Source organism: Stenotrophomonas sp. A3_2, from assembly GCF_036624925.1.
Lineage (GTDB): Bacteria > Pseudomonadota > Gammaproteobacteria > Xanthomonadales > Xanthomonadaceae > Stenotrophomonas > Stenotrophomonas hibiscicola.
This window is the reverse complement of the sequence record NZ_JAZKVY010000339.1, coordinates 57,672-114,923: the sequence shown is the minus strand read 5'-3', so window position 1 is coordinate 114,923 and position 57,252 is coordinate 57,672. Positions and strand designations below refer to the sequence as shown.

The following is a 57,252-nucleotide window of genomic DNA, read 5'->3' as shown; positions in this document are numbered from 1 at the left end:
ATCGGCGCCGGCCAGGCCGGGTTGTCGCTCAGCGCGCTCCTGCAGGAGGCCGGCGTCGAGCATCGCGTACTGGAGGCCGAAACCGTGGGTGCCAGCTGGCGGCGGCGCTGGGATTCGTTCCAGACCAACACCGCCAACGCGACCATGGCCCTTCATGGCCATGCCTATGCCGGGGATGACCCGGAAGGGTTCATGGGGGCCCCGGAAGTGATCCGACGGCTGCGCGACTATGCCGACGAGCGCGCATTGCCGATCAGCGAGGGGTGCGTGGTCCATCGGGTCGGGCCCGAGTCCGGTGGTTATGACATCGACAGCAGCCGGGGGCTGATCCATGCCCAGGCGGTGGTGGTCGCCACCGGTGAATACCGCCGGGCGCGGTTGCCCCGGGCCCCCTTCGCGCCCGCACCAGGCCTCACCGTGCTGCACTCCAGCGACTACCGAAGTCCCGGCCAGCTACCCGAGGGCGCGGTGCTGGTCATCGGCGGCGGTCAGTCCGGCGCGCAGATCGCCCAGGACCTGCGCGACGGTGGTCGCAGCGTGTACTGGTCACTGGCCCAGCGGCATTCGCACACCCGCCGGCTGCGCGGCAAGGACTCGATGACCTGGTGGGACATGGCCGGGCGCATCCACCAGCACGTGAGCGAATCGGCGGGAGTACTGGCGGGTGGGCCGGACGCGCTGCGCAAGGCCCGCACTGCGGAGTTCCCGCTGATATCCGGCAAGGGAAGCGCCGGCCTGGGCAGTTCGATCAGCCTGTTGGCGATGCACCGCGCAGGCATCAGGTTGCTGGGCCGGTTGCAGGAATTCAGCGGAAACACCGCCCGCTTCGCCGATGTCCGCCCGCAGCTGCATACCGCGATCGAGGCGACGCGGGCCGAATATGCCTATCTCGATTCGCTGGCCAGCGCGTACTACGCCACGCGGCCCGAGCCGCGCACTGACGATGCCCGCTACATTCCCGAAGAGGTCTACCTGCACTGGGAGCCGGAACCGTCCCCGTGCGAGCTGGATCTGCAGGATGCGGGGATCCGCTCGGTGGTGCTGGCCACCGGGTTCGTCGCCGAGTGGCCCTGGCTCGACGTGCAGGGCGTGCTGGATGCACACGGCTATCCGCTTGGCGACTTCGGTGTTTCCCCGCAGCCGGGGCTGTTCTTCATCGGCATGCACAACCTGCAGCGGATGAGTTCGTCGTTCCTGTGCAACGGCGGCCGCGACGCACGCGACCTGCTGCCGGCCATCCTGCAGCACCTTGGCCGAAGCGGAAGTACCGGCTTCGGCGCAGGTTAAGGGAGCCGCCGGGCAGGGCCCGACGGCGCCAGACCGGCTCAGCGGCCGGTCTTCACCTCGGTCCACAGCCGGGTGTAGAGCTTGTCGGTCTCCGGCGTGTTGATCGAGTAGGTGAACATCTTCTCGGCGACATCCGCCGGCGGATAGATGGTCGGGTCGGTGCGGATCGCCTCGTCCACCAGCGGCGTTGCGGTCGGGATCGGGTTGGCGTAGTGGATGAAGTTGGTGTTGGCCGCAGCGACCTTCGGTTCCAGCAGGTAGTTGATGAACCTGTAAGCCGCTTCCGGGTGCTTGGCGTCTTTCGGGATCGCCAGCATGTCGAACCACTGCGGCGCACCTTCCTTCGGGATCGAGTAGGCCACGTGCACGCCATTGCTGGCTTCCTCGGCGCGGTCGCGGGCCTGGATGATGTCACCGGACCAGCCGACCACCAGGCAGGTACCGCCGTTGGCCAGCGAACCCACGTACTGCGAGGAGTGGAAATTCTGAACGTACGGGCGGATCGACTTCAGCAGGTCGGCCGCCTTCTGCAGTTCGGCCGGGTCGCCGCTGTGCGGGTCCAGGCCCAGGTAATGCAGCGCGATCGGGATCATGTCGGCCGGCGTGTCCAGGATGGTCACGCCGCAGTCCTTCATCTTGCTGATGTTCTCCGGCTTGAACACCAGGTCCCAGCTGTTGGCGATGTCGGTGCTGCCACCGAAGCGCTGCTTCAGCATGTCCACGTTGTAGCCGATGCCGGTGGTGCCGATCATGTACGGCACGCCGTACTGGTTGCCCGGATCCTGGGTGGCGATGCGCTTCATCACCGCCGGATCGAGGTTGGCCAGGTTCGGGATCTTGCTCTTGTCCAGCGGCAGGAACACGCCGGCCTGGATCTGGCGGCCGAAGAAGTTCAGCGTCGGCACCACCACGTCGTAGCCGCTGTTGCCGGCCAGCAGCTTGGTCTCGACCATCTCATCGCTGTCGAACACATCGTAGGTCACCTTGATCCCGCTCTCCTTCTCGAAGGTCGGAATGGTGTCCTCGGCGATGTAATCGCTGTAGTTGTAGACGTTCAGGACCTGGCTGTCCTGCGCGCCGCCGTTGCCACCGCCACAGGCGGCAAGCATGGCGGAGGCCAGGCCGAGCGTGAGGATACGCAGCTTCATCGGGTGCTCCAGAATGCGGGAAGGGGGGCCGGCGGGGCCGGCGACGGGTGCCAGCCTACCCCCCGGCGGCGGATTTTTCTATTCCAGATGCTCAGACGTTCAGCAGCAGGAACTCGCGCTCCCACGAGCTGATGACGCGGAAAAAGGTCTCGTATTCCTTGCGCTTGACCGAGATGTAGGCGCGGCAGAAACGCTCGCCCAGCAGGGCCTGGAGCTCGCTGCACTGCTCCAGCCCGTCCAGCGCCTCGCCCAGCGAGCGCGGCAGGTTGTAGCCCAGTTCCTTCGCGCTGCCGGTCACCGGCGCGTCCGGCGCCAGCCGCTCGCGGATGCCGAGCAGGCCGCAGGCCAGGGTCGCCGCCATTGCCAGGTACGGGTTGGCGTCGGAGCCGGCGAAACGGCTCTCCACGCGCATGTTTTCCGGCGTATCCAGCGGCACGCGCAGCCCGCAGGTACGGTTGTCGAAGCCCCAGTGCACGTTGCTCGGCGAGACCTCGCCGAACACCAGGCGGCGGTAGGAGTTCACGTTCGGCGCGAAGAACGCCATCGCCTGCGGCGCGTACTTCTGCAGGCCACCCAGGTAATGGCCGAACACTGGGCTGAACTCGCCCTCGGCATCGGAATCACCGGCAAAAACGTTGCTGCCGTCACTCATCCGCACCAGGCTCTGGTGGATGTGCATGGCACTGCCCGGCTCGTTTTCCATCGGCTTGGCCAGGAAGGTGGCGTACACCCCGTGGCGCATCGCCGCCTCGCGCATGGTGCGCTTGAACAGGAATACCTGGTCGGCCAGGTCCATCGCATCGGCATGGGTGAAGTTGACCTCCAGCTGCGCCGCGCCCGATTCGTGGATCAGCGTGTCCACGTCCAGCTTCATCGCATCGGCGTAGTCGTACATCAGGTCGAGGATCGGGTCGAATTCGTTGACCGCGTCGATCGAGTACGACTGCCGCGCGGTCTCCGGGCGCCCGGAGCGGCCGGCCGGTGGCAGCAGCGGGAAGTCCGGGTCGGTGTTCTTCTGCACCAGGAAGAACTCAAGCTCCGGCGCCACCACCGGGCGCAGGCCCAGCTCGGCGTAGGCCGCCAGCACGCGGCGCAGTACGTTGCGTGGCGCCAGCTCGTGCGGCTCACCGCTCTTGGTGTAGCAATCGTGGATGACCTGCGCGGTGGCGTCGGCCGCCCACGGCACCATGCGCACCGTGTCCGGATCGGGGCGCAGCATCATGTCCGAGTCGGACGGCGAGGTCAGCTCGTAGTAATCGTCAGGGAACTCGCCGGTGACGGTGGTGGCGAAGATGCCCTCAGGCAGGCGCGTGCCGTAGTCGTGCGAGAACTTGTCGGCGGGAATGATCTTGCCGCGCGCGTTGCCGGTGATGTCCGGCACCAGGCATTCCACCTCGGTGATGCGCCGCTCCTTCAGCCAGCGCAGCAGCGTGCTTTCCTGCGGTGCGGGGGGCGTGGCCGTCTTGCGCGGGCGCGTTCGGGAACTCATCGGGAATCCAGTCGGTTCTGTTGGTGCTGCCGGCAAGCCTGGCCGAACGCACGGAAAATAGCGTGATAGAACGGCGCCTGCATGACACGCCACTCCGGGTGCCACTGTACGCCGAGCACGAAACGATGGTGCAGGCTGCGTGCCGCTTCGACCAGCCCATCGTCGGCCACGGCCTCGACCTGCAGGCCCTGCGCGAGGCGGGCAATGCCCTGCCCGTGCACCGAATTGACCTGCGCCCGGTCGCTGCCGTGCCACTGCGCCAGCCAGCCATCGGCAACCAGGGTAACCGCGTGGGCCGGTCCGTACTGCACCTCCACCGGCGCCTGCGGGTCTTCGCGATGGTCAGCCAGGCCAGGCACCGCGTGTACCTGCGGATGCAGGCTGCCACCCAGCGCGACGTTCAGTTCCTGGAAGCCGCGGCAGATCGCCAGTACCGGAAGATCCTGCGCCAAAGCCTCACGCAGCAACGCGAACGCATTGGCATCACGGGCCGGGTCATGCAGATTGCCCGGCCAGCTGCGACCGCCCTCGTAGTGCCGCGGTTCGATGTTGCTGACCGCGCCGGTCAACAGCAGGCCATCAAGCCCCTGCGGCCAGTCGCCAACCGGCAAAGGAGGCTGCAGGCTCGGCAGTACCACCGGGGTCACTTCGGCGGCCTCGGCCAGCGCGCGCACGTACTTCTCGCCGGCCACCGCGAAACGGTGGTGGCCGAGCACGGTGCTGTCGGTGGGCAGGCCCACCCAGGGCAGGCGGCGCATGGGGACACTCCTTGGCGTGCCGACACGTTACCCGTCGCCTGGCAACGGCGGCAAGTCGCTGCCGTCACACCGCAGCTGCCGCGCATCGGCGAAACTACCGGGGTGAACGCTGATCGACCTGCCCCGCTCCCCCCTCCCGCACTGCGCCCGCGAGGCCTGCGGTGAGCGCCGCCTTCCCGCCCAGCTGGTATGCCGCCAGCCTGCCCGAACCGCCCGCCCTGCCCTCGTTGCGGGGGGATGTGCAGGCCGATGTCGCGGTGCTGGGCGCCGGCTATACCGGCCTGACCGCAGCCCTGGAACTGGCTACGCGCGGCCAGCGCGTGGTGGTGCTGGACGCGCAGCGGATCGGCTGGGGCGCGTCCGGTCGCAACGGTGGCCAGGCGCTGGTCGGCTATGGCTGCGAGGTGGACGAACTGGAGCGTCAGCTCGGTCGTGATGATGCGCGCCACCTGTTCGACTGGTCACGCGACGCGGTGCAGGCGATGCGCGCACGCATCGATCGGCACGGCATTGACTGTCATTGGGTGGAAGGCCACGCCAGCGTCGCCATCCGCGAACGCCATGAGCGCGACCTGCAGGCCAACTGCGAGCATCTGCAACGCCACTACGACTACCCCATGCAGTGGTGGGACCGTGATGCCCTGCGCGCACAGCTGGACAGCCCACGCTACCGCGCCGCGATGTTCGATCCGCTCAGCGCGCATCTGCAGCCCCTGGCCTATGCCCGCGGACTGGCCGATGCGGCGCGTGCGGCCGGCGCGGTGATCCATGAGAACTCCGCAGTGACCCGCGTGCAGCGCGGACCGCAGCCCACCCTGCATACCGCGCAGGGAAGCGTGCGCGCTGCGCATCTGGTGGTGGCCGGCAACGCCTGGTTGCAGGGCCTGCTGCCCGAGCTGGAACGGCGGATCATGCCCGTCGGCACCTATATCGGCGCCAGCGCGCCGCTCGGTGCCGAGCGCGCCCGCGCCCTGATCGGCAACAACATGGCCGTGGCCGACACCGCGTGGGCACTGGACTATTTCCGCCTCAGCCACGATCACCGGCTGCTGTTCGGCGGTCGCGCCAGTTACTCGGCGTTGCCCCCACCCGGCCTGCACGGGGTGATGCAGCGGCGCATGCACCAGGTGTTTCCACAACTGGCCGACGTGCCGCTGGAGCAGGTCTGGGGCGGTTACGTGGACATTACCCGCAACCGCGCCCCGCATTGGGGCCGGCTGGACGGCAATCTGTACTTCGCGCAGGGGTTCTCCGGCCATGGGGTGGCCGCCGCCGGGCTGGCCGGCGAGGTGATCGCCGCCGCCATTGCAGGCCAGAGTGAGCGCCTGGACGTGTTCCAGCGCCTGCGGCATGCCCCCTTCCCTGGCGGCCGGCTGCTGCGCACGCCGCTGCTGGTGGCGGCGATGTCGTGGTACAAGCTGCGGGATGCGTTGTGGTGAAACGGTGAGCTGACACGGAGAGATTCCGAAGAACTGGCAATTCCCGGACCTCCACAGCATGTGAAGAGCACTCATCCCGAAGGGCGTGACGGAATTCTCATTTGATCGGCAGATCGCATCGGCAATTGCATTATCTATTTCATGCCGATACCGTCCCTCAGAACCGGGTCCCGCGGCGAATGGATGCTGACAGGGAACGTACTAGAGGGAGATGTGCGATTGAACTGGTGGAATGAAGGCCTGCAGTTGAAGTTGCGTATCCGCCCGGCGGGGCTGGTCCTTGCGCTGTTGTACGCCATCGCATGCTGGGCGTCTCGCCAGTTGTCGCTCGACCAGTTCTACCTGCCCGCCGGCGTCCGCGTGGCTGCGGTGCTGTTGTTCCCGCCTCGATGGTGGCCGTACCTGCTGCTGGGCGAATACGCCTACTTTGCGCAGATGCGCGTGCCAATGATCGAGAAGTATGGACTGGCCTGGATAGTGCTTGGTTCGGCACTGCTGATGCCTGCAGTGATGCTGATCGTGCATCTGCACCGGAAAATGATGGTGACCACGAAGAATGCATGGCTGATTTCAGTCGCGGCGGTTTCGGCACTGGTGGTCACGGCGCTCAATCTGATGTTGGCACATCTCCTGTGGCCGACACCACCGGAGATGCCGGTGCTTGCGAGCATCGCGCGCCTGGTCGTTGGCGACTTCATCGGCATACTGACCCTTGCACCGCTTGCGTTGCTGTGGACACGCCGGACCGGCAACGCCCGTTGGACATCAGGTTTCGCCCCGCCTGCACTCGCTGCCCTGACGCTGATGGCCATAATTGGCCTGTATGCCGCACAGCTGCCCTTGGACGAAGCCAACGCCAAGACATCGATGCAGCTGCTGATGGCGCTGCCGGTCGTCGTGCTCACCTGTCTGTATGGCTGGCGAGGTGCGGCGATCGGAGTACCGTCGCTCAACCTGATCATTGGCCTGACCACCCCAAGCCCCTACACGGGTGCGTTCGATCCAGCTGCGTTCGCGACCCAGCAGATCATGGCGGTCACCGGCGCTGCACTGCTGGTGTTAGGGTCGCGCATCACCCACTACTACCACCGTTCGCGATTGGGCGAAGTGGGTGAAAGGGATGCGCTCAAGCACGCGCGCAATTCACTGGTGGCAAGCGAGCTTGATCTCCGTGAGCGCGCGCGACACCTGAGGAAGCTGGGGGACGGCATCGACACCTCGCTCAGCGAGGTGGTGAATTGGCTCAATGCGCATGGCCATCCCACGATAGCGAACAGTCTCCTGCATATGGCTTCGGTCCATTCGCGACAGTTCCGCGAACAAACCAGCATGGTCTATCCCGCAGCACTGGAACATCTTGGGCTCTACGTCGCCCTGCAGGCCGGCGGCGTACGCGAAACCTGGGACCTGAGCCATCGCGTGATGCGCCCTCGATTGCTCGGCGATCCCTGTCAGCTCAGTGTCGGCCTGCAGCTGGCCGCCTATCGCGCCCTCACCGATGCCGTTTCGCTGTTGATCAACAGGGAATCCGGTCAGATCAGCATCCGCGTGCGTTGCGGCAGGAGAGGAGGACGCCGCGGCATCCTGATGACGGTCGCACTGCTGGATTCATACCGCAGCCTGTCACCGTCAACCGTCACCGCCACGGTCGAGCGCTTGGCTGGCCGCACGATTGCCTATGGCGGAACAGTGCAGTGCCATCGGAATCGGATACGGATGGCGATGGTGGAGACGGGTGACTCCGCCGCCATCGGCATTGCATCGTTCAGCGCTATGGATCACGTGACCACCTCCGGGCAGGGAAGCTCGCAGACCCAGATCTGATTGCCGGTGTCCGCCAGAGGGCCGGCCCTACAATAATCGCCCTCTGCCGCGTTCATCGCGGCAAGCGCAGCGGCGCAGGATATCCCGACACCGCTGCGCACTTCTACGTATTTACGGTGTTTCAACCGACCAGATGACCTCGCCGCCACTACGATAACGCACCAGCGAAAAATCGCTGCCGCTGTAGATCTGCGAGCGGCTGGCGCCTGCCGGTATCTGGATCTTCTGCTGAGGCAGCGAAACCTTGGTCGCATTGTTGCCTGCCGGCAGCACCCAGTAGGTCCCCCCTGCGTTGCCGATAATCAGCTGCACGTTTCCGAGGAGGTCGTTCACCTGCAAATAGGTAATGCCATCACGCTGGAATCCATACAGCTGCCAGCTGGGGTCCTGGCTGAGATTGACCGCAGCCGGACTGGCCTGCCCCAACCCAGCCGTAGCCAATGGCTTTCCATGAAAATCCGAGGGACCGCCCGCGATTGCCGGGGCAGCGGCAATCATCAGAAATCCAGTAGCCGCACCAAAACATGAAAATCGCACAGTGACCTCCAGGTCGAAGTTGAAATCGAGAACCTCCAGCTGATACTAACCGCTTCCCATCTGAGCAATGGGCCAAACGACGAGCACGGACGTTTTCGTCCTAAAGTTACACCCGAAACCGCCGCTATCCGTGCCGAGCCCTCCTTCGTGAGCCACCGCATCATGCCCGTCCTGCCGCAGGCCGCCCTCAATGGCGACCTGGCCGATCCCCTGCCACAGCGGATCCTGCTGGTCGAAAATTCCCGTGCGTTCACCGGCATGCTGCGCGAAGCCATCGAACAGCGCCTGGAGCTGCCGGTGGTGATCGCTTCCACCCTCGCCGAGGCCGATCGCCTGCTCAGCGAAGGTGCCGGCTGGTTCCTGGTGCTGACCGGGCTGGTGCTGGCCGACGGCGACCGTGATGCGGTGGTCGAGTTCTTCCTCAAGCGCGACCTGCCAACGGTGGTGGTCAGCGGCGTGTACGACGAGGACCTGCGCAAGCGCGTGCTGCAGCAGCAGATCATCGATTACGTGCTGAAGAACACCCCCGGCAGCATCGATTACCTGGTGTGGCTGGTGCAGCGGCTGGAACGCAACCGCCGCATCGCCGCGCTGGTGGTGGACGATTCGCCGTCTGCGCGTGGCTACGCTGCGGCCCTGCTGCGCATGTACGGCCATGAGGTGCATGAAGCCGCCGACGGCAACGAGGGCCTGGCTGCGATCGAGGCGCACCCGGCGATCCGCCTGGCGGTGGTCGACCAGGAAATGCCCGGCATGCAGGGCGTGGAGTTCACCCGCCGCCTGCGTACCCTGCGCTCGCGCGACAAGGTGGCGGTGATCGGCATCTCCGGCAATACCGATGCCTCGCTGATCCCACGCTTCCTTAAGAACGGTGCGAACGACTTCCTGCGCAAGCCGTTCTCGCGCGAGGAGTTTTTCTGCCGCGTCTCGCAGAACGTGGACCAGCTGGAGCTGATCGGCACTCTGCAGGATCTGGCCACCCGCGACTTCCTCACCGGGCTGCCCAACCGACGCTTCTTCCTGGAACAGAGCCAGCGCCAGCTGCCACAGTTGCAGCTGCATGGCCAGTGCGTGGCGGTGGCGATGATCGACATCGACCACTTCAAGCACATCAACGACACGCACGGCCACGAGGCCGGCGATGATGCGCTGCGCTCGGTGGCCGGCGCGGTGGCCGCACATGCACGCAGCCAGGACCTGATCGCACGCTTCGGTGGCGAGGAGTTCTGCCTGCTGGTGCCGGACATGGAACAGGACGAGGCGCTGCTGTACTTCGAGGAACTGCGCCAGCGCATCGCCGCGCTGGAAGTGGACATCGGCACCGCCACCCTGCGCATGACCGTGAGCATCGGCCTGTGCTGCCTGCGCCCGCAGCGTGATGCACTGCACCGGTTGATCTCCGAGGCCGACCGCCAGCTGTACCTGGCCAAGGCCGGTGGCCGCAACCGGGTCAGCTGCACCACGGTGGCCAGCCCGCTGCGCCCCCGCGAGCCGGCGCTGCCCTGACCGGCCCGCCTTGATCCAGATCAACGCCGCACCCGCGCGGCAGTTCTACAGTCGGCCCCGACATACGCATGAAGGGGAGCCGGGGGATGGCACTACTGGTCTGGCAGGACGATCTGAACATCGGCATCGATGTGATCGACCAACAACACCGCCGCATCATCGAGATGCTCAACCACCTGCACGTGGCACAGGCCAGCATGCAGCGTGCGGCGGTGGGTGAAGTGATCGACGAAGTGGTGGACTACACCATGTCGCACTTCGCGTTCGAGGAAGAGCTGATGGAAGAGGCGGGCTATCCGTTCTGTGCCGCGCACAAGCGCGTGCATGAGGTCTTCATCAAGCGGGTATCGGAATACCGCATGCGCTTCCAGGCCGGCGAGGACATCAGCGATGAACTGCGCACCATGCTCTCGCGCTGGCTGTTCAACCACATCCGCGGTGATGACCAGGCCTATGCCGAACAGGTCAAGGCGCACCTTAACCAGTTCGCCCGCGAACACCAGGGCGGCGGTTGGCTGGGGCGCACGCTCAAGCGCTTCTTTGGTTGAGCCGCAGCGCGCGCCGGTGCAGTGCCACCAGCGCGCACAGGGTCGCCACCGCGGTCAGGCACAGGTAGTAGCCCACCGCGACCAGGCCGAAGCGTTCGGCCAGCCAGGTGGCCAGGTACGGCGCCGGCGCCGCACCCAGAATGCCGGCCAGGTTGAATGACAGCGAGGCGCCGGTGTAGCGCACTTCCACCGGGTAGATTTCGGCCAGGAAGGTGCCACAGGGGCCGTAGGTCAGCCCCATCAGGAACAATCCCAGGCACAGGAACGCAGTGACCAGCCATGGGCTGTGCGGCTGGAACAGCGGTGCGAACAGCACGCCGAAGCCGACAATCAGCACGCTGGCGACGATCATGGTGCGACGCGTGCCCCAGCGGTCGCCATAGCGTGCCGACAGCGGGATGCCCAGCGCGAAGAACAGCATGCCGGCCATCTGCATCAGCAGGAACTGCTCGCGGCTGTAGCCCAGCACGGCGGTGCCATGGCCGAGGCTGAACACGGTCATCAGGTAGAACAGCACGAAGGTGGCGAACGCCCCCAGCGTGCCCAGCAGCATCGCCACCGGATGGTCACGCAGCACCGTCCACATCGGCAGCCGCACCGGTGCTTTGCGCTCCAGCGCCTGCCTGAAATCGGGGGTCTCGTGGATGTTCAGGCGCACCCACAGGCCGAGGCCGACCAGCAACGCGCTGGCCACGAACGGAATGCGCCAGCCCCACTGCAGGAAGTCGTCCTGGCTCAGGCAGCGGCCGAGCACCAGGAAAATGCCGGCCGACAGCAGGAAGCCAAGCGGCGCACCCAGCTGCGGGAACATGCCATACCAGGCGCGCTTGCCCGGCGGTGCGTTCTCAGTGGCCAGCAGCACCGCCCCGCCCCACTCGCCACCCAGCCCGAGGCCCTGGCCGAAGCGGCACAGCGCCAGCAACGCGGGGGCCCACAGGCCAATCTGTGCATGGGTGGGCAACAGGCCGATCAGCACCGTGGACATGCCCATGGTCAGCAGCGCGGCCACCAGCGTGGCCTTGCGGCCGATACGGTCACCGAAGTGGCCGAACACTGCCGAGCCCACCGGGCGCGCGATGAACGCGACCGCGAACGTTGCCAGTGACTGCAGCAGCGCCGCCTGCTCGCTGCTGTCCGGGAAGAACAGGTGCGGGAACACCAGCACGGCGGCCGTGGCGTAGATGTAGAAATCGAAGAATTCGATGGTGGTGCCGATCAGGCTGGCCAGCAGGACACGACGGGGGGAATTCACGGACGGCGCGGCAGCGGTGATCGTCGACATCGGCAACACGGGTAACGGCGGATCGCCCGATTCTGCCACGGGCCGATGGCCGCACGGGGCGATGGTTTCAGCCGACACCGATGCCAACGGAATTTTTCGGGCCACCCGCTAGGCTGCGCCACCGGTCCCTGCATGGACGCTTTGCCGATGACTGCAGTCGCGCTGTCGTGGTCCGATTCGCCGAAGCTGCCGCGGATGGCGGCGTGGCTGGTGGTACTGCTGGTGCATGGCGGGCTTGCGCTGTGGCTGCTGGACAGCGGCCGGATCGAACTGCGCAGCGACGACGGCCCACGGATCTTGCTGCGTTGGCTGCCACCGGAACTGCCGACGCCGGTAGCCAAGCAGCCCACCTTGCCCTCCGCACAGATGACGCGTCCGGCCGCATCGGTGATGCCCCGCCCTGCCCCGGTTGCGCAGGCAGACAGCGCCCAGCCTGCCGCGGAAAACGCGGCTGCGGTGGCGCCACTGATCCTGAGTCTGCCTGCGGGCAGCATCGACGGTGGTGACGGCATCAGCGCTGCGGGTGTCGCTCCGCGTCTTATTGGTCGCCGCGAGATACACCCGGCATTCGCGGCGCGCCGCAACTACTTCCCGATCCGTCGGCAGATGACCCCCGAGCAGATCGTGCATGGCGTCGCGCAACTGCTGGGTTTGTGGCCACCGGGCTACATCGTCGACCCGTGCGAGCTGGGCAAGCAGGACATGGACTATTTCCAGAACGCCGTCGAAGAAGCCGACCGCGACATGCTGCGTGCGGCGGTGCTGCAGGTGAGCGCGCGTTGCCGGTAGTCGCATTACTGTGGCGTCGAGCTTGCTCGACGGCTTTTCGCATTTTGTAGAGCCGAGCCATGCTCGGCTGCATTTCGCGAAGAGCAGTCGAGCATGGCTCGACTCTACAAAGAGCAAACAGCAGCCGAGCGTGGGCTCGGCTCTACGAAAAGCGCTCGGCGGGCGCGTCGTTACAACTGGATCCAGGTGGCCTTGATCTCGCTGTACTTGTCGAACGCATGCAGCGATTTGTCCCGGCCGTTGCCGGACTGCTTGTAGCCACCGAACGGGGCGGTCATGTCACCACCGTCCCAGCCGTTCACCCAGACGCTGCCGGCGCGCAGCTGGCGTGCGACACGATGGGCGCGGCCCAGGTCACGCGTCCACAGGCCCGCCGCCAATCCATAGCGGCTGTCATTGGCCACGCGCACCGCTTCGGCCTCGTCGTCGAAACCAAGCACGGCCAGCACTGGCCCGAACACTTCCTCGCGTGCCAACGCGTGGTCCGGACGCACCTGGTCGAACACCGTGGGCTGCACGTAGCAGCCGCCGGACTCCACCTCGGCCCGATGGCCCCCCATCAGCAGACGAGCGCCCTCGCCTTCGGCACGGGCGATATCGGCCAGCACCTTGTCCACGTGCGCGGCGTCGACCAGCGCACCCATCGGTGCATCGGCCTCCAGTGGATGGCGGGGCTGCATGTGCTGGCCATAGGCAATCACCTGGTGCACGAAGTCCTCACGGATCGAGCGCTGCACCAGCAGCCGCGAGCCAGCGGTGCAGACTTCGCCCTGGTTGAAGAAGATGCCCTGCGCCACGGCCTTGGCCGCTGCGTCCAGGTCCGGCGCGTCGGCGAACACCAGGTGGGGGCTCTTGCCACCGCATTCCAGCCAGACCCGCTTGAGGTTGGACCGTCCTGCATACTCCAGCAGCTTCGCACCGGTGGCGGTGGAACCGGTGAAGGCCAGCACGTCCACATCCATGTGCAGCGCCAAGGGCTCGCCCACGCGCGCACCATGGCCGGGCAGCACGTTCAGCACTCCGTCCGGCAGGCCCGCCTCGGCCGCCAGCGCCGCCAGCCGCAACGCCGACAGTGGCGAACGCTCGGACGGCTTGAGGACCACCGAATTGCCCATCGCCAGTGCCGGCGCGATCTTCCAGCAGGCCATCAGCAACGGGAAATTCCATGGCACGACCGCCGCCACCACGCCGGCAGGCTCGCGCGTGACCAGCCCCAGCTCGTGTGGGCCGGTCGGCGCGATTTCCCCGTACAGCTTGTCCACCGCTTCGGCGGTCCAGGCCAGGCAGCGCACCACGCCGGGCAGGTCGATACGGCGTGCGTCGCGCACCGGCTTGCCCATATCCAGGGTTTCCAGCAGCGCCAGCTCATCGGCGTGCTTCTCCACCAGCGCGGCCAGCGCCAGCAACACGCGCTTGCGATGCGCCGGGCTGGCCTGCGACCAGTGGCCCGCATCGAAGGCACGCCGCGCCGCCAGCACTGCGCGCTCCACGTCCTGTGCATCGCAGTCGGCGACCGCCGCGAGCACACGGCCATCGATGGGGCTGATGCAGTCGAAGCGGGCGCCGCTGGCGGCGTCGGTGTAGCGGCCATCGATGAAGGCCTGGCCGGGCATCGAAAGCTGCTGCGACAACGCCTGCCAGTGGCTGCGGTGGGGAAAGTCGGCCATGTCGGGCTCCACGGAACAGTTTCCCCGGTTATACCGGCGCGACCGCGACTTCACCGTGACGTGGCTGCGCTACATTTCCCTCATCGGACCCGACGGAGCTGGCATGAAGCGTCCCGGAAGCGACCTGCACGACCTTGCTACCCAGCGCCCGGAATCACTGGAGGCGTACTGGATGCCGTTCACCTCCAACCGCCAGTACAAGGCGGCGCCGCGTGTGCTGGTGCGTGCCGAGGGCATGCACTACGAGGATGTCGACGGCCGCCAGATCCTCGACGGTACCGCCGGCCTGTGGTGCTGCAACGCCGGCCACGCGCGGCCGCGCATCGTCGAGGCCATCGTCGAGCAGGCACGCACGCTGGATTACTCGCCCGCCTTCCAGATGGGCTCGCCGCCGGCATTCGCGCTGGCGCAGCGGCTGGCCGCATTGGCACCAACGCCCCTGAACCATGTGTTCTTCACAAGCTCCGGCTCGGAGGCGGTGGATACCGCGATGAAGATCGTGCTGGCCTACCACCGCCAGCGCGGCGAGGGCCAGCGCACGCGCTTCATCAGCCGCGAGAAGGCCTACCACGGCGTCGGCTTCGGCGGCATGGCACTAGGCGGCTTGCCCAACAACCGCAGGGCGTTCGGCCTGCAGCTGGGCGGCGTGGACTACCTGCGCCACACCCTGGACCTGCAGCGCAATGCATTCAGCAGGGGCCTGCCGCGCCAGGGCGCTGAACTGGCCGACGACCTGGAGCGGCTGATCGCGCTGCATGACGCCTCGACCATCGCGGCGGTCTTCGTCGAGCCCATCGCTGGGTCCGCCGGGGTCATCCTGCCGGCGCCGGGCTACCTGCAGCGCCTGCGCGAGCTGTGCGATCACCACGGCATCCTGCTGGTGTTCGATGAGGTCATCACCGGCTTCGGCAGGGTCGGCATGCCCTTCGCCGCACAGCGCTTCGGGGTCACCCCCGACCTGCTGACCTTCGCCAAGGCGGTCAGCAACGGCGCGGTGCCGCTGGGCGGCGTGCTGGCCAGCGATGCGGTGCACGCTACGCTGATGCAGGCGCCACCGCAGGCCATCGAGCTGTTCCACGGCTATACCTACTCTGGTCACCCGCTGGCCTGTGCGGCCGCGCTGGCCACTCTGGAGGTCTACGCCGAGGAGCGCCTGTTCGAGCGGGCCATCGAACTGGGCGAATACTGGCAGGAACGGCTGCATGCGCTGCAGGGCCTGCCCAACGTGATCGACATCCGCAACTTCGGGCTGGTCGGGGCGGTCGAGTTGGCGCCACGCCGGGACATGCCCGGCAGCCGCGGCTACGAGGTGTTCCGGCGCTGCTTCCACGATGGCCGGCTGCTGGTGCGCTGTACCGGTGACATCATCGCGCTGTCGCCCCCGCTGATCGTGGACAAGGCGCAGATCGACCAGATCACCGGCACGCTGGGCGAGATGATCCGGGCCACCGCCTGAGCCCTGGCCGGCGGCGGCGAGCGGGTACAATGGGCGGTTCCGCTCCTGCTCGCTGCCGTGCCCATGGATATCGTCGTCAAAGAAGAACTCAAGGCCTATATCGACCCGCTGACTGCGGACGAACATGACGCGCTGGAGCGCAGCATCCTGGCCGAGGGCTGTCGTGACGCGCTGGTCCTGTGGGGCAACGTACTGGTCGACGGCCACAACCGCTTCGGCATCTGCCAGAAGCATGGCCTGCCCTTCAACACCGTACAGAACACCCGCTTCCAGAGCATGGAAGACGTGCACCTGTGGATGATCGAGCAGCACCTGGGCCGTCGCAGCGTGTCCGACTTCCAGCGCGGCGTGCTGGCGCTGCGCAAGCGCGACATCCTGGCCGCCCGCAAGCAGGTCGAGCAGGCGCAGCTGCAGCGCGAGAGCGACGGCACCGCGGACATCACCGACGAAGGCGGCGAAGACAGCCCGCCGTGGGAGCCGGCCCCGAAGCTCAGCCGTGCTGAGCTGGCCCGCGAAGCCAAGCTGAGTACCAGCCAGGTCGGCATGATCGAGCGCATCCATGCCCAGGCTGCACCCGAAGTGGTGGAGGCGGTGAAGGCCGGCGTGATCTCGATCAGCGCCGCTGCGGCCGTGGCCGACCTGCCCGAAGAGGAGCAGCGCGCTGCCGCCGCCGGTGGCAAGGACGAGCTGAAGCAGGCCGCCAAGCGCGTGCGCGAGTCCAAGCGCAAGCCGCGCGCGCCGAAGCCGGAAGCAGCCGAGATGGATTTCGAGGAGGCAAATGAGGACGAGATCGCCAGCCGCGATGCCGAAGTGCTGTTGGCGCTGGAACAGCTGGGCGAGGATGCCCCGGCCCTGCGCCGCCGCGTGGTCGCGTTGACCCGCGAGAACGACACCCTGCGCGCGCAGCTGGCCGCGCTGCGCAAGCAGCTGGAAGCGCTTTAAAAAACGCGAACCTCTCATGTAGAGCCGAGCCCCTGCTCGGCTGCGGTTTGCCGCGCGCAAGGCAGCCGAGCATGGGCTCGGCTCTACAGGCAGGCATCACCGGGCTGCGGTTAGACTCGTGCAATGACGCCTGCCCACGATCCGCGCCGCGCCCAGCTGCGGCGCCTGAAAGCCCTCGCACTGGGCCTGCTGCTGTTGATGCTGGCCGGATTCGCGATCAGCCACTGGCAGGGCGAGCGCGGCATCTGGGCCTGGGTCTCGGCCTTCTGCGAAGCAGCGGCCGTGGGCGCGCTGGCCGACTGGTTCGCTGTGGTCGCGCTGTTCCGGCGGCCGATGGGCCTGCCGATCCCGCACACCGCGATCATCCCGCGCAGCAAGGAACGCATCGGCGACAGCCTTGCGCTGTTCGTGCGCGACCAGTTCCTGGAGCCGGGGGTGCTGCTGGCCAAGCTGCAGGTGTTCGATCCGGCCAGCCGCCTCGGCAGCTGGCTGGCCGACCCGGCACGCTCGCGCATGCTGGCCGACATGGCCCGCGGCTGGGCGCTGCAGGCACTGGATTTCTTCGACGAAACCGCCGTACGCCGCCAGCTGCACGCCTTTGTGGTGCAGCAGCTGCGGCAGTGGAATGCCGCCGCCACCGCCGGTGAGCTGCTGGCCCTGCTGACCGCCGATGGGCGCCACCAGCGCGTGCTGGACGAGGGCCTGCAGCGCCTGGGACGCTGGCTGGAGCAGCCGGAAGTGAAGGAGCGCGCCTCGCAGCTGATCGTGCGTTACATCCAGCGCGAATGGCCGACGCTGTCGAGCACGGTGAACTGGGTCAAGCCGATCGACGAGATCGGCGACAGCCTGGCCGAACGCCTGGCCCGCGCGGTGCTGGAAGAGCTGCAGCAGGTGCTGGCCGAGCCGCAGCATCCGCTGCGCCAGGACTACGAGACTTGGTTGCAGAACTACGTGCAGCGCCTGCGCGAGGATCCGGCGCTGGCCGAGCGCATCGAGCAGCTCAAGCAGGAAATGATCGACCACCCGGCCCTGCAGGAGTACGTGCAGGGGCTGTGGGCGCGCATCCACGCCAGCCTGCGGGCGGACCTGCAGCGCGAGGATTCGGCGCTGGTCGGCCACCTGCAGCGCAGCCTGGGTTCGCTCGGTGCCAGCCTGCAGGCCGACCCGGCGCTGCGCGAGGCACTGAACCAGCATCTGATGGAAGGTGCGCAGCGCCTGACCGGGCGCCTGCGCGAGGGCGTCACCACGCATATCGCGCAGACCGTGAAGGGCTGGGACGAGCGGCACCTGGTCGAACAGCTGGAACTGAGCGTGGGCCGTGACCTGCAGTTCATCCGCTTCAACGGCACCCTGGTCGGCGGGCTGATCGGCCTGCTGCTGCACGCTGCGACGGTCCTTTTCCACTTCTGAAGCCTCCCTGCACGGGAGCGGGTGCCGTCACGCTTGATTAACGAAATGAGAATGCCTATCATTTGCTAATCGGTTGTACGCTTAGCCAAGCGGGGCACGGAAGCACGCACCCACCCGCCCCTTCGCCCGTGTACATCCCCCGACTACCGGGTCGCCCGCACTGCGCGGGTGGCGCACCGTCGATGGGACTCGCTGGGCGACGTGCGCGGAGCGCGCGGTTGCTGCGTCTGCGCATTCCATCGCCTGTTTCGTCCTGCATGGAATCGCACCGATGGCAATGCCGCTCAACCTCCCTCGTCCCTCTCTGCTGGCCCTGGCCGTGACCGCACTGATGATCGCTCCGCTGGCACACGCCGACGGCACCGCTGAATCTTCCGCGCGCACGCTGGACACCGTGAAGGTGACCGCCGATGGCGAGATTCCGAACAGCTACACGGTGAAGAACGCGCGCAGCGCGACCAGGCTGGACCTGTCGTTGCGCGAGACGCCACAGTCGGTGACCGTGATCACCCGCCAGCGCCTGGACGACATGGGCCTGTTCTCGCTGTCGGACGTGATGGGCCAGGTGACCGGCGTCAGCGTGTCGGTCACCGACAGCGAGCGCATCAACTATGTTTCGCGCGGCTACACCATCGACAATTTCCAGATCGACGGCATGCTCAACACGTTCGGTGGCTCGGTCAAGACCAACACCGACAGCGTGATCTACGAGCGTATCGAGGTGATCCGTGGCGCCACCGGCCTGACCACCGGCGCCGGCGATCCCTCCGGCACCATCAGCATGATCCGCAAGCGCCCCACCGACACCTTCCAGATGGGCGCCAACCTCACCGTGGGACGCTGGGGCAACCGCCGCCTGGAAGCCGATCTCGGTGGTCCGGTTGCCTGGGACGGCCGCATCCGTGCGCGCGTGGTCGCGGCCAAGCAGCAGAGCGATTCATTCCGTGATGTCTATTCGCTCGACAAGGATGTGTTCTACGGCATCGTGCAGGCCGACCTGAGCGACAGCACGCTGTTCGAAGTGGGCTACGAATACCAGTCGCCGCGTACCACCGGCGTGACCTGGGGCGTGGTGCCGTACTGGGGCGCCGATGGCACGCCAGCCAACCTGCCTCGCTCGACCAACCTGTCGGCCTCGTGGAGCGCCTGGCCGATCGTGGAGAAGACCAGCTTCGCGCGGCTGGAGCAGCAGCTCGGCAACGGCTGGTCGGTGAAGGGCAATATCAGCCACGCCGTGCGTGATACCGACGGCAGCGTCTGGTACGGCGCCGCCGGCAATCCGCGTGCCGATGGAACCGGCGTCACCGCCTACATCTCTCACTTCAACGAGCACAGCACGATGGACGTGTTCGACGTCAACGTCGGCGGCCCGTTCCAGCTGTTCGGTCGCGAGCACGAACTGGTGTTCGGCCTGGGCCAGTCGGTGCGCAAGGGCGAGTCGGAAGGCATGGACTTCGACTACGACGATGCCTATGCCGTGGTGCCGGACTGGCGCCACTGGACCGGCAATGTGCCGGTGCTGCCGGTGACCCGCCTGGGCAGGCTGTCTTCGCAGAATGAACTGCGCCAGCGCGCAGCCTACGTTGCCGCGCGGCTGCGCCTGGCCGACCCGCTGCTGGCGGTGGCAGGCGCGCGCTACGGCAGCTGGGAAACCCGCAGCTGGGCCTATGGCTACGATGCCAATGGCAACCGCAATCGCACCACCCGCACCGGCTACAGGCCGGACGACATGCTCACCCCGTATGCCGGCCTGGTCTTCGACTTCAATTCGATCTTCAGCGGCTATGTCAGCTACACCGACATCTTCAAGCCGCAGAACTACCGCGACCGCAATGGCAACTACCTGGAGCCGGTGGTCGGCAACATGTACGAAGCAGGCGTCAAGGCCGAGTTCTTCGGCGGCCTGCTCAATGCCTCGGCCGCCGTGTTCGAGGGCAAGCAGGACAACGTCGCCGAGATCGATGATTCGGTGCCGGTGAACTCGCTGCCCGACGGCAGCCAGGCCTACCGCTCCACCGGCAAGGGCAACAAGGTCAAGGGCTGGGAGATCGAAACCCAGGGCAGCATCGGCGAGCAGTGGAACGTCTCGGCCGGTTTCGCCACACCGTCATCCGCAACAAGGACGGCGTGCTGCAGCGGACCACCGCCCCGCAGGATACCTTCCGGCTCAACACCAGCTGGCGCCCTGGCGGTATCGACGGCCGCTTCTGGCTGGGTGGTGGCGTGACCTGGCAGAGCAGCATCTGGAATACCAGCACCAAACCCGACCGCAGCAAGGCCAGGATCACCCAGGACGCGTTCTACCTGGTCAACCTCGCCGGCGGCTACCGCTTCAACGAGAACTTCAGCGCCCAGCTGAACATCAACAACCTGCTGGACAAGAAGTATTTCAACAACGTCGGTTTCTACAACGGCGTGTACTGGGGCGAACCACGCAATGTCACCGTGACGCTGCGCTGGAAGCTCTGACCCTGATGGATGGCACCGGTTCTGCGACCGGTGCCAGGCCAGGGATGGCCTCCTCCGGCGCACTGCGGTGCGCCGGCCCTCTTCCACTGAAACCTGCAGGAACGCCGTGGACCGCTCGCCCGCAACCGCCAGCCCCCGCACCTTCTTCTCCAACCCGCGCTGGGGCGTGCTGTCACGTTCGTTGGCCGCGATCTTCGGCGGCTATGCGCTGGCCTCGGTGACCAGCGTGTTCTGCGCGGTGGCGCTGCCCGGCGCGCGCGGCCAGACCGTGCTGACCGGCATGCTGCTGGCGATCCTGGTCGCCGCCTGCGCGGCGTTGTGGGCGTTCGCCACCCGCAGCGCGCTGCGTGCGTGGGTCGGCATCCTCGCCCCCGCCCTGCTGATGGCTGCCATCGCGCGCATGCTGGGGGCCTGGGCATGAAGAACGGATTCCGCCAGTCGATGGCCTGGCTGCACACCTGGACCGGCCTGCTGGTCGGCTGGTTGCTGCTGCTGATCTTCATGGCCGGCACCGCCAGCTATTACCGCGAGGAAATCAGCCGCTGGATGCGCCCGGAGCTGCCGTCCAGCAACGTCAGCATCGACGTGGCCGCGCAGCGCGCGGTGGCCTACCTGCAGGCCAATGCGAGCCACGCCGAGAACTGGTTCGTCACCCTGCCGCAGCCGCGCAACCCGGCCATGCAGATGTTCTGGCGGCAGCCACCGGAACTGGCCGACCCCAGCCGTGGCCGCCGCGGTGGCTTCGGCGACGCCACGCTGGACCCGAACAGCGGCCAGGCACTGAAGGCGCGCGAGACGCGTGGAGGCGACTTCTTCTACCGCCTGCACTTCGACCTGCACTACATCCCGGTGTACTGGGCGCGCTACCTGGTCGGGTTCTGCGCGATGTTCATGCTGGTGGCGATCATCACCGGCGTGATCACCCACAAGAAGATCTTCAAGGACTTCTTCACCTTCCGCAAGGACAAGGGCCTGCGCTCCTGGCTCGACTTCCACAACGTCAGCGCGGTGATGGCGCTGCCGTACCACGCGATGATCACCTACACCGGCATCGTCACCCTGATGATCATGTACCTGCCGTGGGGAGTGAAGGTCGCCTACCCCCAGGACGAGGACAAATTCATCAGCGAGGCTTTCGGCGGCCTTCCGGAAGTGACCTCGCCCGCCGAGGGCCGCGCCACGCCGCTGCCGATCGCACAGTTGCTGGACAGCGCACGCGCGCATTGGCACGGCGTGGAGGTGGCCGGTTTCACCGTGTCCAATCCGGGGGCGGCCAATGCGGTGATCGACATCCGCCAGCGCGATGGCAAGCGCCTGTCCATCGACACCCCGGCCGTGCGTTACGACATGGTCAGCGGTGCTCTGCTTGAGGAAACGCCGCCATCGGGCGGTGCCACCGCCACCCGTGGTGTGCTGTACGGCCTGCACCTGGCGCGTTTTGCGGACTGGGGCCTGCGTGCACTGTTCTTCCTGTCCGGTCTGGTGGGCTGCCTGATGGTCGCCAGCGGCGTGGTGCTGTGGGCGGTGAAGGAACGACCGAAGCATGCCAAGAGTGGACGCACCGGCTTCGGCCTTCGCCTGGTCGATGCGCTCAACATCGGCACCGTGGCTGGCCTGCCGATCGCCTTCGCGGCGTACTTCTGGGGCAACCGCCTGCTGCCGCTGGACATCGCCGAGCGCGCGAGTGCGGAGGCCAACGTATTCTTCTACGCTTGGGCCGGCGCGCTGCTGGCCGCCTTCATCTGGCCGAAGCGAATGATGTGGGCGTGGCAGCTCTACCTGGGCGCGGCCGCGTTCGCACTGGTGCCGGTGGTCAATGCGTTGACCACGCATGCGCACCTGGGCAACACCCTGCGCAACGGCGACTGGGTACTGGCCGGCGTCGATCTTTCGATGATCGTCTTCGGCGCAATGCTGGCGATGTGCGGCTGGCGCATGCAGCGCTGGACGCCACCGCTGAGCGCGGCCGAGAAGAAGAAGCGTGCGGCGGCGGCGCCAGTGGCTGTGGTCGAAACCGCCGAAGCGGAGGCCAGTGCATGATGCTGCTGGCGTTGACCCTGTCGTTTTCCGCGTTCACCGCGCTGTCGCTGGCGATGGAAAGACACCAGTACGACCTGCACGGCAAGGCTGCGGCCAGCCCGGCACGGCGCACGCAGTGGCGGGTGCTGGGCTGGGCCCTGCTGACGGTGGCGTTCGCGTTGTGCGTGGCCGATCACGGCTGGGCGATGGGCCCGGTGCTGTGGCTGGGCGCAATGACCATGTGCGGCGTGGCACTCTCGTTCGGGCTGTATCCGTACCGGCCGAAGTGGATCGCACCGCTGGCGATCACGCTGCCGGCGCTGGGGCTGGTGGTGGCGTTGCTGTAACCGCCATCCACGCATGGCGTGGATCTACTGAACAACCATCCAGGCATGGCGTGGATCCACCGGCCAGACAGGGGTAGTGCCTGCCGCTGGCCGGCACCTCATGAACCCTTTGCGGATCTGACACCGTTGCCGGCCAGCGGCCGGCACTACCGGGCTTACCCCAGCCGCTTCAGTTCCCATGCGCGGTGGATGCGCGCGTTGCGCTCGAAATCCGGACCGATGGTGCGTGCGGTGATCTCGCGGCACTGGGCGAATTCGGCGATGGCGTTCTCTTCCAGCTTGAAGCGGCGGAAGTTGTTGGAGAAGTACAGCACGCCACCCGGTGCCAGCCGGGCCACCGCCGCCCGCAGCAGCTTCACCTGTTCGCGCTGCACGTCGAAATCATCGGCGCGGGCGGAGTTGGAGAAAGTCGGTGGATCACAGAAGATCACGTCGTACTGGCCGCGGTCGCCTTCCAGCCAGGCCATCGCGTCGGCCTGGACCAGCAGGTGCTGGTTGCCCCCCTGCCCGTTCAGCGCAAGGTTGTCGTAGCACCACTGCAGGTAGGTGGCCGACAGGTCGACGCTGGTGGTGCTGGCGGCACCGGCCACGGCGGCCTGCACGCTGGCCACGCCGGTGTAGCAGAACAGGTTCAGGAAACGCTTGCCACGCACCTGCTCGGCCATCATCCGGCGCAGCGGGCGATGGTCAAGGAACAGGCCGGTGTCCAGGTAGTCGAACAGGTTCACCTGCAGCAGTGCATGGTTCTCGCGCACCACGATGAACTCGTCGCGCTGCTCGAAGCGGCCGTACTTGCTGCCGCCCTTGCCGCGCTCGCGCGACTTCATCGACACCTGCTCCGGCGGCACGCCGAATACTTCGCGCGCGGCGGCCAGCAGCTCGTTGCGGCGGCGGCGCACGTCGTTCTCGGGAATCGCCGCCGGTGCCGCGTACTCCTGCACATGCAGGAAGGTGCGGCGCCTGCCCCCCTCTTCCTCGTAGACGTCGATGGCCGCCGCGTACTCCGGCAGGTCGGCGTCGTAGGCGCGGAAGCAGGTGATGTCCTCGCGGGCACGCCAGCTCTTGAACTTCTTCAGGTTCTTGCGCAGCCGGTTGGCCACCATCTGCGCGCCTTCGCTCAGCTCGCGCGGCTGTGCCGGATCACGACCCGGCACGGCAATCGGATCGCAGACGATCAGCGCGCATTCCAGCGCACCGTTGAACATCTGGTACTTCTTGCTGGCGCGCAGGCCAGTGGCGAAGGCCAGCTCGTCATTGCCGCACAGCAGGCTGGCACGCCACTGCGGCACGGCCTTCTGCAGGGCATTGCCCAGTGCACGGTACAACGCCGGATCGGCAGCCAGGCGTTCGTCGTACGGCGGGTTACAGACCACCGCTCCGATCTCCTGTTCGGGCGCGGCCAGGTCGGCGACATCGGCGCGGGTGAAGCGGATCGCGTGGGCGACGCCGGCAACCTCTGCATTCTCGCGGGCGGCCTGGATCGCGGCCGGGTCGATATCGCTGCCATGGATGACCGGCTTCAGCGCGGCCAGGCCGGCCGCTTCGCGCTCGCGTGCTTCGCTCTGGATGGACTTCCAGGCCGCCTTGTCGAAGCCCAGCCAACGGCTCGGCGGCAGGCTGCCATGCCGCATCAGGCCAGGGGCGACGTCGGCGGCCATCAGTGCACCTTCGATCAGCAGCGTGCCGCTGCCACACATCGGGTCCAGCAGGCCGCCTCCGGCGGTGTGCAGGCGCGGCCACTGCGCGCGCAGCAGCAGCGCGGCGGCCAGGTTTTCCTTCAGCGGCGCCTCGTGGGCGGCACCGCGCCAGCCACGGCGATGCAGCGGGCCACCGCCGAGGTCGATCGACAGCGAAGCACGGCCCTTGCGCAGCGACAGGTTGACGCGCACATCGGGCAGGTCGGTGTTGACCGAGGGGCGCTCCAGGCCTTCATCACGCATCCGGTCGACGATGGCGTCCTTGATCCGCTGCGCGGCAAAGCGCGCATGGGTGATCTTGTCACCGGACACGTGTGCGTCCACCGCCAGGGTCATCTCCGGCGTGATGTGCTCGTGCCACGGCAGCGCACGCACGCCGTCATACAGGGCCTGCTCGTCCGGGCAGTCGAATTCGTCGATCGGCCACAGCACGCGGCTGGCCAGGCGCGACCACATCACGATCCGCAGCGCCTGCGCCAGTTCGCCCTCGGCGTTGACGCCGGCAATGGTGGCGGTGGCCTTGGCAAGGCCCAGGGCCGACAGTTCATCGGCAAGCAGGTATTCCAGGCCCTTGGCGCAGGAGACGAAGAATTTCACGGGGTCGGTTCGCAGGTGGTCGGGCGCGGCACAGGGGCCGGGCCGGTCGGAAAGGAGGGCCGTAGGCACGGCCGGCAGGCCCGCGCCGGGGGCGGCGGGGCTGCCATTGTAGTCAATGCGGGCGGGCGCGCCGTGCGCCCCGGCTTCACAGTTGCCGCAGCAGGCGCTCGAAGGCCTGCGCAGAGGCCTCCACGTGGCGCTCCAGGCGGTGGCCATCGTCAACCAGCAGCAACTGCGCCGAACGCGCCTGCGCCCAGGCAATCACGCCGGCAGCCGGTACCACGTCGTCATGCCAGGCCTGCACCACCGTGGTCGGCACCGCAGCGGCGTCCAGCGCCGGCATCGGGCCCATGGTGGTCGGCGGCACCATCAGGAACAGGCCGGCTACCGGCACCTGCAGCGAGGCGATGGCGGAAATGTAGGCGCCCAGGCTGGAGCCGGCCAGTACCACCGGCCCCTGACGGGCAGCGATGGCGGCGCGTTCAACCAGACGGCGCAGGCGGGTCGGCACGTCGCCCACCCGGCTGACCTCGCTCATCGCGTCCAGATCGGTGTAGTCGGGGCGCTCGTGGGTCCAGCCCAGGCGTTGGGCCACCTCGGCCAGCGCGGTGACCTTGGTCGCCTCCGGGCCGCTTTCGAAGCCATGGGAGAGGATGCAGTGGCCGCGACTCATGCGCGTGCTCCGTGGGCGCGGGCCAACCAGGAAAGAGAAGGCAGGTTCATGCCGCAATGCTAGCATCGCCGGATGCCCAACCCGCTCCTGCCCGGCCTGCAGCTGCAGCCCCTGCCCTACCACGACCGACTGCCGCTGCGCGATCCGGCCACGCTGGAGATGGTGGTGATCCACTGCACCGAGCTGCCCGATCTGGCGACGGCCCGCGAGTACGGCGAGCGCGTGCTGTATGACAGCGGTGCCGGCAACAGCGGGCACTTCTACATCGACCGCGATGGCAGCGTGGTGCAGTACGTTGCGCCCGAACGCGTGGCCCACCACGTGCGCGGCATGAACGCGCATACGCTGGGCATCGAGCTGGTCAATACCGGGCGCTACCCGCACTGGTTCGACAGCCGTCACCAGGCGATGGACGAGGCCTACACCGAGGCGCAACTGAAAGCGCTGGAGCGGCTGCTGCAGGTGCTGGTGGTGCGCTATCCGTCGCTGCAGCGGATTGCCGGGCATGACCAGCTGGACCTGGAGCAGGTGCCGGCCAGCGATGATCCGACGCTGAGGGTGGCACGCAAACGCGACCCGGGCCCATTGTTCCCTTGGGCGCGGGTGCTGGCGAAGGTGCCGCTGCAGCCGGTTGGGTAAGCGGCAGGGCTGCGCCCTGCACCTGCGGTAGTGCCGGCCGCTGGCCGGCAACAGCAGGCTATCCGTGGGATGGCAGGGTGGGCCCGGTTGCGGGGGACGCCGTAAATCCCCAGGCCGGCCCAGCCGCTGGCGGCTGTGCGTTCGGGCGCTCGCGAAGCAGTACTTCGCAAGCAAAGCGCCCTCACCCCTGGGGGCTTGGCCGCGGCATCCATGCCGCGGACACCCGCAACCGGACCCACCCCGCCTTCGACAGATTTCTGCCGCTGTTGGTGGGTGCCGACCGTTGGTCGGCACGGAGTCGAATCGATCGGAGGGTGCCTTTGTAGAGTCGAGCCGCGCTCCATGACCTGCGGGCGCCGATGATTTGAAGGCATCGCCATGCGCGTGGAGCCGGCCGCTCGGCTCTGGAGAGGCTCCGCGCTCGACTGCTTTCTGCTCGGATCGCTCAGGCGCCGGTCGCCACCGGGCGGCTGCTGTCGCTCACCCAGCCGCTCCAGGAGTCGGCATAGATGCGCGCGCCGCTCAGTCCTGCGCTTTCCATCGCCAGCAGCAGGTGGCAGGCGGTCACGCCGGAGCCGCACATCAGCACCACCTGCTGCGGATCGCGGTTGCCGATCACGCCCTGCAATTCGGCGCGCAGTTCCTGTGCATCGCGCAGGCGGCCGTCGGCGACGTTCAACGCAAACGGGCGGTTGACCGCGCCGGGTACGTGGCCAGCGACCGGGTCCAGCGGCTCCACTTCGCCGCGGAAGCGTTCACCTGCGCGTGCGTCGACCAACCAGCCCGGTGCATGTTTCAGGCGCGCGGTGATTTCATCGGCGCTGGCGACCTGGGTGGTGTCGAAGCGGCCCGGGTAGGCAGGCAGCGCTGTCACTTCACCCTGCCCCGTCGCCAAAGGATGCCCTGCGGCCTGCCACGCGGCGATACCACCATCGAGCACAGCCACCTTGGTGTGCCCGATCAGGCGCAGCAGCCACCACAGGCGCGAGGCGGCCATGCTGCCGTCGCTGCCATCGTAGACCACCACCTGGGTGTCGAGGCCGATGCCCCACTGCCCCAGTTTCGCGGCAAAGGCATCGCTGTCGGGCAATGGATGGCGACCATGGCCGACGCGGCTGAGATCGGACAGATCACGGTTGAGATCGGCATGCACCGCAGTCGGTATGTGTCCTGCCAGGTACTGGCCGCCCGCAGCCTGCGGGTCGGCCAGCGAAGCACGCGCATCGACCACGCGCACGGCGGTACTGGCGGTGGCACGCGCGTCGACCACGCGTACGCCTTCGCCCAGTGCAGCGGCCAGGGTGTCGACATCGACCAGGGTGGTCCACGGCTGCTTGATCGGGTTCATTGCACTTGCTCCAGGCGGCGACGCAGGTTGTAGAGGATGGCCGCGGTCGCCCCCCAGATGCGCTGGCCGGGCCAGCCGTACTCAAGAACGTGGCGGATGCGGCCGCGATGATTGATTTCGACCTGGCGCAGGCTGTCAGGGGCCATCAGGTAGTCCAGCGGCACCTCGAACACTTCGGCCACTTCGCTGGGCTGCGGCACCGGCACGAACTCCGGATCGACCACCGCCACCACCGGCGTGACCCGGTAGCCGGTGATGGTGACGAAGGGATCGAGATACCCCAGCGCCTGCACCTGGCCGGGCGCCAATGCGATTTCTTCCTGGCTCTCGCGCAGCGCGGCCGCCAGCGCGTCGCGGTCATCGGGTTCGGTGCGGCCACCGGGGAATCCGACCTGGCCGCCATGTGTACGCAGGGTTTCGGTGCGACGGGTGAGGATCACCTGTGCGCCATTGGCGCGCGGCACGATGCCGGCCAGCACCGCCGCCTCCACAGGCGGCCCCGGTGGCAGCAGGTCGATCAGCTCGCTGCGGTTCCAGCCGTCGCCGGCCGGCGGTTCGGCCAAAGGATGCAACGCGCGCACCAAGCGCTCGTGGTCGGCCAGCGATCCGCGCAGGGACTGCTGCAGTTGTTGCCGCAGGGGCTGCACGCGATGCAGGATGCGGCTGCGTTCCTCGTTGCTCATCGACGACCACTGCGCGATCTCATCGATATGCCGCCCGCAGCCGGCGCATTGCCGGTGCGGATCCAGCGTGCACACTCCGATGCAGGGACTTGCGACAACACGCGCCGTTTCTTCCATTGTTTGCACCCGCCAACAGTAGCGCGATCGGGCTGAATTTGCGCGGGTGGCCCGGCCCAACGGAAGAGTCGACTGTCAGTCGACGCTCGCGCGCAGCGCAGGCGTTTCACCGCCAGGGGCTGCACAAACAGAAACGCGCCGGTGGGATCACCGGCGCGTTTCGTTTGCTGTTTCGATTTACTTGACGCTGACCAGCTTGATCTCGAACTGCACAGCCACGTTCGGCGGGAACGGGGTGCGCGGATCGGCACCGTAGGCCTGGTCCGGCGGCAGGGTGACTTCCCACTTCGAGCCTGCCGGCATCTGCAGCAGGGTCTCGCGCATGGCCTTCATTTCGACTTCGCTGACCTTGATCGACGGGATCTGCTGGGCCGGGCGGGCTTCGGTCGGGCGCTGGCCGTACGGGAACGGACCGGCCACTTCCAGCTGCACGGTGCTGGCCTGGGTCGGCTTGGCACCCTTGCCAGCTTCGATCACGCGGTACTGGACGCCGCTCGGCAGCGACTGCACGCCGGCCTTGGCCTTGTTCGCCGCGATGAACTGATCGCTCTTGGTCTTGTTTTCGGCAGCAGCCTTCTCGTACTCGGCCTTGGCAGCCTGGGCACGGCCCTGCTCGCGCTTCTGGAACGCTTCAACGGCCGGCTTCAGCTGCTCGGCGGTGATCGCCGGCTGCTTCTTGGCGTAGGCATCCTGCAGGCCCTTCACCACCGAGTTGATGTCCAGCTGCTCACCACGACCGGTCAGCTCCGCCAGGTTGTTGCCGTAGTCGTAACCGAAGTAGTAGCTCAGCTTGCCCTTTTCGGACGAGACGTCCTGGGCGAAGGCATTGCCCGTCAGGGCCAGGGCCGCGACGGCGACCGCGATAGAACGCAACTTCATCAAACAGTTCTCCAGGGGTGGTAACTCAGGGACGTTCTGCGCCGCCCTGAGGCGACGGGTTAGGATAACGGGCGTAACGTGTAACCGCTACTCACGATGCAGGCTATGACCCGCCTGCGTTTGCAGAGTTCAATATCACTTTTTTTTAACGTTTCAGGAGTTTTCCCCGTGGCCGATGCTCTGATGGCTGTCTCCGACGACGGCGCCATCCGCACCGTGACCGTCCAGCGCCCGGACAAGCTCAATGCCCTTAACGCCGCGACCCTGCAGGCCCTGGCCGATGCCTTCAGGGACGCCGCCGCCGATCCGGAGGTGCGCGTCGTGGTATTGACCGGGGCGGGCCCCAAGGCGTTCGTGGCTGGCGCCGACATCGCCGAGATGAACACACTCAGCGCGGTTCAGGGACGTGATTTCTCGCTGCTGGGCCAGGCCCTGATGCGCCAGATTGAACGGATGCCGAAGCCGGTCATCGCACGCGTGAATGGTTTCGCACTGGGCGGTGGACTGGAACTGGCGATGGCCTGCCATCTGCGCATCGCCGCAGATACCGCCAAGGTCGGCCAACCGGAAGTCAACCTCGGCCTGATCCCCGGCTTCGGCGGCAGCCAGCGCCTGCTGCGCCTGTGCGGCCGCGCCACCACCCTGGAGCTGTGCCTGCTGGGGGCGCCGATCACCGCCGCGCGTGCGCTGGAACTGGGCATCGTCAACGAAGTGGTGCCCGCCGACGCGCTGGACAATCGCGTGCAGGACATTGCCCGCCAGCTGGCACGCTCGGCCCCGCTGGCCCTGCGTGGCCTGCTCGATGCGGTGCACGTGGGCGGCGAATGCAGCCTGGACGCGGGCCTGGAGTACGAAAGCGCGCAGTTCGGGCTGCTGTTCGCCACCGAAGACATGCGCGAAGGCACCAGCGCCTTCCTGCAGCGTCGCCCACCCGCTTTCCAGAACCGCTGACGGCATGACTTCCCGACCCGATCCCGCCCAGTTGTTTGCCCAGGTCCAGGCGGACGATATCGATGGCGCGCTGCAGGCCGGGCTGATGGACTACGTCGCCCAGCCTGGTGATGACCGGCTGCTGCCCGGGCACCCGGATCTTCCGCATCGCCTCGGCCAGGCCCAGCAACAGCTGCGTCGTGCCTGGGCCGCGCGCGAACGCTACCGCGCCCGTGCGGTACGCCTGGCGCGCCGGGAGGCGGAGCGCGATGCGCGCCGCACGCCGCGCCCGGCGCCGGACGTGAAGCCCGCCCTGCCCGCCGCAGCAGCAGCCATCCTCGCCCGGGCCAAGGCCCGCGCCAGCGGCAAGGAGCAGTAATGGCGACCACGAAGAAAACCGCACGCGCCCCGGCGCGGCGTGGCGGCACGATGCCGCGCGCCGACGTGGTGGAGATGTTCACCCGCCTGCGCGAACTCAACCCGCACCCGAAGACCGAACTGGAGTACAGCTCGCCGTTCGAGCTGCTGGTGGCGGTGGCGCTGTCGGCGCAGGCCACCGACGTCGGCGTCAACAAGGCCACGCGCCGATTGTTCCCGGTCGCCAACACCCCGGCAAAGATCCTTGCGCTCGGTGAGGACGGGCTGAAGCAGTACATCTCCACCATCGGGCTGTTCAATGCCAAGGCGAAGAACGTGATTGCGACCTGCGCGATCCTGCTGGAAAAGCATGGCGGTGAAGTGCCGCGCGATCGCGATGCGCTGGAAGCACTGCCGGGCGTGGGCCGCAAGACCGCAAACGTGGTGCTCAACACCGCCTTCGGCGAGCCGGTAATGGCGGTGGACACGCACATCTTCCGCGTCGCCAACCGTACCGGCTTGGCCCCGGGAAAGAATGTGCGCGAAGTGGAAGACAAGCTGGTGAAGGTGATCCCCGCCGAGTTCCTGCTCGACGCGCATCACTGGCTGATCCTGCACGGACGTTACGTGTGCAAGGCGCGCAAGCCGGACTGCCCGGGCTGCGTGATCGCCGACCTGTGCCGGTTCAAGGACAAGACCGCGGCCGAGTGACGGCCGCATCCATGCAGGGCGTGGATCGACTGCAACCAAGGCGCAATCCGGGCGTCATACGCAAGCGGTTTCAATGGCAGGCCCGGCCGTGACGGGGCCTGCGGTGGATGTCTGCCGCGCGTGAACTGTCACATTTACGCAATCTTTACCTTCTAGCCTGCGCGCATCTTCCCACCTGCCTGCAAGGCTCCTCTCCATGAAACTGCATCACCAACTCCTGACGGTGGCCGTGGCTGCTGCGCTGTATGTGCCGGCTGCACACGCCGAAGTCGCCATCGACGTGATCGGCGGTTCGGAAATCACCTTCGAAGGCCTGGTCCAGGCCGACGGCAACTGGTTCCACAACGATGTGGTGGACCTCAACGGTGGCGACGCCGGCAACGGCAAGAACAGCGAATTCGAACTGCGTCGCGCCGAGCTGGTGCTCAAGGGCAAGGGCCCGGGCAATGTGGAGTGGGTGGTCGGCTATGACGCCAAGGCCGACAAGTTCCTCGACACCAACGTGAAGTACAAGCTGCTGGGCAACGCCAACCACTTCCTGCAGCTGGGCCAGTTCAAGCAGCCCAACAGCCTGGAAGAACTGTCCAGCACCAAGAACAACGATTTCATTTCCAAGGCAGCGGTCACCAATACCTATGCCATCGCCCGCCGCCTGGGCGGCGCGTACAGCTACGGCCAGGACAACTGGTCGGTGACCGCCAGCGCATTCGGCCGCGAGCTGACCCGCAACCTGGCCCACGGCAGCGGCTACGGCGCGCGTGGCACCTGGGCCCCGATCAATGAAAAGGGCCAGGTCCTGCACTTCGGCCTGAGCTACGTCAACTACGACGCCGACGCCGACACCCTGCGCGTGCGTGCGCGTCCGAATGCCGACCTCGCCACTGCCCGCCTGGTCGACAGCGGCAACCTGACCGACACCGACCGCGTCAGCACCATCGGTGCCGAAGCCATGTACTTCCAGGGCCCGTTCAAGGCCCAGGCCGAGTACTACACCAGCAAGGCCAAGCGCTACGACCACGACAACTACACCAGCGACGGCTACTACATCAGCGGCGTGTGGAACGTGACCGGCGAGACCTGGAGCTACAAGGGCGGCACCCCGGGCACCGGCCTGCCGAACAACCCGGCCGGCGGCCAGTGGCAGCTGGGCGTGCGCTACGACCACATGGACCTCAATGACGGCAACCTCGCCGCCAATCCGGTCGCCGGTCGCCCGCCGATCGTCGATGGCGTGCTGGGTGGCAAGATGGACATCTGGACCGTGGGCGCGAACTGGTACCTGCGTTCCAACTTCAAGCTGATGCTCAACTACGTGATGGTCGACAGCAAGAAGTACAGCTCCACGGCGCGCGGTTTCGTCAACGACGATCCCAACATCCTGGAAGCCCGCGCGCAGTTCTTCTGGTAAGTCCCGCCACCTGCATTGAACCGCGAAGGCACGGCACCGGCCGTGCCTTCGTCGTTGCATCGGCACCCGCGCTGCCCAGCCGGCGCAGCGGACGTGACATCCCTCATGACGCATGTCACGCCCGCGTCATATGACAGACGCGGGCGTGTCACGCAACCGTTATGGAATGTGCACCGAAACGTCGGGCAACCGCCCTTCGACCACCACCCCAGGAGTCTCCCCGTGATCCACGCCTTCAAGTCGCGCGCCGCTGTCGCCATCCTGGCTGCATCGTCCGTGTTCGCCGCCAACGCCGCCGATATCACCGGCGCGGGCGCATCGTTCATCTACCCGGTCATGTCCAAGTGGTCGGCCGACTACAGCGCCGCAACCGGCAACAAGGTCAACTACCAGTCCATCGGTTCCGGCGGCGGCATTGCCCAGATCAAGGCCAAAACCGTTGATTTCGGCTCCTCCGACGCGCCGCTGAAGCCGGAAGACCTGGCTGCAGCGGGCCTGGCGCAGTTCCCGTCGGTGATCGGCGGCGTGGTGCCGGTGGTCAACGTGGCCGGCATCGCGCCGGGCGCGCTGAAGCTGGACGGCGCGGTGCTGGCCAACATCTTCCTGGGCAAGATCAAGACCTGGAACGACCCGGCCATCGCCGCGCTGAACCCGGGCGTGACCCTGCCCAACGCCAAGGTCACCGTCGTGCATCGTTCGGACGGCTCGGGCACCACCTTCAACTTCGTCAATTACCTGTCCAAGGTCAGCCCGGAGTGGAAGAGCTCGGTCGGTGAAGGCACCTCGGTGCAGTGGCCGGCCGGCATCGGCGGCAAGGGCAACGAAGGTGTTGCCGCCTATGTGAAGCAGATCAAGGGCGGCATCGGCTATGTCGAACTGTCCTACGCGCTGCAGAACAAGCTCTCCTACACGGCGATGAAGAATGCCGCCGGCAAGTTCGTGCAGCCGAGCGACACCTCGTTCGCTGCCGCTGCCGCCAGTGCCGACTGGGCCAGCGCCCGCGACTTCTACCTGGTGATGACCAATGCGCCGGGCGCCGAGTCCTGGCCGATCACTGCCACCAACTTCATTCTGGTGCAGAAGACGCCGAAGAATGCTGCCAATGGCAAGGCGACCCAGGAATTCTTCCGCTGGGTCTACAAGAACGGCGATGCCCAGGCCCGCCAGCTGGACTACGTGCCGCTGCCGGACAGCCTGGTGCGCCAGATCGAGACCTACTGGTCGCAGAACCTGAAGTAAGCGCGTTCCCCCGCAGGAACGGGGGCGGCGGGTCCTCTCTCCCCCGCCGCTCCCACCCGGGCGCGAGATCCTCGAGATCTCGCGCTCTTCTTGTTCTTGGGGATGCGCCTGACTCTGTAGAGCCGAGCCACGCTCGGCTGCGCTCTGGAGCGTGCGGACCAACGGTCCGCAGCTACCGAGGGCAGGGAACAGCCGAGCGCGGGCTCGGCTCTACCTTGCACCGGCCGTCATATCAGTGCGCAGATCCGGGGTTTCCGGGCACCTGCCGGATCGGCGCCAATCCTGTGAAACCCTTGTCAGAACGTGATCCAGGGCACCTCTGTCATGGTCGTAATACGGTTGTAACAAAAACATCATTTCATAGCCGCATCCGCCGACCACGTCGGCTCTTCCCCGCTATGGAGTGACCATGAAACTGCACTCGGCCGGCCTTGCCGCCCTTTCCCTGGCCATCGCCCTGGGCCTGTCGGCCTGCGGTGGCGACAAGCAGGCCGCGCAGCAGCCGGCCACCGACGGTGCCGCTGCCCCGACCGCTGCCGGTGCCAAGGTGACCGCCGAAGTGTCCGGTGCCGGCGCGTCCTTCATCTTCCCGCTGGTCTCCAAGTGGTCGGCTGACTACAACGCCAGCACCGGCGCCAAGATCAACTACCAGTCGATCGGCTCCGGCGGCGGCATCGCCCAGATCAAGGCCGGCACCGTCGACTTCGGTTCGTCCGACAAGCCGCTGAGCAGCGAGGAGCTGGCCCAGGCCGGCCTGGCGCAGTTCCCGTCGGCCATCGGCGGCGTGGTGCCGGTGGTCAACATCGAAGGCCTGGAAGCCGGCAAGCTGCGCCTGAGCGGCGCCCTGCTGGCCGACATCTTCCTGGGCAAGGTCAAGACCTGGAACGACCCGGCCATCGTCGCCGCCAACCCGGGCGTGAAGCTGCCAGACGGCAAGATCACCCTGGTCCACCGTTCGGACGGTTCGGGCACCACCTTCAACTTCTCCAACTACCTGTCCAAGGTCAGCCCGGAGTGGAAGAGCAAGGTCGGCGAAGGCACCTCGGTGCAGTGGCCGGACGGCGTCGGTGGCAAGGGCAATGAAGGCGTCGCTTCCTATGTGAAGCAGATCAAGGGCTCGATCGGCTACGTCGAACTGGCCTACGCGCTGCAGAACGGCATGCCGTACACCGCCATGCAGAACGCGGCCGGCAACTGGGTCGAGCCGAGCGCGGAAACCTTCGCCGCCGCGGCCGCCAGCGCCGACTGGGCCAGCGCCAAGGACTTCAACCTGGTCATCACCAATGCCCCGGGCGAGCAGGCGTGGCCGATCACCGCCACCAACTTCATGCTGATGCAGAAGAAGCCGAAGGATGCCAAGCGCAACCAGGACACCCTGGCCTTCTTCAAGTGGGCCTTCGAGAACGGCCAGGCGCAGGCCAACGAGCTGCACTACGTGCCGCTGCCGGCCGAACTGGTCAAGCAGATCGAGGCCTACTGGGCAACCGACCTGAAGTGAGGGACTCGACGGTGCCCGCTCCGCGCGGGCACCGCTTGTTCCACGCCGTGCCGCCCCGCCCCTTCCTGGCCCAGCCGTCCCCATGAATGCCATCGCCCAGCCTGTAGCCGCCCCGTCCACGCGTGATGCGCGTGATGCCCGCAACGACACACTGTTCCGATGGGTGCTGGTCGGCACCGTCATCTTCGTCCTGATCGCCCTGGCCTGCGCCGCGCTGTCGATGCTGTGGGGCGGTCGCCATGCCCTGCAGATGCAGGGACTGAGCTTCTTCTTCTCCGCCGACTGGAATCCGGTCGAAAACAAGTTCGGCGCTCTGGCTCCGATCTACGGCACCCTGGTCACCGCCGTCATCGCGATGGTCATCGCCGTGCCGGTCAGCTTCGGCATCGCCTTCTTCCTCACCGAAGTCGCGCCGCGCTGGCTGCGTGGCCCGGTCGGAACCGCCATCGAACTGCTGGCCGGCATCCCTTCGATCATCTACGGCATGTGGGGCCTGTTCGTGCTGGTGCCGGTGATGACCGAGTACGTCACCCCGTTCCTCAACGAGACCCTGGGCGAATGGCCGGTGATCGGCCCGATGTTCCAGGGCCCGCCGCTGGGCATCGGCATGCTCACCGCCGGTTTCGTGCTGGCCATCATGGTCATTCCGTTCATCTCCTCGGTGATGCGCGAAGTGTTCCTGACCGTGCCGACCCGCCTGAAGGAATCGGCCTATGCGCTGGGCTCCACCAAGTGGGAAGTGAGCTGGGACATCGTCCTGCCCTACACCCGTTCGGCGGTCATCGGCGGCATCTTCCTCGGCCTGGGCCGCGCGCTGGGCGAAACGATGGCGGTGGCCTTCGTGATCGGCAACAGCGTGCGCCTGTCGCCGTCGCTGCTGGAACCGGGCACCACCATCGCTGCGCTGATCGCCAATGATTTCGGCGAAGCCACTGAGACCTACCGTTCGGCCCTGCTGCTGCTCGGCTTCGTCCTCTTCATCGTCACCTTCGTGGTGCTGGCCATCGCCCGCCTGATGCTGATGCGCCTGTCCCGCAAGGAGGGCAACTGATGTCCACCACCGCTGATTCGCTGTACCTGCGCCGACGCATCGGCAACGTCGTTGCGATCACTGCGTCCTGCGCCACCGCCCTGTTCGGCCTGTTTTTCCTGGGCTGGATCCTGTTCACCCTGGCTGCCAAGGGCCTGGCCGGCATCAACTGGGATCTGTTCACCAAGATGACGCCACCGCCGATGCAGGACGGCGGCCTCGCCAACGCCTTCTTCGGCAGTGCCGTGATGTGTGCACTGGCCATCGGCATCGGCACCCCGCTGGGCGTGCTGGCCGGCACCTGGCTGGCCGAGTATGGCAACGCCCGCAAGGCCGGCACCGTGGTCCGCTTCGTCAACGACATCCTGCTGTCGGCGCCGTCCATCGTGCTGGGCCTGTTCGTCTACACGCTGTATGTAATGCAGACCGGCGGCAATTTCTCGGCGTTCGCCGGCGCCCTGTCGCTGGCCTTCATCGTGCTGCCGGTGGTGGTGCGCACCACCGACGAGATGCTGCGCCTGGTGCCCTCGCAGATGCGCGAAGCGGCCCTGTCGCTGGGCATCCCGCAGTGGAAGGTGATCGTGCAGGTGCTGTACCGCAGTGCCTCGGCCGGCATCATCACCGGCATCCTGCTGGCGCTGGCCCGCATCTCCGGCGAGACCGCTCCGCTGCTGTTCACCGCCTTCGGCAACCAGTACTGGAACAACAACATCTTCCAGCCGATGGCTTCGGTGCCGGTGGTGATGAACCAGTTCGCCGGCAGCCCGTACGAATCCTGGCAGGTACTGGCCTGGGCCGGTGCCCTGGTGCTGACTGTCTTCGTGCTGCTGGTCAGCCTTGCCGCCCGCGGCATCCTGCTGCGCAACCGTATCTCCCATGACTGACCTTTCCGTGGACAACGCCATGAACGACCTTTCCAACGCCGTGCCGATGCAGCGCATCGCCGTGCCGTCCTCGCACGAGAGCCTGCACACGCCGTCGCCGGTGAAGCTGGCTGCGCGTGGACTGGACTTCTACTACGACAAGTTCCACGCCCTGAAGGGCATCAACCTGGAAATTCCGGAAAAGCGCGTGACCGCGCTGATCGGTCCTTCCGGTTGCGGCAAATCGACCCTGCTGCGCATCTTCAACCGCATCTACGCGCTGTACCCGAAGCTGGAAGCGCGCGGTGAAGTGCTGCTGGACGGCGAGAACATCCTGTCGCCGAAGTACCCGATGAACCGCCTGCGCAGCAAGGTCGGCATGGTGTTCCAGAAGCCGGTGCCGTTCCCGATGACCATCTTCGAGAACGTGGCCTACGGCATCCGCCACCACGAGAAGCTGAGCAAGGCCGATATGGCCGACCGCGTCGAGCAGGCACTGCGCCAGGGTGCACTGTGGGACGAAGTGAAGGACAAGCTGGGGCAGAGCGCACTGGGTCTGTCCGGTGGCCAGCAGCAGCGTCTGTGCATCGCCCGTGCCGTGGCCCTGCGCCCGTCGGTGCTGCTGCTGGACGAGCCGACCTCGGCGCTGGACCCGATCTCGACCAGCCGCATCGAGCAGCTGGTGGAAGAACTCAAGCACGAGTACACGATCGTGATCGTCACCCACAACATGCAGCAGGCCGCGCGCGTTTCCGACTACACCGCCTTCATGTACCTGGGCGACCTGATCGAGCACGACCGCACCGAAGTGATCTTCTCGCAGCCGTCGCAGCGGCAGACCGAGGACTACATCACCGGTCGCTTCGGCTGATCGACGCTGATCCTTCGCCACATGTCCCAGCCAGGCACGGCCTGGCTCCACCCGGATTTCAGACCATGAACCTTCCCAACGACCACATCGTCAAGAGCTACGACGAAGAGCAGCAGCGCCTGGTGGCCGAAATCGTGCGCATGGGCGAGATGGCCGTCGCCCAGCTCGAAGCGTCGATGGACGTGATCGAGAAGCGCGACGAGAACGCCGCCCATCGCATCATCGCCAACGACGAAGCCATTGATGCGCTGGAGCAGCAGATCAGCCATGACGTGATGCGCCTGGCCCTGCGTGGCCCGATGGCGCGCGACCTGCGCGAAATCCTCGCTGGCCTGCGCATCCCGGCCGACATCGAACGCATCGGCGACTATGCAGCGAACGTGGCCAAGCGTTCGATCGCGCTGGGCAAGGTGCCGCCGCTGCCGCAGATCCAGGGCCTGCGTGCGCTGGGCCGCCTGGCGGCGCAGCAGGTCCGTCGTGCCATTGCCGCCTACCGCGACAACGACGCCGACGCCGCACTGGAACTTCGCGAGGACGACGCCCGCCTGGACGCGCAGTACACCGCGCTGTTCCGCGAGCTGCTGACCTACATGATGGAAGACCCGCGCAACATCACCCCGTGCACGCACCTGCTGTTCATGGCCAAGAACCTGGAGCGCGTGGGCGACCACGCCACCAACATCGCCGAGAACGTATGGTTCCTGGTGCACGGGGAGCAGCCACTGCCGCCGCGTGAGAAGCGCGACGAGACCTCCAGCACCGGCCAGCCCTGACGCTGCACTGCAACACCGGAGTCGACTCCAAGGTGGCCGCTGTCCTGGTGACAGCGGCCTTCTTGTTTCTGGGCGTTCCGGCGATTCATCCACGCATGGCGTGGATCCACCGGGAACCGTGTTCCCCTTCTGTAACAAACCTCACGAAAATTTGAGGTCTTGGCGAGGATTCGTTGAGTAGGATCGCTGCACCATCGTTTCCACCGGCATCCCTGCCGGCCACCCGGGCACCCGCCCACACCACCCAGGAGCACGACCGATGAGCAGTTCCAACAAGACCCTGTCCCTGCTGACTGCTACCGCCCTGGCCGCCGGCCTTGGCATCACCGCCAATGCCTCGGCGCTGAGCATGAGCGACCTGGCCCAGGGCTATCTGGTGGCTGGCCAGGCTGCCAAGGCCAGCACCGATGCCAAGGGCGCCGAAGCCAAGACCTCCGCAGAGGCCGCCAAGCATGCCGAAGGCAAGTGTGGCGCAGATGGCAAGTCCGCCGAAGGCAAGTGCGGCGCCGACAAGGGCAAGGCTGCCGGTGCGGCAGCAGGCACCAAGGCTCAGGCCGGCGACAAGAAGGCCGCCGAAGGCAAGTGTGGCGAAGGCAAGTGCGGTGGCAAGCACTGAGGTCCGCGCCAGCATCGCCAACCTGCGGTCGCCGCTTCGTGCGGCGGCCGTCGGGTTGGGGCTGCGCCGGGCGCTGTTGCAGGAGCTGCGCGATGCACCGGCTAGCGATTTCGATTTCCTCGAATGCGCGCCGGAGAACTGGATCCATGTCGGCGGCCCCGCCGGTGACGCACTGGCCGAGCTGGCACAGCGCCATCCGCTGAGCTGCCACGGCCTGTCCCTGTCGCTGGGCGGCACTGCGCCACTGGATACGCAGCTGTTGGAGCAGGTTGGCCAGTTCCTGGAAAAACACCGCGTGCCGCTGTACAGCGAACACCTGAGCTACTGCAGCGACGACGGCCACCTGTACGACCTGCTGCCGATCCCCTTCACCGATGAAGCGGTGCGCCATACCGCCGCACGCATCGCCTGCGTGCAGGACGTGCTGGGTCGCCGCATCGCGGTGGAAAACGTGTCCTACTACCTGGCACCGGAACCGGCGATGGACGAACTGGCCTTCACCAACGCCGTGCTTGCCGAAGCCGACTGCGACCTGCTGCTGGACGTCAACAACGTCTTCGTCAACGCCTGCAACCACGGTTACGACGCCGACGCGTTCATCGCTGGCCTGCCCGCAGACCGTATCGTCTGCCTGCACGTGGCCGGGCATCTGGACGAGGCACCGGACCTGAAGATCGATACCCACGGCAGCGCGGTGATCGACCCGGTCTGGGAGCTGCTGGCACGCACCTATGCGCGCATCGGCGCTCGCCCCACCCTGCTCGAACGCGATTTCAATTTCCCGCCGTATGCCGAACTGCGCGGCGAACTGCAGACCATCCGCCGCCTGCAGGCCGTGCACGCGGAGGCGGCATATGGCTGATACCCCCGCCAAGCTGCGTGCGCAGCAGCACGCATTCACCGCCTATCTGCGAGATCCCCAGGGCGTGCCGCCACCGGGCGGGCTGGAGCCACGGCGCGTCGCGGTCTACCAGCGGCTGCTGTTCAACAACCTGCTCGGCCTGTTGAGCAACGGCTTTCCGGTCTGCGTGCGCCTGCTCGGCGTATCAGCCTGGAGCGGACTGGTGCGCCACTACTTCGCAACCCATCGCTGCCAGACGCCGCTGTTCACCGAACTGGCCGCCGAATTCGTGCAGTGGCTGCAGGCACAGCCGCAGCTGCCACACCCTGCGCTGGCCGAACTGGCCCACTACGAGTGGGTGGAAACCGCGCTGTACCAACTGGACGCCGAACCGCTGCCGGTCGTAGCGGACATCGACCCGCTGCGGGTGCCGCTGCAGCGCTCACCGCTGGCGTGGCCGCTGCTGTACCAATGGCCGGTGCACCGCCTCGGCGCCGAGGACGCACCTACCCAGTTGCCGGCCGAGCCGACCGGCCTGCTGGTGCGTCGCGAGGCCGATGGCGAGGTGCGCTTCGCCGTACTCAGCCCGCTGGCGGTGTACCTGCTGTCCAGCATTGGGGAGCAGCCCGGCCTCGATGGACATGCCTATCTGAAGCAACTGGCCGCCGCGCATGGCCTGGCCGAACAGGCGCTGGCCGAACCCGGTGCCGCGCTGCTGCAGCAGTTCCTGCGGGCCGGCGTGATCGGCCCTTTGACCGCACCTGCCTGACACCTCCCTTCCCCGCCCCGGAGATGCACCGATGAAGCTCCCGCCCCTGGCCACCGCGCGTGGCCAGCTGGACCGTCTCGCCCCCTGGTTGGCCCCGCTCGGCCTGCGGCTGCTGCTGGCCTGGGAATACTTCGAATCCGGCCGCGAGAAACTGCAAGGCCAGAACTGGTTCGCCGATCTGCAGGACGCCTTCCCGTTTCCGTTCAACCAGCTGCCCGCTGCCCTGAACTGGCAACTGGCCACCTGGTTTGAACTGCTCGGCGCAGCCTGCCTGCTGTTCGGTTTTGGTACCCGTTTTGCCGCTGCCAGCCTGCTGGTGCTGACCGTGGTGGCCACCTACGCCGTGCACTGGCCGATGCAATGGAACTCGCTGGGCGACCTCGCGATGGGGTATGCGATCAGCGACCAGGGCTACGGCAACTTCAAGCTGCCGGTGCTGTTCATGGCGATGCTGCTGCCGCTGGTCTTCACCGGCGCAGGCAGGCTGAGCGTGGATGCGTTGCTGTGGCGGTGGCATCCGTCGGGTACGACGGCACGTCCCGCGATCCGGTAGATGCCGACCTTGGTCGGCGCATCGCGTGCCAACCAAGGCTGGCACCTACCGGGTTCTGCCACGGTGGCGGGCATGGGCTGCGTGGCCGGGCGCTCAGGGTCGCTCTGCTAGAATTCACGCATGACCGACCCCATTCCCGCACCTGCCGCCGCTCCCGATTCCGCAGTATCCCAGGCGCAGCGCGCGATGTCACAACGCTTCCGCGGTTTCCTGCCGGTGGTGGTGGATGTGGAAACCGGCGGCTTCGACAGCCAGCGCAACGCGCTGCTGGAAATAGCCGCAGTGCCGATCGAGATGGACGAGAACGGCCTGCTGTACCCGGGCCAGACCGCCAGCGCCCATGTGGTGCCGGCCGAAGGCCTGGAGATCGACCCGAAGTCGCTGGAAGTGACCGGCATCATCCTCGACCATCCGTTCCGGCTGGCCAAGGAAGAAAAGGCCGCACTGGACCACATCTTCACCCCGGTGCGCGCAGCAATGAAGAAATACGGCTGCCAGCGCGCGATCCTGGTCGGCCACAACGCCCATTTCGACCTTGGCTTCGTCAACGCCGCCGTGGCCCGCACCGGTCACAAGCGCAACCCGTTCCATCCGTTCAGCGTGTTCGACACGGTCACCCTGGCCGGCATCGCCTACGGGCAGACCGTGCTGGCGCGCGCCGCCACGGCCGCCGGGCTGGGCTGGGATGCCAACGAGGCACACAGCGCGGTGTATGACACCGAACAGACCGCGCGGCTGTTCTGCACCATCGCCAACGCCTGGCCGCGGTAAGGCAGCCAACGGCGCAACCGCATCCACGCAGTGCGGACCAACGGTCCGCACCCACCACTCACCGCACGGTAGATCCAGGCCACGCCTGGATGCGATCAACCAATACTCGTACGATCGCGGCCATCGCTCTTGGCGCGGTACAGTGCGCGGTCTGCGCGCTGGTACAGCAGCGCCGGGGTGCGGTCGTCGGCATCCAGCTCCACCAGGCCCGCGCTGAAGGTCACGCGCAGGCCTTCCACACCGGCCCAGTCCGGGTGGTCATGGAACAGGCCGCGCAGGCGTGCGCACAGCTGTGCGGCCTCTTCCAGGCGGGTGTCGTTGAGCAGCAGCGCGAACTCTTCACCGCCGGTGCGCGCCGGCAGGTCCGAATCGCGGCAGGCCGCGGCGATCAAGCGCGCCACCTGCACCAGCACGGCATCGCCGATGCTGTGGCTGTGGCGGTCGTTGACGTCCTTGAAGTGGTCGATATCCAGCACCACCAGGCACAGTGGATGACCACTGCGCTGCGAACGGGCGAAGTCGCGGGCAAGGGTTTCGTCGAAGGCGCGGCGATTGGGCAGGCCGGTCAGTGCATCCTCGCGGGCCTGCCGTTCAAATGCCTCAGCCTGGCGTGCCAGGCGCTCGGCCAGTTCGGTCTTTTCCTGGTTCAACGCCTGCAGGTGCACGGTCTTGGCCTGCAGGTCGAAAGTTGCTTCGTCAACCCGACGTGCCAGGCGCAGGTTGCTGGCCTTCAACTGCTGCAGCAGCAAGCGGTACAGCGCCACCAGCCCGGTCAGCAGCACCAGTGCCCCCAGCACCTGCACGCTGCGTCGCTGCCACCAGAACGGCTCCACGGTGAAGCTCCACACCGCCTCCTGCTGGCCCCAGCTGCCACCGGGATGTGCCGCCGCCACGTGCAGGGTGTATTCGCCCGGCGGCAGGCCGACGAACTCCACGCTGCGCTGCGGGCCGCGCTCGACCCAGCCGGCATCAAGCCCATCCAACCGCGTGCGGTAACGGATCCGGTCAGACATCAGGTAGCTCAGGCCGACATAGCTGACCGCCAGGCGGCGGCCACCGGGAATGGCGTTGCGATCCGGTCCTTCCCAATGCACCGGCGCGCCATCCACCTGCACGCTCTCGATCGCGGCGGGCGGCGATGGCCGCTCGCGGAAGCGCTGCAGGCGCTGCGGATCAACCGTGCTCAGGCCACCGGCAGTCACCACCCAGAACGTGCCGTCCTGGCGCAGGATCGCCGAAGGCCCCGAGCTGCCGTTTGCCTGCGCATTGGCCATGCCGTCGATCTCGTTGTAGCGCTCCACCATCACCCGGGGTGCTCGGCCATCGGCCACCGCGTTCAGGGTAGCCATGTCGGTGCGCAGCACGCCTCGGTTGCTGCTGACCCACACGTTGCCAAGACGATCAGGCACCAGCTGGAACACCGCGTCCACCGGCATACCCTGCTCGAGCCCCACCCGCGCCAGCATCCCGTTCCGCCAGCGGTACAGGCCACGGTCGCTGCTGATCCACATCGCGTCGCCCAGCTGGTGGAAGCCGAACACGCTGCGGCCACCGCCCATCGGCGCGAGGTCGATCGACTGCACGTGGTCGCCGCGCAGCACGCGGATTCCCTCGATGGTGCCGATCCACAGGTTGCCCTGATGATCGTGCTCAAGCGCGGTGATCAGGCCGCCGGGCATGCCCGCCATGCTTGATACCTGCACACGGTCGCCGTCGATGCGGACCACGCCCTTCTGCGTGCCGGCCCAGACCACGCCCTGCGGGTCTACGCTGATCGCGCGGATGTTGCCGCCCGGCATGCCATCGGCAGCGGCGTAGTTGTGCCGCAGCCGGCCGTCGGGACCAAGACGGTAGACGCCATCGCCGAACGTGCCGACCCACAGGTCACCGTCCGGTCCCTGCGCCAGGCTGAGCACCGAAGGTGCCTTGCCACCGCGGTTGTGCAGGGGCATCGCACGGAAGCGGCCGTCGGCCGTCTGCAGATCGAGGCCGCTGGCGCTGCCCACCCAGAGCTGGCGGTCGCGGTCCTCGAACACGGTGCGCACATAGTCGCCACTGAGCCCATCGCGCTCGGTGTAACTGCTGAACAGCGTTTCGCGCAGGCGGTACAGCCCGCCGTTGGCGCCCACCCAGATGCTGCCCTCGGCGTCCTCGCGCAGGCTGACCACGCGTCCGCCCGGCAGGTTCAGGCCTGCCGGCAGCCGCTCCAGGCCATGTGCGGAGATGCGCAGCAGGCCCTGGTTCTCGGTGCCCAGCCACAGGTCACCATGGCGATCCTGCAGCATCGAGGTCATGTGCAGCTGCCCCGGCAGACGGTGCATCAGCACCAGCTGGTCATCTTCCACCCGGTACAGGCGCTCGCCGGCGACGATCCACAGCGCACCATCCGGCGCACGGTAGGGCCATGAAAGACCACTGCCGGCCCCCAGTCCCCAGGCTGCGGGCGCGCGTTTGAGCACGCCGTCGTTGTCGCGCAGCACCAGCCCGTCCAGCGTACCGACCCAGACCCGGTCCTGCGCATCGACCACCAGCTTGGTGAAACTCATCGCCATCGGAAGGTCGGCCGCCGGCGCCTGGTAGACGATGCCATTGTCCGGTGTCAGATAGCCGATGCCCTTGCCCTCGTACAGCAGCCACAGCCGGCCCTGGCTGTCCATCTGCATGGACTGTATCAACACCTGCGGCGTATCGGCCTGGTGCTCCCAGACGCGCCACTGGCCATCGCTGCCACGGTGGCTGACGTTGCCGCGCGAATCACTGATCCACAAGCCACCCTGGCGGTCGACGAACAGCGCACCGATGCCGTTGTCGCGCAGGCCCGGGCGGGTGCTGCGGTCGAACACGGTGAAATCCAGGCCGTTGTAGCGCACCAGGCCTTCCCAGGTCGCGAACCACAGGTGGCCTTCGGGGGTCTGCGCGATGTCACGCAGCGAGTTGTGCGGCAGGCCATTGCGCGAGGTCCATACATCAATGGCATAGTCGCGCAGCGGCGGCGCCCCTTCCTGCGCAGCCACCGGCAGCGCGAGGGCCAGCAGCAGGCACAGCAGGCCCTGTCGCAGCCATCGACCGATATCTGATCCGCGGCGCTCCGCCCAGCGCCGGATGTCCCCCTGTGCGGCCATCAGTGCAGCGGCGGCGGCCAGGCAGGGCTGCCGTGCCTGGCAGCGTGCGGGAACGGCCGGGCAGCGCGGAGCGGCATGCCGGCGGGAACGGGCTGGCTCATCGGGGGGGAACTGGGAAGTTGGGCAGATGATAGGCCAAAGCCGGCCCACCGCGTCACCATCGCCAGCTGCGAAGGCTCAGCCGGCGCGCCCCGGCGGCGTCACCTGGGCGCTGGCCGGCCACTGCACCACCGCCTCCAGCCCGCCTTCGGCACGGTTGCGCAGCCACAGCCGCGCCCCATCCTTCTCGGCCAGGGCGCGGGCGATGGTCAAGCCCAGCCCGGCCCCGCCGGTCTGGCGCGAACGCGAGGTTTCCACCCGCACGAAGGGATCAAACACCGCCTCCAGCTGCTCCTCGGCCAGGCCCGGGCCATCATCGGCCACCACCACGGTGATCGCACCCCCACTGCGCTCGACCCGTACCCGCGCCCGTTGCGCATACATCACCGCATTGTCCACCAGGTTGGAGAACAGGCGGTGCATGGCCAGCGGGCGCAGCATCAGCACCGCCCCGCTGCCGCCTTCGAAGACCACATCGGCGCCGCCTTCGGCGGTGTCCTCGACAATGCTCTCCAGCAGCGAATCCAGGTCCAGTGCTGCACGCTGCTCGGCACTCTCGGCACTGCGGGCCAGCTCCAGGCCCTCGCGCACCAGTGCCTGCATCGCGGCCAGATCGCCAATCAGGCGCTCACGCAGGGCCTCGTCGCTGACATTCTCCAGCCGCAGCCGCAGCCGCGTCAGCGGCGTCTGCAGATCGTGGGTGATCGCTGCCAGCATCTGCGTGCGCTCGGCCAGGTGCCGCTGCAGCCGGTGCTGCATGGCGTTGAAGGCTTCGGCGGCGCGCTGCACTTCGCGCGGCCCGCGCAGCGGCAAGGGATCGCGCTGCAGGTCGTCGCCCAGGTCTTCGGCGGCAGCGGCCAACTCCTGCAGCGGCGCGCTTGCAATGCGCGCGACGATATAGGCCAGCACCGCGATCGCCAACACCAGCAGGGTCAGGAACCACGGGTCAACGGCGAGGATGCCGTTGTGCGCTACCGCCGGCGAATCCAGCGCCAGCTTCAGCAGCGTGCCATCGGTGAGCGTTACGTCCACCGCGCGGCACTTGGGCGGAATGAACGCCGGATCACGCTCGCGCGGGTGCTTGCGATGCCCGGGCGGCGGCGGCGGCAGCAGTTCCTGCAGCTTGGGGATGCAGGAGCGGAATGAAGCGAAGTGCACGTGCGCGCGTGCGACCGGGCCTGGCCGGTCATCCAGCACTTCCATCAGAGCTGTATCGGCCCGCCCCAGGCGCGCGCCGGGTTGCAGGGCGCGGACGCTGGGCCCACCGATCTCGAGCAGGCGCTCGCGCAGTTCCGGATTGCCGTCCAGCAGGTTGACGTAACCCTGCAGGCGGTCGGCGATGCGGTTCAGGTTCTGCCGCTCGAACTCCTGCTGCCGCTTGGAGGTGGCGAGCATGGTCGCGCCGATCGCGGCCACGCTCATGCCCAGCAGCAGGATCACGAACAACCGCCCGACCATCGAGGACAGGAAATGGCGCAGGCGTTTCATCGCGGCCTATTCCAGGTTCACCGAGGAGGCCAGTACATAGCCTTCGTTGCGAACGGTCTTGATCAGCCCATCCGGGCCACCGTCGTCGCCCAGCTTGTTGCGCAGCCGGCTGACCTGCAGATCGATGGCACGGTCCTGTGCCTCGTAATTGCGCCCGCTGCTGAGCGCGACCAGCTGCTCGCGCGACAGCACTTTGTTGGCATGGGCAATGAACACCCGCAGCAGCCGGAACTCGGCGCCGGACAGCACCACCACGCGGTTGTCCGGGTCAACCAGATGGCGGTGTTCCAGGTCGAACACCCAGCGCGAGAAGCGCGCACGGCGAATCGCCAATGGCTCCAGGTTGGCCGGCAGCGCCTCGGTCCGGCGCAGCACATTGCGGATGCGCGCCAGCAGCTCGCGCGGCTCGAACGGCTTGGCCAGGTAGTCATCGGCGCCCATCTCCAGGCCCAGCACGCGGTCAATCGGCTCGGCACGAGCCGTCAGCATGATCACCGGCGTGTTCGAGCGCGCGCGCAGGTCGCGGCACAGGGTCAAGCCATCCTCACGCGGCAGGTTGAGGTCGAGCACGATCAGGTCCACGTGCTCACGGTCCAGCAGCTGGCGCATGGCGGTGCCATCAGCCGCCGTGCTCACCTGGTAGCCGGCGCGGCCGAGCTGCTCGGCCAGCAGGGTGCGGATGTCATTGTCGTCGTCGACGATCAGCAGTCGATGCATCGTGTTTTCAGTCTCCATGTCGCGATCATCCCGTGTCGGCAGCTGAACCGCATCCGGGGCAATGCGTACCAGTGTATCCACCGATGGTCGGGATACCTGTGGTTACGCCTGTTTGCCGACAGTGTTACATAGAGACATACCCCGAGGATTGAGCCGCCTGTCGCCCGGTCTTCACAATGCCCGCCAACGCCGCCCGCGCGGCCCCGAGAGTGAAGCCACGACGTGACGTTCCGCCTGCTGCCCGCGACCCGCCGGGGTCGCCTGATACTGGTCGCCCTGCTTGCCCTTGCCGTCGTTGCAGCCGCCTGGTGGCTGCTGCGCAAGCCGGCCGTCCCGGCGGTGGCGACCGCGCCCGTCAGCCGTGGTGACATCGAGCAGACAGTGGAGGCCACCGGTGTGATCGACGCCTACAAGCTGGTCAGCGTCGGCGCCCAGGCCTCGGGCCAGATCAAGTCGCTGAAGGTACAGCTGGGCGACACCGTGAAGGAAGGCGACCTGATCGCCGAGATCGATGCCACCACCCAGCAGAACCAGGTGCTCAACGCGCAGGCCTCGCTGGACCAGGTCACCGCGCAGCGCGCCGTGCAGCAGGCCACCCTGCGCCAGGCCGAACTGGAATTCGCGCGGCAGCAGCAGATGCTGGCTGCCGAAGCCACCTCGCGCCAGGAATATGATGCCGCCGAGGCGCAGTTGAAGACCGCCCGTGCCCAGCTGCAGTCCTACGAGGCGCAGATCAAGGGCCGCGAAACAGAACTGGGCACCGCCCGCGCCAACCTGGCCTACACCCGCATCACCGCGCCGATGGACGGCACCGTGGTGGCGGTGGTGGCGGAGGAAGGCCGCACCGTGAACGCCAACCAGACCGCACCGACCATCGTGATGCTGGCGCGGCTGGACGTGGTCACCGTCAATGCCGAGATCTCCGAGGCCGACGTGGTCAAGATCAAGCCCGGCATGCCGGTGTACTTCACCACGCTGGGTGACCCGGACCGCAAGTACCACGCCACGCTGCGCCAGATCAATCCGGCGCCGGCCTCGATCGCCAACGAAAGCTCCTCCAGCTCCAGCAGTTCGTCCAGTTCCAGTTCCAGCAGCGCGGTCTACTACAACGCGCTGTTCGACGTGGAGAATCCGGACGGCACGTTGCGCATCGACATGACCGCGCAGGTCTCGGTACTGCTCAAGCAGGCCAAGGGCGTGCTGATGGTGCCGGCGGTGGCGCTGGGGCCGAAGCGCCGTGGCGACGAGCGCATGGTGCGGGTGCTGGACGACAAGGGCCAGCCGCAGCCGCGCAAGGTCACGGTGGGCATCAACAATGGCGCCTCCGCCGAGATCCTGTCCGGGTTGAAGGAAGGCGAGCGCGTGGTGGTCGGCGAAGCCAGCGCCGCCGGTGCCGGTGCCGGTGGCGGGAACCGAGGCGGCATGCAGATGCGGGTCGGCGGCCCGGGCATGGGGCCGCGCCGATGAGCACGACGGCGCCGCTGCTGCGCCTGCGCGACCTGCGACGCGAGTTCCCGGCCGGTGATGATGTGATCGCCGTGCTGCGCGACGTCAATCTCGACATCCATGCTGGCGAGATGGTGGCCATCGTCGGCCAGTCCGGCTCGGGCAAGTCGACACTGATGAACATCCTCGGCTGCCTCGACCGCCCCACCCGCGGCAGCTACCAGGTGGCCGGCCGCGAGACCGGAAAGATGGCGCCGGACGAACTGGCCGAGCTGCGCCGCGAACATTTCGGTTTCATCTTCCAGCGCTACCACCTGCTCGGCGACCTCGACGCGCGCGGCAATGTGGAAGTGCCGGCGGTGTACGCCGGCAGCCCGGGCGCAGTGCGCAATGCGCGTGCCGAGCAGCTGCTGCAACGCCTGGGCCTGGGCGACCGCATGCATCACAAGCCCGGCCAGCTGTCAGGTGGCCAGCAGCAGCGCGTGTCGATCGCACGCGCGCTGATGAACGGCGGCGAGGTGATCCTGGCCGACGAACCCACAGGCGCGCTCGATACGAAATCCGGTGAGGAAGTGATGGCGATCCTCGGCGAACTGCATGCCGAAGGCCACACCATCATCATCGTCACCCACGACATGAGCGTGGCCCAGCACGCACAGCGCATCATCGAGATCCGCGATGGCGAGATCATCGCCGACCGCGCCAACCCGAATGCGCCGGCCTACCGTGCGCAGCGCGAAGCCAGTACCGGGGCCGCCCACGGCAACAGCTGGCGGGCGGCCCGAGACCGCTTCACCGAAGCGTTCCGCATGGCGCTGCTGGCGATGAACGCCCATCGGCTGCGGACCTTCCTGACCATGCTCGGCATCATCATCGGCATCGCCTCGGTAGTGTCGGTGGTGGCGCTGGGCAACGGCTCGCAGCAGCAGATCCTGCAGAACATCAGCGCGCTCGGCACCAACACCATCGACGTCTATCCCGGCCGTGGTTTCGGCGACATGCGCTCGGCCCGGGTGCAGACGCTCAAGGCCAGCGATGCCGATGCACTGGCAAAGCAGAGCTACGTGGACAGCGCCACCCCCAGCGTATCGACCTCGGTCACCGCGCGTTATCGCAACCAGTCGTCGACCGCCCAGGTCAGCGGCGTCGGCGAGCAGTTCTTCCGGGTCAAGGGCGTGACTCTGCTCAGCGGCAGCTTCTTCGATGCCGATGCAGTCAAGGGCCTGGGCCAGGTGGCGGTGATCGACGAGAACACCCAGGCCCAGTTCTTCCCCGATGTCGACCCGGTCGGACAGGTGATCCTGCTCGGCAACGTGCCGGCACGCGTGGTCGGCGTGGCCAAGCGCCAGAGTTTCGGCTTCGGTGGCAGTACCAGCCTCAGCGTGTGGGTGCCGTACACCACGGTGATGTCGCGCATGCTCGGCCAGAGCCACGTCTCCAGCATCACCGTACGCGTGGACGACGACACACCGATGGATGCGGCGCAGGAAGCAATCACCCGCCTGCTGACCCTGCGCCATGGCACCGAGGACTTCTTCCTCAGCAACAGCGCGGAGATCCGCCAGACCATCGAGCAGACCACGCGCACGATGACCCTGCTGATCGGTGCCATCGCCGCCATCGCACTGCTGGTCGGTGGCATCGGCGTGATGAACATCATGCTGGTGTCGGTGACCGAGCGCACCCGTGAGATCGGGGTGCGCATGGCGGTGGGTGCACGGCAGAGTGATATCCGCCAGCAGTTCCTGATCGAGGCGGTGCTGGTGTGCCTGCTCGGCGGCGTGCTCGGCATCGGCCTGGCGCTGCTGCTGGGCTCGATGATCGGCCGCTTCGCCAGCGATTTCCAGGTGCTGTTCTCCACCGCCTCGATCGTTGCCGCGTTCGCCTGCTCGACCTTGATCGGCGTGGCGTTCGGCTTCCTGCCCGCACGCAACGCCGCGCAACTCGATCCGGTGGAGGCCCTGGCCCGCGAATGAAGAAGATGATCCGACTGCCCTTCCCCGCTCCCCGGCACCTGCTGCCGGCCGGTGCGGTTGTACTCGCCCTGTCCGGCTGCGCCTCCGTCGGCCGCTATCCGGTGCATGACCCGGCCGTGGCGGCGCAGTATGGGCGTGGCGATGCCACCCTCAATGCACCGGCCGACGGCCCGCGCAGCAGCCTGGATACACCCGGCCGCGACATCCGGCAGGACACCTGGTGGACCGGCTTCGGCGATGAACGCCTCGACCGTCTGGTGGCGCAGGCGCTGGCCGCCAACAGCGATCTGGCCGCCGCCGGCCTGGCCGTGCAGCGTTCACGCCTGCAGGCCGGCCTGGCCAGCAATGCGCTGTGGCCGCAGCCTTCGTCATCGGGCGTCAGCGGCAGTGCCAGCCGCGCCACCGACCAGGCCGATGACTGGCGCCGCAGCTATTCCACCGGCGTCTCGCTGGGCTGGGAAGTGGACCTGTGGGGGCGCCTGCGCACCCAGCGCGACATCGCCCGCTGGGAAGCCGAAGCCAGCGAGGAAGACCGGCAGAACACCGCGCTGCTGGTGATCGGCGACACCATCATCCAGTACTGGAACCTGGCCTATCTCAACCAGTCCATCGCCACCGGCCAGGCCAACCTGGAGCGGTTGGAACGTACCCGCGAACTGGTGCAGGCCCGCTTCGACGCCGGCGCGGTATCGCGCCTGGAAGTGCGCCAGGCGCTGCAGAACCTGCAGTCGCAGCGCTCGGCGCAGAGCGCGCTGGAACAGCAGCGGGTGGAAGTGCGCAATGCACTGACCGTACTGCTGGATGGCACGCCCTGGCCGCAGCAGGACGAACCGCAGGACCTGCTGGGCGCACGCAGCCCGGACATCGTCGAGGGGTTGCCGGCCGACTTGCTGGGCCGCCGTCCCGACCTGCGCGCGGCCGAGCTGCGCCTGCGCAACAGCCTGAAGACGATCAAGGTCACGGCAACCCAGTATTACCCGGCGTTGAGCCTGACCGGCAGCATCGGTTCCAGCGCCACCTCGCTAGGCAATGTGCTGCGCAATCCGGTGGCCACGCTGGGCGCGGGCCTGTCACTGCCGTTCCTCAACCTGCAGCGCGCGCAGCTGGATACCGACATCGCCGGCACCGCCTACCAGATCGCCGCGGCCAACTTCCGCAAGACGCTGTACACCGCGCTCTCGGAAGTGGACAACGCGCTGTCGGCACGCGAGCAGCTGGCGCGGCAGGTGGCGGCCTCGCAGGCGTCGTATGACGAAGCGGTGGAAGTGGAACGCGCGCAGGAAGTGCGTTACCGCGTGGGCGCGACCGACCTGCGCACCTGGCTGGAAGCGCAGCAGACCCGGCGCGATGCCGAGCTGTCACTGGCGCGCGCGCGGCAGGGCCAGCTGAACAACGATGTGACCCTGTTCAAGGCGCTGGGCGGCAGCGCGGGGTAGCGGCTACTGTGGAGCCGAGCCCATGCTCGGCTGCTTCCTTGATCGGGTATGCGATCGCCGAGCGTGGGCTCGGCTCTACAGATCAGCCGCGCTGGCGCACGGCCTCGAACAGGCTGACGCCGGCGGCGACGGAGACATTCAGGCTCTCGATCTCACCCGGCATCGGGATCTTGACCAGACCATCGCAGTTCTCGCGGGTCAGGCGGCGCAGGCCATCGGCCTCGCCCCCCAGCACCAGGGCGATGTTGCCCTTCAGGTCCAGCTGGTACAGCGAAGCGGTGGCTTCGCCGGCCAGGCCATAGATCCACACGCCCTGCCTCTGCAGGTCCTTCAGGCAGCGCGACAGGTTGGTCACCGCCACCACCGGGATCAGATCGGCGGCACCGGCCGAAGTCTTGCGTACGGTCGCGTTCACCGTGGCCGACTTGTCCTTGGGGATGATCACTGCGGTTGCACCGGCCGCAGCGGCCGAGCGCAGGCAGGCGCCAAGGTTGTGCGGGTCCTGCACTTCGTCCAGCACCAGCAGCAGGGCCTTGCCCTCGGCTGCGGTGACCAGGCCTTCCAGCTCGTTCTCGCTGTAAGTGCGGGCGGCGGCATAGCGCGCGGCCACGCCCTGGTGGCGTACCGAACCGCCGACACCGTCCAGCGCCTGGCTGTTCACCTTGCGCACGTCGATGCCCTTGCGGCGGGCGTTTTCCTCGATCTCGGTCAGGCGCGGGTTCTTCGCACCGGCCTCGACCAGCACTTCGCGGACGTTCTCGGCGTCGTTCTCGATGGAGGAGGCGACGGCGTTGACGCCGACAATCCACTGGCTGTTCTTGCTCATGCGGGCGGGGACCGGAAAGGGGGTGGCTATGGTAGAGCATCGGCGACGGCCGCGCTTCGCGCTCGCCGGGCATGGCCCGGCGCTACCGGCCGTTCATCCCCCGGCTGAACGGCTGCGCGGCGGCCAGTGCGGGGTGTCGTGGTCGGGGTGCTGGTGGGACACGATCGTGGCCAGGAAATCCAGCGCGGCGATGTCTTCCTCGGTACGTCGCGCCGGCAGGCTGGCCAGGCTGTCGACGAAGGGCAGCTTGCGCTCGACTCCGTACTGGATCGTCGGCGGCAGGCGTTCGGGTTCGTCAAACGCACCGGCAGCCACCGCCACGCCATCGGGCGCTTCGTAGGTCAACGGCGTGCCGCAGTCGGCGCAAAACCCGCGCCGCACCACGTTGGAGGACTGGAAATAGCGCGGCTGGCCGCGGGTCCAGCTGAACTGCACGCCCCGCACCGACACCAAGGGCGCGTAGTACGCACCAAAGGCCTTCTGGCACATGCGGCAGTGGCAGATCGAGCTGTGGGTCAGCTCGCCACGGGCCTGGAAGCGGATCGCGCCGCACTGGCAGCCGCCGCTGTATTCGGGTTGGCCCTGCATGGTGCGTTCCTCCAAAGCGTCGCGCCAACCAACGGTTGGCACCTACCAGTAACGTGGGGTGCCGACCGTTGGTCGACACGTCTCTCAATACTGCTTTTTCGTACGCTTGGCCGGCTTGCCACGCTCCGGCAGCGGCGGCAGGCCATCGCCCTCGTCCTCACCCTTGTGCTCGACCAGGCGGAAGTCGATCTTGCGCTCTTCCATGCTGGCCTTCAGCACCAGGATGCGCACGCGGTCGCCCAACCGGTAGCTGCCGCCGCGGCGCTCGCCGGTCAACGTCTTGCGGGTCGCGTCGAACTTGTAATAGTCCTGCGGCAGCTGGGTCACGTGCACCAGGCCCTGCACCTTCGACTCATCCAGCTCCACGAACAGGCCGAAGCTGGTCACGCCGCTGATCACGCCGTCGAACTGGCCGCCCACGTGCTTTTCCATCCACGCCGCGCGGTAACGCTCGTCGACCTCGCGCTCGGCCTCGTCGGCACGGCGCTCACGCTCGGAACACTGCAGCGCCAGCGCAGCCATTTCGCGCGCGTTGTAGGTGAACTTGTCCAGCGGCTTGCCGGACAACGCGTGCTTGATCGCGCGGTGTACCAGCAGGTCGGGGTAACGGCGGATCGGCGAGGTGAAGTGCGCGTACGCCTCCAGTGCCAGGCCGAAATGACCGTGGTTTTCCGGGCTGTAGATGGCCAGGCTCTGGCTGCGCAGCAGCACCGATTCCAGCAGCGTGGCATCGGGGCGGTCGCGGATCTTCTTCAGCAGCTTGGTGTAATCGCCCGGGCGCACCTTCGACCACGGCGGCAGGCTCAGCTTGAACTCCTTGAGGAATTCGAGCAGGTCGGCGTACTTGGTTTCCGGCGGCTTCTCGTGGATGCGGTACGGGGCCGGCACATGGCGCGACAGCAGGTACTTCGCCGCCTCGACGTTGGCCGCGATCATGCACTCCTCGATCAGCTTGTGCGCGTCGTTGCGCACCAGCATGCCGGCCTGGGTCACTTCACCACGGTTGTCCAGCACGAAGCGCACTTCACTGCTTTCGAATTCGATGGCACCGCGCTTGGCGCGTGCCTTGGACAGCACCTTGTACAGCTGGTGCAGGCGCTGCACCTGCGGCAGCAGGTCGCCCATCCAGGCCTTGGTATCGGCATCGTCCTCGCCCACCGCCTTCCACACCTGGGTGTAGGTCAGGCGCGCATGCGAGTTCATCACCGCTTCGTAGAAGCGCGAATGCGTGACCAGGCCGTCGCGGTCGATCTGCATGTCGCAGACGAAGCACATGCGGTCGACCTTCGGCATCAGCGAACAGATACCGTTGGACAGCGTCTCCGGCAGCATCGGCACCACGAAGCCCGGGAAGTACACCGAGGTGGCGCGCTTCTGCGCTTCTTCATCCAGTGGCGTGCCGGGCCGGACGTAGTTGGAGACATCGGCAATCGCCACCACCAGCCGGAAGCCATCGACGTTCGGCTCGCAGTACACCGCGTCGTCGAAGTCCTTGGCATCTTCACCGTCGATGGTGACCAGCGGCATGCTGCGCAGATCGACGCGGTCGCCGATCATCGCCGGTTCGACCACCAGCGGCACCGACGCCGCTTCGTCCAGCACTTCCTGCGGGAATTCGAACGGCAGTTCATGGCCGTGGATGGCGGTCTCCACCACCAGCGAGGCGGTCAGCTTGTCGCCGAGCACGGCAATGATGCGGCCGATCGGCGGACGGCGGCTATCCGGCGCCTGGGTCAGTTCGCAGACCACCAGCTGGCCGTCGCGCGCGCCACCGATCTGGTCCGGCGGCACCTGTACGTTGCGCTGCACGCGCTTGTCATCGGGCACCACGTAGTTGATGCCCAATTCGACACTGAAACGGCCGATCAGGCGGGTCATGCCGCGCTCAAGCACGCGGGCGATGCTGCCCTCGCGGCGGCCACGGTGGTCGATGCCGGTCACACGGGCCAGCACCTTGTCACCATGCATGACCTTGCGCATTTCATACGGTGGCAGGAACAGGTCGTCGCCACCCTCGACCGGGCGCAGGAAGCCAAATCCTTCCGGGTTGGCGATCACCACGCCGGTGACCAGGTTCAGGGTCTGGATCGGGGCGAAACCGCCACGGCGGTTCTGCACCAGCTGGCCATCACGGACCATGGCACCGAGCCGGCGCGACAGCGCCTCGGCCCGGTCCGGTGCGGTCAGCCCCAGGCGCGCGCCCAGCTCCTCTGCCGTCTGCGGCCCTTCGCAACGCTCCAGCAGGGCCAGGATGGCTTCGCGGCTGGCGATGGGCTGTTCGTACTTCTCGGCTTCGCGGGCGGCATAGGGATCGTCGATCACCTTGCCGGTCGGCGGCAACTTGCGGCCCGGCGCCGGGCCCGGTGCGTCGCTGCTGCGGACCTTGCGGCCACGCGGCGGTGCGCCGCCTTCATTCAATTCGGGGAACCAGCCCGGCAACGGCTTGCCCGGCGTGGTGGCGCGGGCCGTGCCCGCCTTGGCGCCCTTCTTCGGGGCCTGGCTGCGGGAGGTGCTCCCGCCCTTGCTTGGTTTTTTGGTAGTCATCGCCCTACATGGTAGCCGTTGACGGCGTGCAGAACGGGTCAGTGGCCGTCTTGAAGGCCTTGCGTGAAAAATATTCAGGAAGTCGTTGACAGCCTGCGGATTCATCTTCACAATTGCGCCTCTGGAACGCCCAGGTGGCGGAATTGGTAGACGCACTAGTTTCAGGTACTAGCGGGTAAAACCGTGGAGGTTCGAGTCCTCTCCTGGGCACCAACGAAAAAACTCCTCGC

The 57,252-nt window shown here is 67.1% G+C and carries 48 protein-coding genes, 1 tRNA gene and 1 pseudogene (1 of these 50 cut by a window edge); 33 read left to right on the top strand and 17 right to left on the bottom strand.

The annotated features are described in order from the left end of the window. Positions 1-1,287 carry the 3' portion of an NAD(P)-binding domain-containing protein gene (locus R5H29_RS17335; protein WP_332329536.1) on the top strand. 78 nt of this gene lie to the left of the window's left edge, so only the last 1,287 of its 1,365 coding nucleotides appear in the window; its start codon lies off the left edge, out of view; its stop codon occupies positions 1,285-1,287. Between the two features lie 38 nt (positions 1,288-1,325). Here R5H29_RS17335 and R5H29_RS17330 read toward each other — a convergent pair whose 3' ends face one another. The 3 genes from R5H29_RS17330 to R5H29_RS17320 all read right to left on the bottom strand — a co-directional run bounded on the left by R5H29_RS17330 (position 1,326) and on the right by R5H29_RS17320 (position 4,682). After that, positions 1,326-2,435, bottom strand: a complete 1,110-nt coding sequence (locus R5H29_RS17330) for a polyamine ABC transporter substrate-binding protein (RefSeq protein WP_019659050.1) — start codon at positions 2,433-2,435, stop codon at positions 1,326-1,328. A 91-nt stretch (positions 2,436-2,526) separates the two neighbouring features. Further along, entirely contained in the window at positions 2,527-3,924 is a 1,398-nt protein-coding gene (locus R5H29_RS17325; protein WP_019659051.1) for a glutamine synthetase family protein, read from the bottom strand. After that, positions 3,921-4,682 (bottom strand): gamma-glutamyl-gamma-aminobutyrate hydrolase family protein, encoded by a 762-nt coding sequence (locus tag R5H29_RS17320; protein ID WP_332329535.1) that lies wholly within the window; start codon positions 4,680-4,682, stop codon positions 3,921-3,923. The genes R5H29_RS17325 and R5H29_RS17320 overlap by 4 nt, the downstream gene beginning before the upstream one ends. A 161-nt stretch (positions 4,683-4,843) precedes the next feature. On the opposite strand from R5H29_RS17320, the gene R5H29_RS17315 reads away from it, so the two are divergent. After that, the gene (locus R5H29_RS17315; protein WP_407073550.1) at positions 4,844-6,121 is read left to right on the top strand and encodes an NAD(P)/FAD-dependent oxidoreductase; all 1,278 of its coding nucleotides are present in this window, start codon (positions 4,844-4,846) and stop codon (positions 6,119-6,121) included. Between the two features lie 219 nt (positions 6,122-6,340). Beyond that, the gene (locus tag R5H29_RS17310; protein WP_180832773.1) at positions 6,341-7,945 is read left to right on the top strand and encodes an MASE1 domain-containing protein; all 1,605 of its coding nucleotides are present in this window, start codon (positions 6,341-6,343) and stop codon (positions 7,943-7,945) included. Between the two features lie 111 nt (positions 7,946-8,056). On the opposite strand, the gene R5H29_RS17305 is transcribed toward R5H29_RS17310, so the two are convergent. Next, positions 8,057-8,443 (bottom strand): hypothetical protein, encoded by a 387-nt coding sequence (locus R5H29_RS17305; RefSeq protein WP_227199817.1) that lies wholly within the window; start codon positions 8,441-8,443, stop codon positions 8,057-8,059. A 201-nt stretch (positions 8,444-8,644) separates the two neighbouring features. Between R5H29_RS17305 and R5H29_RS17300 the strand changes: the two genes are divergently transcribed. Beyond that, a complete protein-coding gene (locus tag R5H29_RS17300; protein ID WP_332329564.1) occupies positions 8,645-9,988 on the top strand; it encodes a diguanylate cyclase in 1,344 nt (447 codons plus the stop codon). An 86-nt stretch (positions 9,989-10,074) separates the two neighbouring features. Beyond that, positions 10,075-10,536, top strand: coding sequence for a bacteriohemerythrin (locus R5H29_RS17295; protein WP_004151683.1), 462 nt, complete (start codon positions 10,075-10,077; stop codon positions 10,534-10,536). On the opposite strand, the gene R5H29_RS17290 is transcribed toward R5H29_RS17295, so the two are convergent. Then, complete coding sequence (locus tag R5H29_RS17290) at positions 10,517-11,809, bottom strand: MFS transporter (RefSeq protein WP_332329563.1); 1,293 nt, start codon at positions 11,807-11,809, stop codon at positions 10,517-10,519. The two genes, R5H29_RS17295 and R5H29_RS17290, sit on opposite strands and share 20 nt — an antisense overlap. 156 nt (positions 11,810-11,965) lie before the next feature. On the opposite strand from R5H29_RS17290, the gene R5H29_RS17285 reads away from it, so the two are divergent. Further along, positions 11,966-12,607: a hypothetical protein gene (locus tag R5H29_RS17285; protein ID WP_058979502.1), complete on the top strand. Its 642-nt coding sequence runs from the start codon at positions 11,966-11,968 to the stop codon at positions 12,605-12,607. A gap of 170 nt (positions 12,608-12,777) precedes the next feature. Here the strand turns inward: R5H29_RS17285 and R5H29_RS17280 are convergent, their stop codons facing one another. Beyond that, a complete protein-coding gene (locus tag R5H29_RS17280; RefSeq protein ID WP_111097881.1) occupies positions 12,778-14,274 on the bottom strand; it encodes an aldehyde dehydrogenase in 1,497 nt (498 codons plus the stop codon). Between the two features lie 103 nt (positions 14,275-14,377). Between R5H29_RS17280 and R5H29_RS17275 the strand changes: the two genes are divergently transcribed. From R5H29_RS17275 to R5H29_RS17245, 7 genes and pseudogenes are all read left to right on the top strand, one after another. After that, on the top strand, positions 14,378-15,730 hold the full coding sequence (locus tag R5H29_RS17275) for an aspartate aminotransferase family protein (RefSeq protein WP_111097880.1): 1,353 nt from the start codon (positions 14,378-14,380) through the stop codon (positions 15,728-15,730). Between the two features lie 63 nt (positions 15,731-15,793). Then, positions 15,794-16,672 (top strand): hypothetical protein, encoded by an 879-nt coding sequence (locus R5H29_RS17270; protein ID WP_019659062.1) that lies wholly within the window; start codon positions 15,794-15,796, stop codon positions 16,670-16,672. Between the two features lie 123 nt (positions 16,673-16,795). Beyond that, a complete protein-coding gene (locus R5H29_RS17265; protein WP_134734933.1) occupies positions 16,796-18,082 on the top strand; it encodes a DUF445 domain-containing protein in 1,287 nt (428 codons plus the stop codon). Between the two features lie 271 nt (positions 18,083-18,353). Continuing rightward, a pseudogene (locus R5H29_RS17260) lies at positions 18,354-20,551 on the top strand (TonB-dependent siderophore receptor). Positions 20,552-20,657: 106 nt separating this feature from the next. Continuing rightward, a complete protein-coding gene (locus R5H29_RS17255) occupies positions 20,658-20,972 on the top strand; it encodes a DUF3649 domain-containing protein (protein ID WP_010486186.1) in 315 nt (104 codons plus the stop codon). Then, the gene (locus R5H29_RS17250; RefSeq protein ID WP_332329534.1) at positions 20,969-22,591 is read left to right on the top strand and encodes a PepSY-associated TM helix domain-containing protein; all 1,623 of its coding nucleotides are present in this window, start codon (positions 20,969-20,971) and stop codon (positions 22,589-22,591) included. Before R5H29_RS17255 ends, R5H29_RS17250 begins: the two co-directional genes overlap by 4 nt. After that, positions 22,588-22,917: a DUF3325 domain-containing protein gene (locus R5H29_RS17245; RefSeq protein ID WP_019659066.1), complete on the top strand. Its 330-nt coding sequence runs from the start codon at positions 22,588-22,590 to the stop codon at positions 22,915-22,917. The genes R5H29_RS17250 and R5H29_RS17245 overlap by 4 nt, the downstream gene beginning before the upstream one ends. A gap of 155 nt (positions 22,918-23,072) precedes the next feature. Here R5H29_RS17245 and rlmKL read toward each other — a convergent pair whose 3' ends face one another. Further along, positions 23,073-25,211, bottom strand: coding sequence for a bifunctional 23S rRNA (guanine(2069)-N(7))-methyltransferase RlmK/23S rRNA (guanine(2445)-N(2))-methyltransferase RlmL (gene rlmKL, locus R5H29_RS17240; RefSeq protein ID WP_332329533.1), 2,139 nt, complete (start codon positions 25,209-25,211; stop codon positions 23,073-23,075). Positions 25,212-25,356: 145 nt separating this feature from the next. Further along, on the bottom strand, positions 25,357-25,884 hold the full coding sequence (locus R5H29_RS17235; protein WP_024958728.1) for an alpha/beta hydrolase: 528 nt from the start codon (positions 25,882-25,884) through the stop codon (positions 25,357-25,359). Positions 25,885-25,956: 72 nt separating this feature from the next. Between R5H29_RS17235 and R5H29_RS17230 the strand changes: the two genes are divergently transcribed. After that, entirely contained in the window at positions 25,957-26,523 is a 567-nt protein-coding gene (locus R5H29_RS17230) for an N-acetylmuramoyl-L-alanine amidase (protein WP_019659069.1), read from the top strand. A gap of 445 nt (positions 26,524-26,968) precedes the next feature. Here R5H29_RS17230 and R5H29_RS17225 read toward each other — a convergent pair whose 3' ends face one another. From R5H29_RS17225 to R5H29_RS17215, 3 genes are all read right to left on the bottom strand, one after another. Further along, positions 26,969-27,871 carry a sulfurtransferase gene (locus R5H29_RS17225; RefSeq protein ID WP_329847248.1) on the bottom strand — a complete coding sequence of 301 codons (903 nt, stop codon included), beginning with the start codon at positions 27,869-27,871 and terminating at the stop codon, positions 26,969-26,971. Beyond that, a complete protein-coding gene (locus R5H29_RS17220) occupies positions 27,868-28,671 on the bottom strand; it encodes a CoA pyrophosphatase (protein ID WP_332329532.1) in 804 nt (267 codons plus the stop codon). The genes R5H29_RS17225 and R5H29_RS17220 overlap by 4 nt, the downstream gene beginning before the upstream one ends. A 177-nt stretch (positions 28,672-28,848) precedes the next feature. Then, entirely contained in the window at positions 28,849-29,550 is a 702-nt protein-coding gene (locus R5H29_RS17215) for an FKBP-type peptidyl-prolyl cis-trans isomerase N-terminal domain-containing protein (RefSeq protein WP_005408797.1), read from the bottom strand. 183 nt (positions 29,551-29,733) lie between these two features. Here R5H29_RS17215 and R5H29_RS17210 point away from each other — a divergent pair, with 183 nt between their 5' ends. The 15 genes from R5H29_RS17210 to rnt all read left to right on the top strand — a co-directional run bounded on the left by R5H29_RS17210 (position 29,734) and on the right by rnt (position 42,780). Further along, the gene (locus tag R5H29_RS17210) at positions 29,734-30,501 is read left to right on the top strand and encodes an enoyl-CoA hydratase/isomerase family protein (protein ID WP_407073552.1); all 768 of its coding nucleotides are present in this window, start codon (positions 29,734-29,736) and stop codon (positions 30,499-30,501) included. Between the two features lie 4 nt (positions 30,502-30,505). Then, on the top strand, positions 30,506-30,859 hold the full coding sequence (locus R5H29_RS17205) for a hypothetical protein (protein WP_111097778.1): 354 nt from the start codon (positions 30,506-30,508) through the stop codon (positions 30,857-30,859). Next, positions 30,859-31,548: an endonuclease III gene (nth, locus tag R5H29_RS17200; RefSeq protein WP_021204114.1), complete on the top strand. Its 690-nt coding sequence runs from the start codon at positions 30,859-30,861 to the stop codon at positions 31,546-31,548. The genes R5H29_RS17205 and nth overlap by 1 nt, the downstream gene beginning before the upstream one ends. A 196-nt stretch (positions 31,549-31,744) precedes the next feature. After that, a complete protein-coding gene (locus R5H29_RS17195) occupies positions 31,745-32,956 on the top strand; it encodes an OprO/OprP family phosphate-selective porin (RefSeq protein WP_049411264.1) in 1,212 nt (403 codons plus the stop codon). A gap of 222 nt (positions 32,957-33,178) precedes the next feature. Beyond that, positions 33,179-34,195, top strand: coding sequence for a phosphate ABC transporter substrate-binding protein PstS (pstS, locus tag R5H29_RS17190; protein WP_019659077.1), 1,017 nt, complete (start codon positions 33,179-33,181; stop codon positions 34,193-34,195). Positions 34,196-34,604: 409 nt separating this feature from the next. Beyond that, positions 34,605-35,693: a phosphate ABC transporter substrate-binding protein PstS gene (gene pstS, locus R5H29_RS17185; RefSeq protein WP_332329530.1), complete on the top strand. Its 1,089-nt coding sequence runs from the start codon at positions 34,605-34,607 to the stop codon at positions 35,691-35,693. A gap of 82 nt (positions 35,694-35,775) precedes the next feature. Beyond that, entirely contained in the window at positions 35,776-36,744 is a 969-nt protein-coding gene (pstC, locus tag R5H29_RS17180; RefSeq protein WP_019659079.1) for a phosphate ABC transporter permease subunit PstC, read from the top strand. Further along, positions 36,744-37,607, top strand: coding sequence for a phosphate ABC transporter permease PstA (pstA, locus tag R5H29_RS17175; protein WP_005415894.1), 864 nt, complete (start codon positions 36,744-36,746; stop codon positions 37,605-37,607). Before pstC ends, pstA begins: the two co-directional genes overlap by 1 nt. Before the next feature lie 19 nt (positions 37,608-37,626). Beyond that, entirely contained in the window at positions 37,627-38,457 is an 831-nt protein-coding gene (gene pstB / locus R5H29_RS17170) for a phosphate ABC transporter ATP-binding protein PstB (RefSeq protein ID WP_005408788.1), read from the top strand. Between the two features lie 65 nt (positions 38,458-38,522). Further along, a complete protein-coding gene (gene phoU, locus R5H29_RS17165; protein WP_005408787.1) occupies positions 38,523-39,230 on the top strand; it encodes a phosphate signaling complex protein PhoU in 708 nt (235 codons plus the stop codon). 259 nt (positions 39,231-39,489) lie between these two features. Further along, a complete protein-coding gene (locus tag R5H29_RS17160) occupies positions 39,490-39,846 on the top strand; it encodes a hypothetical protein (RefSeq protein ID WP_111102049.1) in 357 nt (118 codons plus the stop codon). Next, complete coding sequence (locus R5H29_RS17155) at positions 39,833-40,708, top strand: DUF692 domain-containing protein (RefSeq protein ID WP_134729475.1); 876 nt, start codon at positions 39,833-39,835, stop codon at positions 40,706-40,708. Before R5H29_RS17160 ends, R5H29_RS17155 begins: the two co-directional genes overlap by 14 nt. Next, complete coding sequence (locus tag R5H29_RS17150) at positions 40,701-41,456, top strand: putative DNA-binding domain-containing protein (protein WP_332329529.1); 756 nt, start codon at positions 40,701-40,703, stop codon at positions 41,454-41,456. Before R5H29_RS17155 ends, R5H29_RS17150 begins: the two co-directional genes overlap by 8 nt. A gap of 31 nt (positions 41,457-41,487) precedes the next feature. Next, complete coding sequence (locus R5H29_RS17145; protein WP_227854349.1) at positions 41,488-42,009, top strand: DoxX family protein; 522 nt, start codon at positions 41,488-41,490, stop codon at positions 42,007-42,009. 186 nt (positions 42,010-42,195) lie between these two features. Continuing rightward, a complete protein-coding gene (gene rnt, locus R5H29_RS17140) occupies positions 42,196-42,780 on the top strand; it encodes a ribonuclease T (protein WP_005408782.1) in 585 nt (194 codons plus the stop codon). A gap of 95 nt (positions 42,781-42,875) precedes the next feature. Here the strand turns inward: rnt and R5H29_RS17135 are convergent, their stop codons facing one another. The 3 genes from R5H29_RS17135 to R5H29_RS17125 all read right to left on the bottom strand — a co-directional run bounded on the left by R5H29_RS17135 (position 42,876) and on the right by R5H29_RS17125 (position 48,224). Beyond that, positions 42,876-45,902: a ligand-binding sensor domain-containing diguanylate cyclase gene (locus R5H29_RS17135; RefSeq protein ID WP_021204121.1), complete on the bottom strand. Its 3,027-nt coding sequence runs from the start codon at positions 45,900-45,902 to the stop codon at positions 42,876-42,878. Positions 45,903-46,079: 177 nt separating this feature from the next. Then, positions 46,080-47,489: an ATP-binding protein gene (locus tag R5H29_RS17130; protein WP_021204122.1), complete on the bottom strand. Its 1,410-nt coding sequence runs from the start codon at positions 47,487-47,489 to the stop codon at positions 46,080-46,082. A 6-nt stretch (positions 47,490-47,495) separates the two neighbouring features. Next, the gene (locus R5H29_RS17125; RefSeq protein ID WP_019659087.1) at positions 47,496-48,224 is read right to left on the bottom strand and encodes a response regulator; all 729 of its coding nucleotides are present in this window, start codon (positions 48,222-48,224) and stop codon (positions 47,496-47,498) included. Between the two features lie 204 nt (positions 48,225-48,428). On the opposite strand from R5H29_RS17125, the gene R5H29_RS17120 reads away from it, so the two are divergent. Genes R5H29_RS17120 through R5H29_RS17110 form a run of 3 tightly spaced genes read left to right on the top strand, consistent with a single transcriptional unit; the run spans position 48,429 to position 53,064 of the window. Further along, positions 48,429-49,673, top strand: a complete 1,245-nt coding sequence (locus R5H29_RS17120) for an efflux RND transporter periplasmic adaptor subunit (RefSeq protein WP_111102053.1) — start codon at positions 48,429-48,431, stop codon at positions 49,671-49,673. Continuing rightward, positions 49,670-51,628, top strand: coding sequence for a MacB family efflux pump subunit (locus tag R5H29_RS17115; RefSeq protein ID WP_058979460.1), 1,959 nt, complete (start codon positions 49,670-49,672; stop codon positions 51,626-51,628). Before R5H29_RS17120 ends, R5H29_RS17115 begins: the two co-directional genes overlap by 4 nt. After that, a complete protein-coding gene (locus R5H29_RS17110; RefSeq protein WP_332329528.1) occupies positions 51,625-53,064 on the top strand; it encodes an efflux transporter outer membrane subunit in 1,440 nt (479 codons plus the stop codon). The genes R5H29_RS17115 and R5H29_RS17110 overlap by 4 nt, the downstream gene beginning before the upstream one ends. A gap of 82 nt (positions 53,065-53,146) precedes the next feature. Here the strand turns inward: R5H29_RS17110 and rlmB are convergent, their stop codons facing one another. The 3 genes from rlmB to rnr form a co-directional block, all read right to left on the bottom strand. Next, positions 53,147-53,890: a 23S rRNA (guanosine(2251)-2'-O)-methyltransferase RlmB gene (gene rlmB, locus R5H29_RS17105; RefSeq protein ID WP_019659091.1), complete on the bottom strand. Its 744-nt coding sequence runs from the start codon at positions 53,888-53,890 to the stop codon at positions 53,147-53,149. Between the two features lie 93 nt (positions 53,891-53,983). Beyond that, positions 53,984-54,478, bottom strand: coding sequence for a GFA family protein (locus R5H29_RS17100; protein ID WP_019659092.1), 495 nt, complete (start codon positions 54,476-54,478; stop codon positions 53,984-53,986). 84 nt (positions 54,479-54,562) lie between these two features. Then, positions 54,563-57,022, bottom strand: coding sequence for a ribonuclease R (rnr, locus tag R5H29_RS17095; RefSeq protein WP_332329527.1), 2,460 nt, complete (start codon positions 57,020-57,022; stop codon positions 54,563-54,565). A gap of 128 nt (positions 57,023-57,150) precedes the next feature. Between rnr and R5H29_RS17090 the strand changes: the two genes are divergently transcribed. Continuing rightward, positions 57,151-57,235 (top strand) — tRNA-Leu (locus R5H29_RS17090). The last annotated feature ends 17 nt before the right edge of the window (positions 57,236-57,252 follow it).

Excerpts from the sequence above, each read along its gene's own strand:
- R5H29_RS17330 (WP_019659050.1), bottom strand. The coding sequence starts at position 2,435 with ATGAAGCTGCGTATCCTCACGCTCGGCCTGGCCTCCGCCATGCTTGCC.
- pstC (WP_019659079.1), top strand. The coding sequence starts at position 35,776 with ATGAATGCCATCGCCCAGCCTGTAGCCGCCCCGTCCACGCGTGATGCG.
- rnt (WP_005408782.1), top strand. The coding sequence starts at position 42,196 with ATGTCACAACGCTTCCGCGGTTTCCTGCCGGTGGTGGTGGATGTGGAA.
- R5H29_RS17160 (WP_111102049.1), top strand. The coding sequence starts at position 39,490 with ATGAGCAGTTCCAACAAGACCCTGTCCCTGCTGACTGCTACCGCCCTG.
- R5H29_RS17305 (WP_227199817.1), bottom strand. The coding sequence starts at position 8,443 with ATGATTGCCGCTGCCCCGGCAATCGCGGGCGGTCCCTCGGATTTTCAT.
- R5H29_RS17125 (WP_019659087.1), bottom strand. The coding sequence starts at position 48,224 with ATGGAGACTGAAAACACGATGCATCGACTGCTGATCGTCGACGACGAC.
- R5H29_RS17205 (WP_111097778.1), top strand. The coding sequence starts at position 30,506 with ATGACTTCCCGACCCGATCCCGCCCAGTTGTTTGCCCAGGTCCAGGCG.
- R5H29_RS17235 (WP_024958728.1), bottom strand. The coding sequence starts at position 25,884 with ATGAGTCGCGGCCACTGCATCCTCTCCCATGGCTTCGAAAGCGGCCCG.
- R5H29_RS17145 (WP_227854349.1), top strand. The coding sequence starts at position 41,488 with ATGAAGCTCCCGCCCCTGGCCACCGCGCGTGGCCAGCTGGACCGTCTC.
- R5H29_RS17130 (WP_021204122.1), bottom strand. The coding sequence starts at position 47,489 with ATGAAACGCCTGCGCCATTTCCTGTCCTCGATGGTCGGGCGGTTGTTC.
- R5H29_RS17295 (WP_004151683.1), top strand. The coding sequence starts at position 10,075 with ATGGCACTACTGGTCTGGCAGGACGATCTGAACATCGGCATCGATGTG.
- R5H29_RS17285 (WP_058979502.1), top strand. The coding sequence starts at position 11,966 with ATGACTGCAGTCGCGCTGTCGTGGTCCGATTCGCCGAAGCTGCCGCGG.
- R5H29_RS17320 (WP_332329535.1), bottom strand. The coding sequence starts at position 4,682 with ATGCGCCGCCTGCCCTGGGTGGGCCTGCCCACCGACAGCACCGTGCTC.
- pstS (WP_332329530.1), top strand. The coding sequence starts at position 34,605 with ATGAAACTGCACTCGGCCGGCCTTGCCGCCCTTTCCCTGGCCATCGCC.
- R5H29_RS17250 (WP_332329534.1), top strand. The coding sequence starts at position 20,969 with ATGAAGAACGGATTCCGCCAGTCGATGGCCTGGCTGCACACCTGGACC.
- R5H29_RS17135 (WP_021204121.1), bottom strand. The coding sequence starts at position 45,902 with ATGGCCGCACAGGGGGACATCCGGCGCTGGGCGGAGCGCCGCGGATCA.
- R5H29_RS17300 (WP_332329564.1), top strand. The coding sequence starts at position 8,645 with ATGCCCGTCCTGCCGCAGGCCGCCCTCAATGGCGACCTGGCCGATCCC.
- pstB (WP_005408788.1), top strand. The coding sequence starts at position 37,627 with ATGAACGACCTTTCCAACGCCGTGCCGATGCAGCGCATCGCCGTGCCG.
- R5H29_RS17275 (WP_111097880.1), top strand. The coding sequence starts at position 14,378 with ATGAAGCGTCCCGGAAGCGACCTGCACGACCTTGCTACCCAGCGCCCG.
- R5H29_RS17115 (WP_058979460.1), top strand. The coding sequence starts at position 49,670 with ATGAGCACGACGGCGCCGCTGCTGCGCCTGCGCGACCTGCGACGCGAG.
- R5H29_RS17110 (WP_332329528.1), top strand. The coding sequence starts at position 51,625 with ATGAAGAAGATGATCCGACTGCCCTTCCCCGCTCCCCGGCACCTGCTG.
- R5H29_RS17265 (WP_134734933.1), top strand. The coding sequence starts at position 16,796 with ATGACGCCTGCCCACGATCCGCGCCGCGCCCAGCTGCGGCGCCTGAAA.
- R5H29_RS17280 (WP_111097881.1), bottom strand. The coding sequence starts at position 14,274 with ATGGCCGACTTTCCCCACCGCAGCCACTGGCAGGCGTTGTCGCAGCAG.
- nth (WP_021204114.1), top strand. The coding sequence starts at position 30,859 with ATGGCGACCACGAAGAAAACCGCACGCGCCCCGGCGCGGCGTGGCGGC.
- rlmB (WP_019659091.1), bottom strand. The coding sequence starts at position 53,890 with ATGAGCAAGAACAGCCAGTGGATTGTCGGCGTCAACGCCGTCGCCTCC.
- R5H29_RS17210 (WP_407073552.1), top strand. The coding sequence starts at position 29,734 with ATGGCTGTCTCCGACGACGGCGCCATCCGCACCGTGACCGTCCAGCGC.
- R5H29_RS17220 (WP_332329532.1), bottom strand. The coding sequence starts at position 28,671 with ATGGAAGAAACGGCGCGTGTTGTCGCAAGTCCCTGCATCGGAGTGTGC.
- R5H29_RS17325 (WP_019659051.1), bottom strand. The coding sequence starts at position 3,924 with ATGAGTTCCCGAACGCGCCCGCGCAAGACGGCCACGCCCCCCGCACCG.
- R5H29_RS17100 (WP_019659092.1), bottom strand. The coding sequence starts at position 54,478 with ATGCAGGGCCAACCCGAATACAGCGGCGGCTGCCAGTGCGGCGCGATC.
- R5H29_RS17195 (WP_049411264.1), top strand. The coding sequence starts at position 31,745 with ATGAAACTGCATCACCAACTCCTGACGGTGGCCGTGGCTGCTGCGCTG.
- R5H29_RS17225 (WP_329847248.1), bottom strand. The coding sequence starts at position 27,871 with ATGAACCCGATCAAGCAGCCGTGGACCACCCTGGTCGATGTCGACACC.
- phoU (WP_005408787.1), top strand. The coding sequence starts at position 38,523 with ATGAACCTTCCCAACGACCACATCGTCAAGAGCTACGACGAAGAGCAG.
- rnr (WP_332329527.1), bottom strand. The coding sequence starts at position 57,022 with ATGACTACCAAAAAACCAAGCAAGGGCGGGAGCACCTCCCGCAGCCAG.
- R5H29_RS17245 (WP_019659066.1), top strand. The coding sequence starts at position 22,588 with ATGATGCTGCTGGCGTTGACCCTGTCGTTTTCCGCGTTCACCGCGCTG.
- R5H29_RS17270 (WP_019659062.1), top strand. The coding sequence starts at position 15,794 with ATGGATATCGTCGTCAAAGAAGAACTCAAGGCCTATATCGACCCGCTG.
- pstA (WP_005415894.1), top strand. The coding sequence starts at position 36,744 with ATGTCCACCACCGCTGATTCGCTGTACCTGCGCCGACGCATCGGCAAC.
- R5H29_RS17150 (WP_332329529.1), top strand. The coding sequence starts at position 40,701 with ATGGCTGATACCCCCGCCAAGCTGCGTGCGCAGCAGCACGCATTCACC.
- R5H29_RS17215 (WP_005408797.1), bottom strand. The coding sequence starts at position 29,550 with ATGAAGTTGCGTTCTATCGCGGTCGCCGTCGCGGCCCTGGCCCTGACG.
- R5H29_RS17230 (WP_019659069.1), top strand. The coding sequence starts at position 25,957 with ATGCCCAACCCGCTCCTGCCCGGCCTGCAGCTGCAGCCCCTGCCCTAC.